The organism is Xenorhabdus anantnagensis (genome assembly GCF_028598555.1).
Lineage (GTDB): Bacteria > Pseudomonadota > Gammaproteobacteria > Enterobacterales > Enterobacteriaceae > Xenorhabdus > Xenorhabdus anantnagensis.
On sequence record NZ_JAQRFN010000008.1, the window covers coordinates 1 to 57,671 of the forward strand.

Genomic DNA, 57,671 nt, shown 5'->3' on the forward strand with positions numbered 1-57,671 from the left:
TCAACGTGTGCGTAGTGACGAGTTGGGGTATCGTACTCTACGTGAGAAGTAGAGATGGTGATACCACGCGCTTTTTCTTCAGGTGCATTATCGATCTGATCGAATGCACGAGCGCTACCGCCGTAAGTTTTCGCCAAAACGGTGGTGATTGCAGCAGTCAGGGTAGTTTTACCGTGGTCAACGTGGCCGATAGTACCAACGTTAACGTGCGGTTTTGAACGTTCAAACTTTTCTTTAGACATTAGGTTGTCCCTCTAAAACACGGAATCGGTGGTTTCACCACATCAACCAAGCAATTGCTTGTGAGATATTTACAGGAAGAAAATCAGGAGGCAAGAACAGGGGAAGTGGTGCTGATAGGCAGATTCGAACTGCCGACCTCACCCTTACCAAGGGTGTGCTCTACCAACTGAGCTATATCAGCACATCTTGGAGCGGGCAGCGGGAATCGAACCCGCATCATCAGCTTGGAAGGCTGAGGTAATAGCCATTATACGATGCCCGCGTGAACTCGGCTACCTGACTTTAATCAGCTGTATACTACATCTATATACTACATCTCAAGTGTCTTCTGGAGTATAACTCGAGCAGAACACTCAAGATTAAAACTGGTTAATGGTGGTGGGGGAAGGATTCGAACCTTCGAAGTCTGTGACGGCAGATTTACAGTCTGCTCCCTTTGGCCGCTCGGGAACCCCACCTTTCCAAATTTTTAATGGTGCCGGCACCAAGAGTCGAACTCGGGACCTACTGATTACAAGTCAGTTGCTCTACCAACTGAGCTATGCCGGCATCAAGTGCTGCGCATTCTAGGTAGAGTTGCCCCATGATGCAACAAAAAAATTGATTTTTTTGTTCTTTCGCTCATAAAACAGTCATTTTTAATGGCATTGGTGTTTTTTTCAATACTTTCAGCTTAAATATCCAACAAAAACTTCTATACAGAAAGAATCAACATAGACATTTACCAATGATTTTTTGAAAAGTATTTGCATAATCCTAACTCTCTCTTTTTAAAAATGACGCCCCAAGCAACCACAGGGATAGTACATTTTTAAAATTTTTGGATTTCCCATCAAAAAAATTACTAAAATCATAAAAAAGTCTACGCCTACGATAACGCAACCGATATGATGAGATTTATTTTTTGTCGGATACGGGTGTTCTCAACAACCTGTTCAACCTGCATAGACAGGCAGATGTTGGCTTATGAATAAGAAAGAATCTTTTTTGACGACTCCATACTTACAATTTGATCGTGAGCATTGGGCAACATTGCGTGACTCGGTGCCTTTAACACTAACAGAAGAAGAAGTTGCTGCTTTAAAAGGGATTAATGAAGAAATTTCGATAGATGAAGTGATTGAAATCTATCTTCCATTGTCACGCCTACTCAATTTTTATATTAGCTCCAATTTACGGCGGCAAGCTGTTCTTGAGCAGTTCCTGGGAACAGATGGACAAAAAATACCTTATGTTATAGGTATAGCAGGCAGTGTTGCTGTCGGGAAAAGTACAACCGCACGCTTATTACAGGCATTATTAAGCCGTTGGCCAGAGCATCGTCGTGTTAAGTTAGTAACAACAGACGGTTTTTTGCACTCTAACAATGTATTAAATGAACGTGGTTTAATGAAGAAAAAGGGATTCCCTGAATCCTATGACATGCGCAGCTTAGTTAAATTCGTCGCCGACATAAAATCAGGCGCAGAAGAAGTCACTGCGCCGATATACTCTCACCTAAGCTATGACATTGTGCCTAATGAACAACTTATTATCGAAAAGCCGGATATCCTCATCCTTGAAGGTTTAAACGTATTACAAAGTGGCATGGATTATCCACATGAGCCACATCACGTATTTGTTTCTGATTTTGTTGATTTTTCTATTTATGTTGATGCATCAGAAAAATTACTCGAGCAATGGTACGTCGGTCGTTTTCTTAAGTTTCGGCAAGGTGCTTTTTCTGATCCTGATTCTTATTTCCACAACTATTCTAAGCTAACGACAGAAGAAGCAATAAAAATAGCATCGAATATTTGGCGGGAAATTAACGGATTAAACTTACAGCAAAACATCTTACCAACGAGAGAACGAGCTAGCTTGATTATGACAAAAGGAATCAATCACACGATTGAAAGTGTCAGATTAAGAAAATAAAGCAAAAGCCGGAAATATTTCCGGCTCAGATCGCTGATAAACCCCGTTGAAAATAACGAGGGGTTGCTCCTTTCCTTATAATGTTCCTTTCCTTATAAAATGTTCCTTTTCTTATAAATAGTATCCAACCCATAAATAGTATCCAACCCAAATTTGTGACAGTTTTTCACTCAAACAATTTCAAATTCAAACCATGTTCCCTCAACATGAATTTCTTTCCTGATCACTTTGAATATTCCTCATTGGGAATAAGCCATTTCCCGATTGACTAAAAATCCCGCTTCACTCATTCTATTTGGACATCTAAACGTATAGACACTTAAACATCTAAAATTAAGCGGATAAAAATTCCGTTTGTTCATGAGGGCACAGGGTATGAGTTTTTTTCACGCTAATCAGCGAGAAGCGCTGAATCAGAATTTAGCTGAACTTGAAGGACAATTTCGTGTTTCCTTTGAATTCTTTCCACCCAGCACAGCTGAGATGGAACAAACCCTGTGGAAATCCATTGATCGTTTAAGCAAGCTGAAACCTAAATTTGTTTCCGTCACCTATGGTGCCAACTCTGGCGAGCGCAATCGCACTCACAGCATCATCAAAGGCATTAAAGAAAAAACCGGCCTTGATGCAGCGCCACACCTGACTTGCATTGATGCCAGCCGTGAAGAGCTGCGCAACATTGCCCATGATTATTGGCAAAACGGCATTCGTCATATCGTGGCATTGCGTGGCGATTTACCGACTAATTGTTGTAGTAAGCCAGAAATGTATGGTGCTGATTTAGTTGAACTCTTAAAAGAAGAGGCGGATTTTGATATTTCCGTGGCTGCTTACCCAGAAGTACATCCAGAAGCGAAAAGCGCTCAAGCAGATCTGATTAACCTAAAACGCAAAATTGATGCCGGAGCCAATCGTGCTATTACCCAATTCTTTTTTGATGTGGAGAGTTATCTACGTTTTCGCGATCGCTGTGTCTCAACGGGGATTGATGTGGAAATCGTGCCCGGAATTTTACCTGTCTCAAACTTCCGTCAGTTACAACGATTTTCCACGATAACTAACGTTCGCATTCCAAGCTGGATGACCAGAATGTTTGAAGGGCTGGATGATGATCCGGAAAGTCGAAGCTTAGTCGGCGCATCTATTGCAATGGACATGGTAAAAATCCTCAGTCGCGAAGGCGTGAAAGATTTTCATTTTTATACCCTGAATCGAGCAGAGCTGAGTTATGCCATCTGCCATACTTTAGGAGTCCGCCCTTCCTGATTTATCCATTGCAATTGACTCATTACAATTTTTACAATCTTATAAGCCGGGCTAAACGATAGTTCGGCGTTACTGTAGATAACACTCAACTTCAACGTAAGAGTCGTGTATTCATTGATTATCTGTTGGAAAATCTAAAAATATAATTGGGGAGAATTAAACACGATAGTAGTGTTTAAACATTAATCATCTGATTTTATCAAAGCAAAAAAGCCGAACAGTTTCCCATTCAGCTTTGATGATTTAACAACATTTGAAAAAACTAAAAACTATCCCGTATTGCGCATTCCTGCCGCAACACCGGCAATCGTCACCATCAATGCCTGTTCAAGATGCGGATCGGGATTTTCCTGCTGACGGGAGCGCTGTAATAATTCAGCCTGTAGCACGTTCAATGGATCGGTATACACGTTACGTAATGCAATAGATTCGGCGATCCACGGCAAATCCGCCATCAATTGCTCATCCTGTGCAATGGTCAATACTGTTTTGATATCTTCTGCAAGTTGGTTACGCAATTGCACTCCGAGTGACCATAGTTTTGGCTCCACCAAACGCTGATCGTAGTATTCCGCCAGCCATAAATCTGCTTTGGCAAACACCATTTCCAGCATGGCAATACGCGTATTAAAAAATGGCCAGTCGCGACACATATCCGTTAAGACCGACAAGTTACCTGCATCGATCACCCGTTGCAGTGCCGCGCCAGCGCCTAGCCATGCCGGAAGCATCAGACGGTTTTGCGTCCATGCGAATATCCATGGGATCGCACGCAAACTTTCGACACCCCCCGTTGGGCGTCGTTTCGCTGGCCGCGACCCCAAAGGCAGTCTTGCCAATTCTTGCTCAGGAGTTGCAGCCCGAAAATAAGGCACAAATTCCGGTTGCTCACGCACATAATCACGATACATATCACAAGAAACATCCGAGAGCGTATCCATAATCTGATGCCATTCTGGTTTTAGTTCCGGCGGTGGCAATAAATTTGCTTCCAGAATCGCACTGGCATACAAGGCCAGACTACTGATCGTCACCTGCGGCAAACCAAATTTAAAGCGGATCATTTCTCCCTGTTCAGTTACGCGCAACCCTCCTTTCAGGCTACCCGGCGGTTGGGAGAGCAAAGCTGAATGTGCGGGCGCACCACCGCGACCAATCGAGCCACCGCGTCCGTGGAACAGAGTCAATGTCACGCCTTCTTGTTCACATACTTTGATTAACGCATCCTGCGCCCGATATTGCGCCCACGATGCCGCCATCACCCCCGCATCTTTGGCTGAATCAGAGTAACCAATCATCACCATCTGTTTGTCCTTAATCAGATCGCGATACCACTCAATCCTCAACAGTTGCCGAATCACACTTTCAGCATTGTTAAGGTCATCAAGGGTTTCGAACAACGGGGCGACCTGCAATGACAGTGGGCATCCCGCTTCCTTCAGCAACAATTTTACTGCCAAAACATCAGAAGGAACTTTTGCCATGGAAATAACATAAGCCGCAATCGCATCTTGTGGTGATTCAGCAATGACCTTGCAAGTATCGAAAACCTCTTGCGTTTCTGCGCTTGGCTGCCAATCACGTGGGATCAGGGGACGTTTTGATTTCAGTTCACGCAGCAGGAATGCCTGTTTTTCGTTTTCAGACCAGCTCGCATAATCTCCCATTTCCAGATATTGCGTCAGTTCAGCAATCGCATCGGTATGTCGGGTACTTTCCTGACGGATATCAATACGCACCAAAGACAAACCAAAACAACGGATACGACGCAAGGTATCCAGCAATTGTCCATTTGCAATAATTTCCATGCCACAGTCTCTCAGGGATTGATAGCAGGCATATAACGGTTGCCATAACTGTTCGTTATGCAGCAGTAAATCCGCTGGTGGCAGGGCCTGTTCGCCTTTAAGACGTTTTTCCAGATAAGCCAGCGTGTTACCTAATTGCGTCCGCAGTTGTTTAGCAATCTCACGGTAAGGTTCTAAAACCTGCTCACCCCCCGCCATTTGACGAAGTTCAGGCGTACACTTCGACATGGAAAGTTCAGAAACTAAAATCTGAATATCTTTCAGAAACAGATCTGCGGCCTTCCAACGACTAAGCAGCAAGACATGACGGGTAATTTCGGCGGTAACGTTAGGATTACCATCACGATCTCCCCCCATCCAAGAGGTAAAGCGTATTGGCACCGCTTCCGCCGGCAGACTATAACCAATGGATTCTTCCAGTTGTTCATTGAATTCACGCAGGAATGCCGGCACACCTTCCCACAAACTATTTTCGACAACGGCAAAACCCCATTTTGCTTCATCAATTGGGGTTGGGCGAATCTTACGTATCTCATCAGTATGCCATGATTGGACAATCAACTGACGCAACCGGCGCATGATGTTATTGCGCTCATAATCTGCCAAATCGTCATGATCAAGCTGTGCCAGACACCCATTAACTTCAACCAGTTTATGAATCAGGGTACGGCGGGCAATTTCTGTCGGATGGGCAGTCAAAACCAATTCAATCGCCAGCTCATTGACCGCATTGACTAACTCATCATTGCTGAATTGTTTCTCTTTGAGTCGATTGAACAATGCGGCCAACGCTACTGGATTACTTGCCGCTTCACCGTGTGGCGAAATGCTATGATATTGTTCAGCGACGTTGGTCAGATTTAAAAACTGGTTAAATGCACGGGCAACAGGCAGTAATTCATCATTGGATAAATTTTCCAGTGTCGATAAAAGCTGCTGACGATGAATTTCGTTGCCTGCGCGGGATGATTTGGATAACTTCCTGATTGTCTCAACTTTATCAAGAATATCTTCTCCCAAAGCCTCTTTAATTGTATCGCCCAGCAACTTACCGAGCATACTGACATTACTTCGCATTGCGGAATACTGTTGATTCATATGGTTTCTGGCCTTGTGTTGCTGTATGTCATCCATTTCACCAGAGGACTGGCTCAATTGGCATTTACCCTATTTCTGTCTAGATGTTTCATGTTTTATTGTCGAGAATGTTTTTTTGTTTATCTCCGACATTCTATTCATATCAGAAAACAAACAATTTGGGCGAATTTTATGAAATTTAATCTGGATTTCTTTTTTATAAGATAATCCGATTGCTTGCCTTGCTTGTACTCAATAAATTTTGTTTTTTTCAATTTTGTTCTTTCAATAAAGAAACGACGAAGGCACTTTTGATTGACTGGGTGATTGACTGAATGATGATATGAATTGGTGGCGTTAATTGAGTAAATAACGCTCTTTCTGTTATTAGCAGGGATATAAGCCCTTATATCCCTGCCAAAGTCTGTTCGAAGACCTGATCGATAGAAAAAATCTCTGCCTATCGGCCTATGCCTGTATAGAAATACTGGCTACAGAAGTTGTGACAGACGATTTAAATCTGATTGGATTGCCCCCGCCGTGACATCTCGTCCGGCTCCCGGTCCACGGATCACCAACGGATTATCGCGATACCAGCGGCTTTCTATCGCAAAAACGTTATCTGCCGGCAGAAGTGCGGCCAATGGATGATCACTACGCACCGCTTCCACACCAACTTTCGCCTTACCACTGGCATCAAAACGCGCAACATACCGCAGTACCATGCCCATTTCCTGAGCCGCTTCCAACCGTTGCAGCATCTGCGCATTAATGGCAGCACTATTTTCAAAAAACTCTTCGATCGAGCCGATCCGCGCTTCTTCCGGCACTAAAGACTCAACACGCACATGATTAGGCTCTATCTCATAACCGGCTTCGCGAGCCAAAATAACCAGCTTGCGCATCACATCCTGACCAGAAAGATCAATGCGTGGATCAGGTTCCGTCAACCCCTGTTGCCATGCTTGCTCTACTAGCTCACTGAAAGGCACGGAGCCATCGAACTGCAAAAATAGCCAAGATAATGTGCCGGAAAAAACCCCACTAATGGACAAAATAGTATCGCCGCTTTCCCGCAGATCTCTGACAGAATAATTAATCGGCAACCCTGCACCAACCGTGGCGTTGTATAACCAATGGCGGCCTGTTTTTGCAAAAGCATCGCGGATCGTGCGATATGTGTTGCTGTCGGAAGAGCCGGCAATTTTGTTGGCGCTGATAACATGGAAGCCATAGCTGGCAAAATAGATGTACTCTGCGGCCAATTCTCCGCTTGCTGTAACGTCCAGTACGACCAAATCATCATAAGGATGTGCCCGCATCCACAAAAACAGAGCATCTTCTTCATGCTCAGTCGCTTCATCATCAAAGAATGCCAACGCCCGACTGGCATCAATACCCTGATAATTCAGCAAACTCCGACGGCTATCGACGATCCCCGCCAGAATAAATTCAAAATCGCTGCGAGCAGAAATGTTCTTCTGTTCACGAGCAAACAACTCCAGCCAACGGGAACCAATATTTCCTTTGCCAAACAGCACCAAACCAATACGTTTTTCTGCCCGGAACAGGCTTTGGTGTAATCCCTGAATCAAATGCGACGTCTGATGCGAACGCAATACAGCAACAAGACTGATGCCATCTTCCGCATGCCAAATAAACTCAACAGGCTGATCTTTTAATTGTTGATAAAAACGATGGCTATGTAGCGGATTCTTGCATACGCCCGCACCAACCAAAGCCACCAGCGCCAAACCTTCACGCAAAGAAAGTTTGCCGGGTAAGGAAGCATCCTGCAAAACATCAAGGGCACTATTCACAACTTCAGAGGTATAGCAAAGCTGAATCAGGTTGCAATCTGCATGCAGCCCTGTTGCCAATGGCCGAACTTGATTGCGCTTCAACAAAGAATCAATGTCTTTATTGATTTGCTTGAAATCATGGGCTGAAGAAACATGCAATTCAATCAGGCAAACATCATCATGACTGGTAACGATTTTTGCCCCTGTCCCCATAGCCAACACACGCTCAATTCGGGTGGAGCCTTGTTCAGGCTGGTAACTGCAACGCAATTGCAGATCAATATCGCTGATGGAAACAGGCTGCAATGTGCGGGTATGAAGAACAGGTGCGGCCAAACGCGCCAATTCACTGGCTTCATCCAAACGCAGCAACGGCAGCAGGCAGGCATCTTTGACTTTACGCGGATCAGCACTGTAAACCCCCGCCACATCACTCCAAATCGTGACTTTTTTGGCTCCCGCCAAAGCTCCAACTTGGGTGGCAGTATAGTCGCTGCCATTGCGCCCCAACAATACCGTTTCATCATTCTGGTTACTGGAAATGAAACCGGTAATCACTAAACACTTGTTGGGATTTTGGATCAATAATTGGTCAAGCAGAGGCTGGGACAAGCTGACATCAACTTGCGGCTGGGCAACACGCTCTGCCCTGAGGAATTTGCGCGCATCCAGCCATGTGCTGGGGAGCCCCTGATTTTCAAGCACCGCAGCCATCAAACGGGCAGACCAAATTTCCCCATGACCAACCACTTCTGCGTATGTGATATCTGTGATGGGTTTGTCCAACAATGCACTCAACCTTTCCAGATCAGCGATAAACATCGCACTCAGTTCTTCTGCAACGGCTTCGGGCAACAAACCACGGATCAACTCTTGCTGGTAGCGCCGCAGGGATTGCTGTATTTGATGCGCGGATATCCGGTCACTCTGACTCAATTTAAGCCAATCGATCAGCTGGTTGGTTGTACTCCCTGCCGCCGATACCACCATCAGATCACCCGGCTGACTGTAGTTAGCCATAATTTCAGCAACCCGCTGATAACATTTCACGTCGGCCAAACTGCTGCCACCAAATTTATGTAACTGGCGGTCCGATTCCGCCCCCGCCATTGCCAGTGTACTCATGATTAATGATTACCTCGTTGCCGCTGCCTGAAAAGCATTGTCCAGATCAGCAATTAAATCCTGACTATCTTCAATTCCTACAGAGACACGAAGAAGTGAATCCGTAATCCCTGCCTGAGCCCTTGCTTCTGCTGACATTCCCGCGTGTGTCATTGTTGCGGTATGAGAAATCAACGATTCCACACCACCGAGAGATTCAGCCAAGGTAAATAATTTTAACGCAGATAAAAAACGACGCATGGTCGGTTCATCACCATCCAGTTCAAAACTCAGCATTGCCCCAAAACCTTGCTGTTGCTTAATGGCAATTTCATGCCCGGGATGGCTCTTCAATCCAGGGTAAAAGAGCTTTTTCACTTGGGGCTGCTGTTGCAGGTAATCCACAATGGCAACAGCATTATTTTGTTGGAGCAGCACGCGGGCAGATAATGTACGAATGCCACGCAATAGCAAGTAGCTGTCAAAGGCCGCAGCCGTCACTCCAATATTATTCGCCCACCAAGCCAAATCTTCCGCAATAGCTGGTTCCTTAGCGATAATTGCTCCCGCAATCAGATCAGAGTGCCCATTCAAATATTTCGTACAGGAATGAACCACTAAATCAGCCCCTAAATCCAATGGCTTTTGCAGTACAGGACTTAAGAAAGTGTTATCGACGATAGCCAATGCCCCAACTTCATGAGCTAATCCACAGATGTATTGAATATCAACGATCCGCAACAGGGGATTGCTCGGTGTTTCAATCAATACCAGTTTGGGCTTTTTAGCTAATGCCTGTTTCAATGCCTGCTCATCCGACTGATCAACAAAAATCACATTGTATGCACCACGTTTGCTCAGACTGTCAAAAAGACGGTAACTACCGCCATAACAATCATGGGGAGCCACCAATAAATCCCCTGGTTTCAGAAATACGGTACAAAGCAGATGAATAGCAGACATGCCACTGCTGGTCATGACTGCACCAGCCCCTCCTTCCAGTTCTGCCAAAACCTGTTGGACAATATCACGGCCAGGATTGCCACGGCGGGAGTAATCATGAGTCCTGGGTTCATTGAAACCTGTAAAGTTGTAGGTACTGGAAAGATAGATAGGCGGAACTACACAACCATATTGTTCATCAATATTTGAGCCACTGTGAACCGCAACTGTCGCTTGCTTACATCCCATAATCTTTCCCCATCATCGTTATTATTGGCGTCACGCAAGAATAACGACTGGAAAGATAGACGTCAATACATCTAGACATCCAAAATGTTTTAAGCTTTAATATCACAATTCAATAAGTGTCATGACATTTTATATGTCTTCTAGTTATATTTTATAAATTAGTGCGGATGGAGCGATATAGTCGATAAGTGAATTATGCTAGACTACCGCATTACCGGTATGAAAACAGATTAGAAATCCCCTCCAATTTCTGATCTCAATTACTTGATTCAAAAACTATTTAAGGTATCTCATGGCTGAGTGGAATGGTGAGTATGTCAGCCCTTATGCTGAACATGGCAAAAAAAGTGAACAGGTCAAAAAAATTACAGTTTCAATTCCGCTGAAGGTATTGAAAATCCTGACTGATGAACGTACCCGCCGTCAGGTGAATAATCTGCGTCATGCAACAAACAGCGAATTGCTATGTGAAGCTTTTCTCCATGCGTTCACTGGACAGCCTCTGCCTAATGATGACGATTTGCGCAAAGAGCGCCATGATGAAATTCCAGAAGCAGCAAAAATCATGATGCGTGAACTCGGTATTGATCCTGAGACATGGGAATATTGATAACAAAAACGCCCGATGCAAAACATCGGGCGTTTTTGTTTACTATCTTTGTTTCAACAATCTGTTTCAACAATCTTTATTTCAACTTTCCTGCCTGTATAGATTACAGACAGGGGAAAGTCATTACTTCTTAGCGCCTGGTACGCTGAAACGTTTGTTAAAGCGATCAACACGACCACCAGTTGCAACATCACGCTGCTTACCAGTATAGAATGGGTGACATGCACCACAAACGTCCAGGTTCAGGTTGTGACCTACAGTAGAGTTGATTTTGATTACATTACCGCAAGAGCAAGATGCAGTAACTTCTTCGTATTTAGGATGGATACCTTCTTTCATGGGAAACCTCTGTTCAGGCCGTGTCGCTATCCAGCCTCGTAACCGCCAGACACCACACGTCGTGTTGATAATCGTGTTGATAAAAATGAGTTTTGGTAATTTCTATACCAAAGGCGGCGGATCATACAGAATATCTGTTTATTGCGCAATGAAATCCGCTGGTTTGCTATGATACCCTTATCACTATATTTTTTTGTACCTTTTTCATCTGGTCATTAATTATCCGGAAATCGCCTTATGACAGTTGTTCAGGTTGCGTTGCCTGTCCCTCTTACCCGCTCGTTTGATTATCTACTGCCTACAGAATTACCTTTGCCGGCTATCGGTGTTCGAGTGCTCGTACCTTTTGGCAGACGAAATGCGATAGGTATCGTCACTGGTATCGCAGACAGCAGTGAATTCCCTCCTGAGCAACTTAAGTCTATTTCCAGCATTCTTGATACCCATTCCCTTTTTCCCAATGATCTCTGGCAATTGCTCCAGTGGGCTGCCAGCTATTATCACTATCCGCTGGGAGAAGTTTTGTTCCATGCCCTGCCAGTCTTGTTGCGACAGGGAAAACCGGCAGAATTTTCTCCGCTCTGGCAATGGCAAGTCACCGAAGACGGTCATGAATTTCCTCTTGCACAACTCAAACGCTCCGCCAAACAACAGAAGGCTTTGGCCGCTTTGCGCCAGCATCCCATTTACCGCCACCAAGTTTCTGAACTGGAATTAAGCGAAAACGCACTGCAATCACTGAAAAAGAAATCACTGATTGTTCTGCATCCCATCCAGCCGGAAGCTGAAAACTGGCATGCGCATTTTAAAACCATCGGCGAAAGGTTAAAACTCAATACAGAGCAAGCGACTGCGGTGGGGGCCATCCGTGCAGAAGATCAAACCTTTTCTCCGTGGCTACTGGCAGGTATCACGGGATCAGGTAAAACTGAAGTTTATCTCAGTGTACTGGAGAATATTCTTGCGCAAGGCAAACAAGCACTAATTTTAGTACCAGAAATTGGCTTGACTCCACAGACTATCCGTCGTTTCCGGGAACGTTTTAACGCGCCGATTGATGTTCTGCACTCAGCGTTGAATGACAGCGAACGTCTGACGGTTTGGCTGAGGGCGAAAAAAGGGGAAAATGCCATTGTCATCGGTACACGATCTGCCTTGTTTACTCCTTTTGCTCATCTGGGCGTTATCATTATCGATGAAGAACATGACAGTTCTTACAAACAACAAGAAGGCTGGCGTTATCATGCCCGCGATCTAGCGGTGTTCCGCGCTAAAAAAGAGGGAACACCGATCATTATGGGCACCGCTACTCCCGCACTGGAGACGCTATATAATGTACAACAGGGAAAATATCGCCAACTCACCTTAACTCAACGGGCAGGCGATGCCCAACCGGCAACTCAGCATTTATTGGACCTTAAAGGCTTGCCATTGACTGTTGGATTATCACAACCACTCATTAATCGCATTGGTGAACACCTCAAGGCCAACAATCAAGTTATCCTGTTTCTGAACCGTCGTGGTTATTCCCCTGCCCTGCTCTGTCACGAATGCGGCTGGATAGCTGAATGCCAACGCTGTGATCACTATTACACCCTGCATCAAAATCATCGCCACCTGCGTTGCCATCACTGCGACAGCCAGCGCCCAATCCCACGCCAATGCCCGCAATGCGGCTCCACTAACTTAATTCCCGTTGGCTTGGGTACTGAGCAGCTTGAGAATGGCATTACAACGCTGTTCCCCAATATTCCGGTCACCCGCATCGACCGTGATACCACCAGCCGCAAGGGAGCATTAGAACAACAACTGGCCGAAGTACATCAAGGTGGAGCGCGTATTTTGATTGGCACTCAAATGTTGGCAAAAGGCCACCATTTCCCCGATGTGACACTGGTTGCCTTACTGGATGTCGATGGTGCCCTGTTTTCTGCTGATTTTCGGGCAGCAGAGCGTTTTGCCCAGCTCTATACCCAAGTCTCCGGGCGGGCAGGGCGAGCAGGAAAACGAGGAGAAGTTGTCCTCCAGACTCATCATCCTGAGCACCCACTTTTGCAAGTATTGTTAGAAAAAGGCTACGATGCCTTTGCCCGGCAAGCAATGGAAGAGCGTCAGCAAGTTCACCTGCCGCCTTTTGCCAGCCATATCCTGCTCCGCTCAGAAGACCACGACAATCAGCAAGCCCCCGCATTTTTACAACAAATGCGCCAACTGTTTGAACATCATCCACAGCACGATGATCATTTATGGATCATGGGACCAGTACCCGCATTACAGGCCAAACGGGGTGGTCGTTATCGCTGGCAATTGATGGTTCAGCATCCTTCTCGTATTTTCCTGCAAAAAATGATGGCTGGGATCTATCCCCAAATCACAGCACTACCGCAGGCACGCAAAGTGAAATGGAACATTGATGTTGATCCCATCGAAGGCTGATAATAGAAAATTGCGCGTCGTCGCAAAGCGGCAAAATTAGACAAAACATCCTGAGAAAAATAGAGACAATTATTTCTTTAATTTGCGAAGCATCTCTAAGAAATGATTCATATCACACTCTTTGTGCAAACAAAGTAACCGATTGATCTGTTAATCAGTTTAAAATGAAATTATTAATATGACTGTAGTTATTAATATTAATGTAGTTATTAATATAACTGTAGTTATTAATATGACCGTAGAAAGCAATCCGCCAGCGCTCCCTTTTCAGGAATGACTGGCGTTTTTTTAGCAGCCGGAGAGCAATCGTTTCGCTGCCTGTAGAAAGTGAGGAGTGAACTATGGAAAAAAAGAATTGCGCATTGGCAACCATGAAAGATGTTGCCAAAGTGGCTGGTGTTTCTACCGCAACTGTATCAAGAACACTAATGAATCCTGACAAAGTTTCCGCCCGTACGCGTCAGAAAGTTGAGAATGCGGTATTGGAAGTGGGTTACTATCCCCACAATCTGGCCAAAAACTTACGACGCAATGAGTCCAGAACAATCTTGGTTATTGTTCCTAATATCAGTGATCCTTTCTTTACTGAAGTCATTCGGGGCATTGAAGAAACGGCGGCAGATCATGGTTACTTAGTTCTGATTGGCGATTGTAAGCATCAGCAGCAGCAAGAACATGCGTTTATCAATCTTCTGATCACCAAACGCATTGATGGTATGGTGCTACTGGGCTCCAACATTCCTTTCGATGTTTCCAAAGAAGAACAGAAAAATCTGCCACCAATGGTCATGGCCAATGAATTCGCGCCGGAGCTGGAACTGCCTACTGTCCATATTGACAATCTGACAGCAGCCTTTAATGCCACCCATCATTTGCAAAAACTGGGACACAAACGCATCGCCTGTATTACAGGGCCGGAAACCATGCCACTGTGCCACTATCGCTTGCAAGGCTACATTCAGGCACTGCGGCGCACAGGGGTAGAAATTCGTGAAGAATATATTGTCCGTGGTGATTTCACCCATGAGTGTGGTTCCGAATTAGCGGAAAGCCTGCTTACCCTGCCAGAGCCTCCAAGCGCTATTTTCTGCCACAGCGACGTCATGGCCATGGGAGCAATGTGGCAAGCTAAAAAAATGGGATTAAAATTACCAGAAGATCTTTCTGTCGTCGGATTCGATAATTTAAACTTAGCCCAATACTGCGAACCAGCCTTAACCACAGTGAAACAGCCTCGTTATGAAATTGGGCATAATTCCATTCTACTGTTGCTGGAACAACTTCAAGGCCGTTTGGTTTCCAAAGATTCAAGATTATTGGAAGCAGAATTACTCATTCGAGAGAGTACATGTCCGCCTAAAAGCTAGGCAAATAACGTCAGCTTAAGTAACATTAGTTATCTACTACTTAATTTTTAAATAACTCAGCGAATTAAACAGTGGCACAACGAGATTATGTAAGTCGCGGGCGTAGCAATCCCCGTCGAAAAAGTACTGGTAAGAAAAAAAATCAGTCTCAAGGATTACCCAAAACTACATTAGCCGTTGCTGTGGCCTTGATGGTCATATTTGCTGGTGGGCTTTATTTCATCGTACACAATAAGAAGGAAGAAAGTGTACAAAATGTCCCAGAGTCTCACCATCAACCCAAGGGGCATGACCTGCCACCAAAACCAGAAGAACGCTGGAGTTACATCAAAGAATTGGAAAATCGTCCTGCTAATGAATCGTCAATACAGGAACCCAATGCAACATTGAATAAACCGCTAAATCATGCTCCTCAATTAACGCCTGAGCAGAAGCAATTACTCGAACAAATGCAGGCGGACATGCGCCAGCCACCGATTTCACTGAAAGAAGTGCCTTATAACAGTGAACCCGTTCCACGTTCACGCGTCTTAATCAACCCTCCTGCACAACAATATGAAGATGCGCAGCAGCAACATGCCCAGCAACATGCCCAACAACAAGCCGGACAACACTCGTCAAAACAACAGCCAACAGCCCCTTCCCAAAACACCAGTGAAGCTGGCAAACCAAAGCCTGAAACAAATAGCTCAAAATTGATGCTACAATGTGGCTCTTTCCGGGCACTGGAACAGGCAGAATCCGTCCGTGCCAACCTTGCATTCGCAGGTATTGAAAGTCAGATTACCACGAACGACAATTGGAACCGTATTGTACTTGGCCCTTATAAAAATAAGGCCAGCGCTGAAAAAATGCGCGAACGCGTTGCAGGAGCAGGTGTACCCGGCTGTATTCTCCGCCCTACCAGGGGTTGAAAAAGCGGAAAACTCCCCCATCTTAATCTCTAATAACATGCACATGGTGCTTTTATCAGCAGCGCGTAAGCAATTGTGGGATAACCAATTAATGCTCCGTGTGTACCATCTTTTATTTTGTAACCAGGGGCTAACTCGTGACTACAATCGTAAGTGTTCGCCGTAATGGCAAAGTCGTCATCGGTGGTGATGGACAAGCAACAATGGGTCATACCGTTATGAAAGGCAATGTCCGCAAAGTACGCCGCCTTTATAATGACAAAGTCATCGCAGGTTTTGCCGGCGGTACTGCTGATGCTTTCACATTGTTCGAGCTGTTTGAGCGAAAACTCGAAATGCATCAAGGACATCTGACCAAAGCAGCCGTTGAACTTGCCAAAGACTGGCGAACAGATCGCATGCTGCGTAAGCTGGAAGCCCTGCTTGCAGTCGCAGACGAAAATGCTTCTCTGATTATTACAGGTAACGGTGATGTGATTCAGCCAGAAAATGACCTTATCGCCATTGGTTCCGGTGGATCATACGCCCAGGCGGCTGCCCGCGCTATGTTGGAAACAACTGAACTCAGCGCCAGAGAAATCGCGGAACGCGCTCTGACCATCGCTGGCGATATCTGCATCTACACCAATCATAATCACAACTTCGAAGAACTGCCTTCGAAAGCGTAAGGATAGATAGTATGTCTGAAATGACTCCTCGCGAAATTGTCAGCGAGCTTAACAATCACATCATCGGTCAGGACAAAGCAAAACGTGCTGTTGCAATTGCCCTGCGTAACCGCTGGCGCCGCATGCAGTTAGATGAATCACTGCGCTATGAAGTCACCCCAAAAAATATTTTGATGATAGGCCCAACCGGTGTCGGTAAAACCGAGATTGCCCGTCGTCTGGCAAAACTGGCCAACGCGCCCTTTATCAAAGTTGAAGCAACTAAATTCACCGAAGTCGGTTATGTCGGTAAAGAAGTCGATTCCATCATTCGTGAGCTGACTGACGCCGCTATAAAAATGGTGCGCCTGCAATCTATTGAAAAAAACCGCTATCAGGCAGAAGAGTTAGCAGAAGAGCGTATTCTGGATGTCCTGCTGCCACCGGCAAAAAATAACTGGGGACAGGCAGAAACCCAATCAGAGCCATCTTCAACCCGTCAGGCATTCCGCAAGAAATTGCGTGAAGGTCAATTAGACGAGAAAGAAATTGAAATCGAAGTTTCAGCCGCTCCAGTTGGTGTTGAAATTATGGCACCTCCGGGCATGGAAGAGATGACGAATCAATTGCAGTCAATGTTCCAAAACCTGGCGGGCCAGCGTCAAAAAAATCGCAAGATGAAAATCAAAGACGCATTCAAGCTGTTGATCGAAGAAGAAGCCGCAAAACTGGTCAATCCAGAAGAACTGAAACAGCAGGCCATTGATGCTGTTGAACAACACGGCATCGTTTTCATTGATGAGATCGATAAAATTTGTAAACGTGGTCAAACTTCCGGCCCAGATGTTTCCCGTGAAGGTGTTCAGCGCGATCTACTGCCACTTGTAGAAGGTTGCACCGTTTCCACTAAACACGGCATGGTCAAAACTGATCACATCCTGTTCATTGCCTCTGGTGCGTTTCAGGTTTCCAGCCCTTCTGACCTGATCCCAGAACTTCAGGGTCGCCTGCCAATCCGCGTTGAATTGCAAGCCCTGACTACTGAAGACTTTGAACGTATTCTGACTGAGCCTAATGCCTCACTGACTGAACAGTACAAGGCCCTGATGGCAACTGAAGGCATGGATATCGAATTCACGGCTGACGGTATTCGTAAAATTGCGGAAGCGGCATGGCAAGTGAATGAAACAACTGAAAACATTGGTGCCCGTCGTCTGCACACCGTGCTTGAGCGCATGATGGAAGACATCTCTTTTGACGCCAGCGAACGCCAAGGACAATCCGTTGAAATCAATGCCGATTACGTCAAAGAACACTTGGACGAACTGGTTGCAGATGAAGATTTGAGCCGGTTTATTTTGTAATTAGTCATATTGGTTTGATTAGAGCCAATTCGCAGAACCTACTCACGTGAGCAATTTAACGTGAAAAAGACGCGAAATAATAAAAAAATCGCAAAACCGGGGGGCTTTTAGCCTCCCATTTTTTTATTTTCAATGGTATAAAATTTATTACACCAACCATAATGACAAACAATGACAATATGAACTCAACAATGTCTATTCGTCAGACACGGGCATGGCTGGAAAGCTTACGCCCCAAAACGCTCCCACTGGCCGTTGCTGCCGTCGTAACGGGTTCAGCCCTTGCGTCATGGATGGGGCATTTCAAATGGCCTGTTGCATTATTGGCTTTATTAACCGCGGCCATGCTGCAAATTCTTTCCAATCTCGCCAACGATTATGGTGATGTCGCCAAAGGCAGTGATACAGAAAAACGCATTGGGCCAATGCGTGGCATGCAAAAAGGCCTGATTACTGCCAAGCAGATGAAAAACGCATTGAAAATCACTGTGCTGTTCTCTTGTTTATCAGGGATTTCTCTCATCACTGTGGCCTGTAACAGCCCAAGCGATTTTATCGGTTTCTTGCTTCTGGGATTAGTGGCAATTGTCGCGGCTATCACTTATACGGTGGGAACCCGTCCTTACGGCTATATCGGGCTGGGGGATATTTCCGTCCTGATTTTCTTCGGCTGGTTGAGTGTTCTTGGTACTTATTATCTGCAAGCCAGTACTTTCTCCATCAGTACCTTTTTACCCGCAACTGCCTGTGGCTTACTCTCTGTAGCAGTCCTGAACATCAATAACCTACGTGATATCGAAAACGACCGCCAAAACGGCAAAAATACTCTGGCTGTCCGGTTGGGAGGAAAAAAGGCCCGTTATTACCATGCAGCCCTTCTGATTACCGCCATGCTCTGCCTTATCACTTTCACGCTCCTATACCTGCATAGTTGGTTTAGTTGGTTGTTCCTGCTCGCTTTTCCCCTGCTATTGAAACATATGGTGCAAGTGCTGCGTGATCCAACGCCTGAAGGTATGCGCCCCAAGTTGGTACAAATGGTAAAAGCTGCATTATTGACCAATATTCTGTTTTCTATTGGATTAGTATTTAATTAAGCGAGTAAACATCAATTTTACACATAAGTTTTAAGATTGATGATTTTGCCAACGTTGGCTTTAAAAGGATATACTGTCCGTTCCTTGCATAACCAGACGTAAATCCCATGAAATATGATACTTCCGAACTTTGTGATATCTATCAAGAAGATATAAACGTGGTAGAACCACTTTTCTCCAACTTTGGTGGGCGTACTTCATTTGGTGGTCAGATCATCACCGTGAAATGTTTTGAAGACAATGGCCTTCTTTATGATTTGCTTGAAGAAAATGGACATGGTCGTATTTTGCTCGTTGATGGTGGTGGATCGGTACGCAAGGCACTAGTTGATGCAGAACTTGCTCAACTTGCCGTTAATAATGAGTGGGAGGGTATTGTCGTCTATGGCGCTGTGCGTCAGGTCGATTATCTCGCTGAGCTTGATATTGGTATTCAAGCAATGGCTGCCATTCCTGCCGGCTCCAATAGTGAAGGAACAGGAGAAAGTGATATCAGGGTGAATTTCGGTGGCGTGACGTTCTTCTCTGGTGACTATCTCTACGCAGACAATACCGGCATCGTTTTATCAGACGTTCCGCTGGTAATTGACGAAGAGCTTGATGAAGACAGTGACGACGATGAAATCTAATCTCAGATAAAAACGGAGACAGACTTTCATCCATCGCCACGCTGATATAGCCAATACTGATATACCCAATATTAACGAGCAAACTAAAGGGTATATAAAAAAGGGCGTAATTATCGCCCTTTTCCAGCTAAGCCATTGGATACCTTATTGCACATCTTCCATCTTACCTAGCAGGGTGCGTAAGCGCTCTTGCCATGCTGATTGTTCCTGCTTGAGCTGCTCATTTTCACGTACCAGAGAATCGCGACTATCTGTCACATTCTGAACATCCTGAGATAAGACTACATTCCTTTCTTTTAATTCTTCAATTTCCATTTGTAGCAGAGTGATGGTGTCAATCGCCTGCTGAACTTTAGATTCTAGTTTTTCAAAAACTTCAAATGACATTCTGTGGCCCTCTTGTAAGCAATGTCTTGATTGTATTTAGCCTATTAACGCCTGTCTAGTTTCATCCTTTCAATGTGCGGTATAACGAGAAATATAGTGACCAAACTCAAATGTCTACTAGATCACATTTCCAAGCCAAATAAAACACAAAAAAAATGCGAATTCGCTCATTTTGTTGACGCAACACGCAGATTTCAATTTCGCTATTTCTCGTTTACGCGCATTAACGATAAATTCACAGAAACCTTTCTCTTAATACATAAGAAGGGACTAATCATTAATCTCTTTCCTCTGTATTTTTTATAGGATATAGAAATGAGTCAGACCACAACTCCAACATTATCAGGTCAATGCATTTCCGAGTTTCTAGGTACTGCGTTGCTCGTTTTTTTTGGCTTAGGCTGCGTTGCGGCTGCCCGACTTGCAGGAGCACAACTGGGCCTATGGGAAATCAGCATTATCTGGGGTTTTGGTGTCGCTTTGGCAGTTTATCTCACTGCCGGCATTTCAGGCGCACATCTTAACCCAGCAGTTACCCTTGCTTTATGCCTATTTGCCAACTTCGACAGAAAAAAAGTGCTGCCTTACATTATTGCCCAAATGTTAGGTGGCTTTGTCGCAGCACTCATTGTCTACATGATGTATTACAACCTTTTCCTGGATTATGAGCAAGTTCACAATATCGTTCGCGGCTCGCAGGAAAGTCTCTTTACTGCAGGAGTTTTCTCCACTTATCCGGCTGCGCAGCTCTCCGTATTAAATGCGTTTGTTGTTGAAGTTATCATAGCGGCCGTTCTGTTGTGTCTGATTCTGTCCCTGACAGATGATGGTAATGGTATCCCTCGTGGACCTTTGGCGCCTCTGTTAATCGGTATTCTCATTGCGGTTATCGGTGGCTCATTTGGCGCCTTGACTGGATTTGCCCTAAACCCGGCTCGTGACTTCGGCCCCAAATTAGTGGCTTACTTGACTGGCTGGGGAGATATTGCCCTAACCGGAGGCCGAGATATTCCTTATTGCCTTGTTCCGTTGGTAGCGCCTATCGTTGGCGCGATTCTAGGTGCTTTTGGCTACCGCAAACTGATTACTCGCCATTTACCGCGCGAGGTTTAAATTTGCCATACTAAATTTTCACTATTTGAAATATGGCAAACCAATAAAACAATAAAAATGAATGAATGAATAAAACCAGGTTATAGTTATGACACCAGAAAATATTACTGAAAAAAAATATATCGTCGCTCTGGATCAGGGCACAACCAGTTCACGAGCTGTTATACTCGATCACGATGCTAATATTGTTTGCATCTCACAACGTGAATTTCCGCAAATCTATCCCAAACCTGGCTGGGTCGAACATGATCCAATGGAAATCTGGGCAAGCCAAAGCTCTACCTTAGTCGAAGTACTGGCAAAAGCTGATATCCGTTCCGATCAAATTGCCAGCATTGGTATTACAAACCAACGGGAAACAACTATTGTCTGGGAAAAAGAAACCGGTAAACCGGTTTATAACGCTATTGTATGGCAATGCCGCCGGACAGCAGATATCTGCACCAAACTGAAACAAAAAGATGGTTTGGAAGAATACATCCGCCACAATACAGGTTTGGTTGTTGACCCTTACTTCTCCGGTACAAAAATAAAATGGATTTTAGATAACGTTGAAGGTGTTCGCCTACGCGCTGAAAATGGTGAACTTTTATTCGGTACAGTCGATACGTGGCTGGTCTGGAAAATGACTCAGGGACGTGTACACGTAACCGATTATACCAATGCCTCCCGTACCATGCTGTTCAATATCCATAATCTGGACTGGGACCAAAAAATTCTGGATGAGTTGGGAATACCTCGCGTGATGCTGCCCAAAGTCGCCGCATCCTCAGAGATCTATGGCCAAACTAATATCGGGGGTAAAGGTGGCACTCGCATTCCTATCGCGGGCATCGCAGGCGACCAGCAAGCCGCACTGTACGGTCAACTGTGCGTACAGCCCGGAATGGCAAAAAATACTTATGGCACCGGCTGCTTTCTGTTGATGAATACAGGCAAAGATGCAGTGCGTTCTAACCATGGTCTGTTGACAACTATTGCCTGTGGCCCACGCGGTGAAGTCAATTATGCTCTGGAAGGCGCAGTATTTGTCGGAGGAGCATCCATTCAATGGCTACGTGACGAACTGAAACTCATCGCGGATGCTACCGATTCTGAATACTTCGCAACCAAAGTCAAAGACAGCAATGGCGTTTATGTTGTTCCTGCATTTACTGGCCTTGGCGCACCGTATTGGGACCCTTACGCTCGTGGTGCTATCTTTGGACTGACCCGTGGTGCAAATAGCAATCACATTATCCGCGCTACTCTGGAATCCATCGCTTACCAAACCCGCGATGTACTGGACGCTATGCAAGCTGATGCAGGTACTCGCCTGCAAGCCCTGCGCGTAGATGGCGGAGCTGTCGCCAACAACTTCCTGATGCAGTTCCAATCCGATATTCTCGGCACCCGTGTGGAACGCCCTGAAGTACGTGAAAGTACTGCTTTAGGTGCAGCCTTCCTTGCTGGCTTGGCTGTCGGCTTCTGGCAAGATTTGGATGAAGTGAAAAGTAAAGCAGTAATCGAAAAAGAATTCCGCCCGGGTATCGAAACAACTGAGCGCAACCACAAATACAATGGCTGGAAAAAAGCCGTTGCCCGTGCCCAAGAATGGGAAGATCGCGCCTAACCTCGGAAAATAAAGGCTCTGACATTGTTGATACACTTTGCCGGAGCCTTTAAAAACCCGCGTTTATTTCGACAGCACACTTTTCGCTTTTACGAAACTGTATGCTCCTGACGCTGGACTCTCTGGGAAATGGGCAACCAACAAAATAGAATCAGCAGCGACATAGAAAACATCAGCATCCCAACGCTGAATTGGCTATTTTGCGGTAACATCGCCGACAGCCATGTGGCCGCTCCTGAGCCTACATTCTGAAATCCCCCCACCAAAGCACCTGCGGCTCCTGCCAGATAAGGGAATGGCTCCATCGCTCCGGTCGTTGCCAATGGAAACAACATACCCGCACCAAAAAAGAATAATGCGGCGGGTATTAACAAAGTCCAGATATTCATGATGCCAAACCAGTCGGGTAACCACATCAAAACTCCCGCCAGCAAGCAACAGATAACCGAGTGCCACATGAGCCGAGAAAATGCTTTACCTTCACGCCCGGCATACCACGCTCCAAAAAACGCTGCGGGGATTGGCAGGATAAACAAGATACTGACCGTTAGGCTATCCAGCCCCAAAACAGCCCCCATTAACACACCGCTGCTGGCTTCAAAAACGGCCACCCCAGCCAGACCACCCACCAACATGATCAGGTAAGAGACAAAAGCACCATGAGAGAGTAATTGGTGGAAAGAGACCAGCATCGTGCTGTGTGCAGTCTCTGCGGGACGGGTCTCCGGTAAATACCGAACCAGGAAGAAAGTGACCATAACCCCCATCACTAATAGGAACAAGTAGCAGGAACGCCAACCAAAATAGTGGGCAACTATCCCACCGATCATGGGAGCAGCCAGAGGGCTGACCAACACTGCCATATTCAGCAGGCTATTGGCATAGCGCAATGTCGTGCCAGTATATAAATCTCGTGGCATAGTACGCACCATCACACCGGCAACCCCTGTGCCCAATCCCTGTAACGCACTCGCAATCACCAGCACCAGCAAGTTGGGCGCAACCAGAGCACATATTGTTGCCACCAGATAAATGGACATTCCCGCCAGAATCACAGGACGACGCCCCACCTTGTCAGATAGCGGCCCATAAAAAAGCTGTGAAAGCCCATAAGAAAACAGATATGCCGCCATTACCTGCTGAACTTCTCCTGCAGGTTTACTAAGATCATTAGCCATATCTGCAATAACTGGCACATAAATTGTCTGAGTCATCTGCCCTACAGCGGCCAAGGCAATCAACATCAACAATAAATTAAAGTGTTCTATTTTTCTCATCGCACTTATATACAATCATTCATTGAAACAGCTGTTCATGGAAAGTAATCGTTCGTTAAGGAGCTGTATTTATTCAACATTTGAATAAATATTGTATAAGCCATTTAATAGCTACCTAATCAATCATCAGTCATAGTGATACCCTCAAGCACTTAATAAAGAACCTGACGTACTAACTTCATTGGACATGATTCACTTGGCAAATCTATATTCTTTCTTTGCAGTATACAATTTTACATTAATAAAAAATCACAGAGATATTTTCCATAAATGTCAATAAAAATGTACATATCAATCCATAATATTGGCAGGAATCCAGTTAATCTAACTGTAACACGTAATCGATAATGTTATTTCAGGTAATCACGTAGAATCGTTACAAAAAATCGCCCATTCATGCAGTATTCATTTGCACCGAATTAATGCACACCATACTAAATTCGTACCATATTAATGCGTACCATATTGTGTAGAGAGGTTAATCGTAATGGCAAACTGGGTTACAGGAAAAGTTACCGACATAACCAATTGGACTGATTCACTTTTCAGCATAAAAATTCATGCACCAATAGAAACATTCACCGCCGGACAATTTGCAAAACTTGCACTGGAAATTGAGGGGGAGCGTATCCAACGGGCTTACTCTTACGTCAACTCTCCCGAAGACAATGATCTGGAATTTTATTTAGTGACCGTTCCGGAAGGAAAACTCAGCCCTCGTTTGGCTGCGCTAAAAACTGGGGACGAATTGTTAGTAACAGAGCAGGCAGCTGGTTTTTTTGTTCTGGATGAGATCCCTGACAGCCAAACACTCTGGATGCTTTCTACTGGCACAGCCATTGGGCCTTACCTTTCCATCCTCCAGCAGGGCACTAATCTGGAGCGATTCGAAAATATTGTTTTAGTTCATGCTGCTAGATGGGGAAAAGATTTAAGTTATTTACCCATGATGCAAGAGTTGGAAAAAACATATCAAGGTAAACTGAGAATACAGACCATCGTAAGTCGAGAGAAATGGCCGGATTCACTTATGGGCAGAATTCCGGCATTAATTGAGAATGGCAAGTTGGAATCGGCTGTAGGCTTACCGATTCAGGCAGAAAACAGCCATGTTATGCTGTGCGGGAATCCCCAGATGGTCAGGGATACCCAGCAACTATTGAAAGAACAACGTAACATGGCAAAGCATCTGCGCCGTAAACCGGGCCATATCACCAGCGAGCAATACTGGTAATCAGCCCATAAATAGCCACGGTTCCCACAATAAACGTATCTGCAAACTTATTCGCGTTTCTGAGCTGGCTACTTGGCTGACTTGGCAGAAATATAATCAACCGTTTCTGCCATCTCCCCAAACCGATTGGTGCCTTCCGAGCCTTGGAATACACCACAATCCAATATCATCATGACAAAAATCAGTGTCGGAACAAAACGACCAATTCCCCACTGCCATATTGGTGCCATTATGCTCCAATCAAGGGATAACAATATCCAAGCCAGTGCCAATAGTAATACCCAGCCACTACTTTTATTTCGGTCATGCAGGCGTTTCGAAAAAATCGCTGCCGTTGGATACAATAGCAAAGCAACACCAAGCGCCGCATAATTCATGGGGAGGACATTCATTCCATGCAGTGTCAGGAGTATAAAGATCAAGGCGAAACAAATACCTATACCGCTCCAAAACTCTCGCCGTCCAATTCGGCCTTTGAATGAGAATCCCCATTGTTGTAATGTCATGTACTCTTTTCCAATTGTGGATGCTGTTTTTCCAGGATTTAACTCAGTGAGTAACAAAATGAAAACAGGCATGAATAAACTTCTGGTGACAATATTAATCGTTTTTGGCATCGGTTTACCATTATCCGCCTCTGCCGATGAGCCGTCTGTCACACCAGAAATAAACTCACCATTAAAGTATCTTCTGCCGGATTCCCCGACTTTTGAAGAAACTATCCCTATCTTTCGGGAAAAATACAACAAAAAACATCCGGATACTCCCCTGTACGAATATAAGGTGATCGCCAGCAAGAATATTTCCCAGCCTTTCATCCGTGCTGCCAGTAAAATCAATGACAACATATACTCTTCAGCGGTACTGGAACGGGGTAGCGAAAAAATTAAAAGTCTGCAAATTACCCTGTTGCCATCACAAAATGAACAAGAGGATAAGCAAAACCGCATACTGGCAAAACAATATATGACTGCCCTGATCAGGCAATTTGAGCCGACTCTTTCCCCTGAACAAGCGCAAATTCAATTGGAAAGGCTTTTGGAGGCAGCAGAAGCGCACTCGACTTTGAGTCAAAAAATGGGAGCAACACGCTATATCATCGTAAACAGCAGCGAAAATATAATGACCTTCGCAATTGAACCGATTAAGCTATCGTTATCTGACACCTCAGCAAATGAAAATTAGTGACACAGCGCAGAGCTATTCGCGTTGATGATCTTTATACTGTCGGGATTCCGCTTACAGGGAATGACATCACCATAATGTCATTCAAAGAAAGAATATTCATTCAATTCGCAATTTGATTATTTTCTGGTTGGAGGGAAAAATATGCGACATCCATTAGTTATGGGTAACTGGAAATTAAATGGCAGTACCCACATGGTTAACGACCTGATTACAGGCCTGCGTAAAGAATTGAGTAACGTTGACGGCTGTGGCGTCGCTATCGCACCACCAACAGTTTATGTTTCTCTGGCAAAAAATGCTCTGGCTGGTAGCCGTATTGCTCTGGGCGCACAAGATGTTGGCGTAAACCTTTCTGGTGCATTTACTGGCGAAACTTCCGCAGAAATGCTGAAAGACGTCGGTGCAAAATATATTATTATCGGCCACTCTGAACGTCGCACTTACCACAAAGAAAGTGATGAATTCATTGCGAAGAAATTTGCTATCCTGAAAGAGCAAGGCCTGATCCCAGTTTTGTGCATTGGCGAAACCGAGCAAGAAAATGAAGCCGGTCAAACTGAAATCGTCTGTGCACGGCAAATCGATGCCGTTCTGAACACACTGGGTGCAGAAGCATTCAAAGATACAGTTATTGCTTATGAACCTGTCTGGGCAATTGGTACAGGCAAATCCGCAACACCTGCGCAAGCTCAAGCTGTTCATAAATTTATCCGTGACCATATCGCAAAACAAGATGCAGCTATTGCCGAACAAGTCATTATTCAATATGGCGGCTCAGTTAATGCCAGCAATGCAGCGGAACTGTTCACCCAACCGGATATCGACGGTGCGCTGGTCGGAGGTGCTTCACTAAAAGCCGATGCTTTTGCGGTTATCGTGAAAGCCGCAGCAGAAGCGAAAAAAGCGTGATCTTTTAATAACGAACAGAAAAATGTCTCAACCGCCACGAAACATCCCTTGTGGCGGTTTTTTCTCACTCAAAATCGGCTCAGTGATTAACGCCGGATAATTTCGTCAAAAATTTTGCCCGTGGCAAAATGCTGTTTCTGAGCGTTATCCCAACCACCAAAGACCTCATCAATCGTAAAGAGATTCAGTTCAGGGAAAACAGTGCGGTATTTTTCTGCTATTGCTTTATCGCGAGGACGATAATAGTTTTTGGCCGCAATCTCCTGCCCAACCGGAGAATAAAGATATTTCAAATATTCAGTTGCCAGCTCGCGCGTTTCCCGTTTATCAACGACCTTGTCGACAACAGAAACCGTCGGTTCCGCTAAAATAGAAATGCTTGGTGTCACAATTTCAAACTTATCCTTGCCCAAAACATTAATCGCCAACAAGGCTTCGTTTTCCCACGCAATCAATACATCGCCAATTCCGCGCTCCACAAACGTATTCGTTGCACCGCGCGCGCCGGCATCCAGCACTTCAACATTTTTATAGAGCGCCTTCACAAACTCTTTGGCTTTAGCCTGATCCTGATTGTTATGCGCCAATCCATATCCCCAGGCAGCCAGGTAATTCCAACGTGCTCCACCGGAAGTTTTCGGATTCGGCGTAACAACCGCAACATCTGGGCGAATCAAGTCCGACCAATCTTTTATCTGTTTAGGGTTTCCTTTTCTCACCAAAAAAACAATGGTTGATGTATAAGGCGCTGAATTACCCGGCAGACGCTTAATCCAATGCTTATCAATGCGTCCACTCTCTGCAATGGCATTCACATCATAAGCCAGTGCCAAAGTCACAACATCTGCCTGAAGACCGTTAATAACGGAAGTTGCCTGCTTGCCTGAACCTCCGTGTGATTGGCGAACCCTGACATTATCCCCTGTTTTGTTGTGCCAGTATTCTCTGAATGCCTGATCATACTGCTGGTAAAATTCACGTGTCGGATCATAAGATACATTCAATATTTGGCTCTCTTTTGCTTTTGCCCAAGCACTGTTAGCCATCAGTGTCATCGCTAAGGCCATTAAAGATAATGCCGACACGATATACGTTTTCGACACAACATACTTTCTCGACACAACATACTTTTTTATGATTGCCCATCGCGAGCCTGTATTCATACCCCTTACATTCATATCCACGGTAACATATTCCCCTAAGCCATGATGATTTCCGTCATAGAAACTGACAGAAAGCGTTATGACACAGAAATAATTTTAAATTTTGGCTTATGCGCAAGAAGAATATGAGTGACGAGACAGCCACACAACGTGGCTATCTCCGAGGAAAGATTTTGCAGAATTAAGAAAGGATTAGTAGAGTTTTTTCGCGGTATCCAGCCACTCTTTCTTAAAGACACGCTGCATATTTTGTACCGCATCAATGATATCGTGATGAACAAGTTTCTCGTTCTGGATACCAACACAGCGACCGCCATGACCTTCCAAGAGTAGCTGAACAGAATACGATCCCATACGGGATGCGAGAATGCGGTCATAAGCGACAGGCGCTCCACCACGCTGAATATGTCCCAATACCGTTGCACGGGTTTCGTGGTGCGTTTCTGCCTCAATATATTTCGCCAACTCAGCAACGTCACAAACATGCTCAGTAATGGCAACAATCGCGTGACGCTTACCTTTTTGAATTCCGGCCTTAATCTCACTCAACAACTCTTCACGATCGAATGGGATTTCATTCTCAGGCAAAACAATAAATTCACATCCACCCGCTATTGCCGCTGATAAGGTCAAATCACCGCAATAACGCCCCATCACTTCAACAATCGAAATGCGTTTATGGGAAGTTGATGTATCGCGCAAACGGTCAATCGCTTCAACCACCGTTTCCAGCGCCGTGAAATAACCAATGGTGTAATCTGTACCCGCAACGTCGTTATCAATTGTTCCGGGCAAGCCAATACAAGGGAAGCCCGCTTCGGTCAGCTTCTTTGCGCCCAAATAAGAACCGTCTCCGCCAATCACCACCAGCGCATCAATTTCATTTTTATGCATGTTTTCAATGGCAGTTTGCCGGACTTTATCATCCCTGAACTCAGGGAAACGCGCTGATCCCAAAAACGTACCACCGCGGTTAATCATGTCGGAAACACTAAAGCGATCAAGCTTCTTCATGCGGTTTTCATACAACCCCAGATAGCCATCATAAATGCCATAGACTTCCAACCCTTCGGTTAAAGCGGCACGAACAACACCACGAATAGCGGCGTTCATGCCAGGCGCATCACCGCCACTCGTTAAGACTCCGATTCTTTTAATCTTGTTGATCATGATGACCTCTGACTTGTAGATATAGTATTTGCCAATCTGCTGACTGTTTCCCCTAAAGGGAAAAAATTAACGGTAATTTTACGAAACCCGATTGTGAACCCATGAGCTGAATTGATTCAACATTAATTATAATACGGAAAAACACCCAGTCTGCATTAAGATTATGTCTATTTTTTGACGATCTTTTGATTATGAATAAATTCCTCGTCAATCCCAACGATTTTTATGCTCCTCAGGCACAACAGAGCAAGGATCTTGGTGAATAATAATATCGGCACCCGGAAACCTATCCCGCAATTTATTTTCAATCCCTTCTGCCAAAGCATGAGCCTGCACCAATGGTAAATGGTCATCTATCTCCAGATGGAACTGAATAAAACGAGTCGGCCCTGATTGTCGGGTTCGCAGATCATGCCCACCTGCTATACCGGGATAATTTCGGATAATCTCAATAATCTCCTGCCGCTCTTCGTCCGGCAAGGCACGATCAAGTAAAGATTGTACGGCATCGTAACCCATCCGTAACGCGCTATAGAGGATATAAACTCCAATTCCTAAGGCAAATAGCGCATCTGCATGTTTAAAACCAGACAGATTCAAAAGCAACGCCACCAGAATTGCCCCATTCATCAAAAGGTCAGACTTATAATGCAGCATATCCGCACGGATCGCCTGACTTTGGGTTTTATTGATCACCCATTTTTGGAACGTGACCAAACATAACGTAGAAATCAGGGCAATGGTGATTACCCAAACGCCTATCGCTGCATGCTCCAGTGGCTTGGGGGAATACAGATGCTGAAAACCCGTTAAGAACAGGAAAATCGCCGAGCCGGAAATAAACATACTTTGGGCCAAAGCGGCCAGCGATTCAGCCTTACCATGCCCAAATGTATGCTCCTCATCAGCAGGTTGAAGTGAATAGCGCACCACAAAAAAATTCGTCAAAGAAGCAGCTAGATCAACTAATGAATCCACCAGCGCAGCCAATAAGCTCACCGAACCCGTTAGCCACCATGCAAAAATTTTTACGATCAATAGCACACTGGCCAGTACTGTCGCCGCCAACGCAGCGGAACTGACCCATCGCCCATAATTTATACTCATTGACTCCACCTTTCGGTTATTTAGTCAGCCTCAAGTATAAAAATAGCGCGTCAAATGGAAAAATATAGGGGCAGCGAAGCAAAGCGAGTCAATTCTATCTAGCATTCCGCCATGGCCTGCAATAATTCCACCAAAATCCTTTATTCCGCTGTCTCGTTTAATTGCTGACATACATAATCCACCAATAAACCCCATCAGGGTAATTGCCAGCGACATCAGTCCCGCCACCCACGGGGAGAAAGGTGTTACCCAGAACATCGACATTCCCAGTAGCACAGAAGCCAAAATTCCGCCAACAAATCCCTCGACCGTTTTATTGGGACTGAGTTTCGGTACAATCGGATGTTTACCAAATAACTTACCAAATACGTACTGCAAAACATCAGACATTTGCACCACGATCATCAGGAACAGCAATAATTTGATATTTTGATGCTTGTACTCTGGGATCTGTAGCATCAACAACGCTGGCGCATGGCTGATGGCAAACACTGTTACCATCATCCCCCACTGAATTTTGGTTATCCGCTCCAGAAAATGGGTTGTATCCCCAACCAACGCCGTCCGGGCGGGCAAAAACAGGAAGACATACACAGGAATAAACACCGAGAATAGGCCATACCATTGCATACCAACCAAAACGTACTGCACAGGCATAAAAACAAAGAAACACCAGGACAGTGCTTCATGATCACTGCGGCGAGTAGGCGTTAGCGTGATAAATTCACGCAAGGCAAAAAATGACATCACCGCAAACAAAATAACTGCTCCCACAGGTCCAACGGCAATAGCCAGAACACAGATGATGTACATCATCCACCAACTACGAATCCGCGCATTCAGGTTGTCGATAGTGGCATTGTTCCTTTCCCCCGAATACCGAAAAGCCAAAATGCCTCCAATCACACTGGCGATAATCAATATCCCGAAAATCTCTCCCAACAACAGCATCAAATCATAATCGATACCTGTCATAGCACTAACTCCTCTAATGCAGACTGGGCACGTAATAGGAACTCATTCTTGCCTTCGTCCTCACCTAATTGCTCCAATGGCTTGCCGAACGTGACCGAACAAATAATTGGCACCAAGAGTTTTTTCCCTTTCGGCAGAGCACGGTTCAAATTCTTCAAATAAACTGGCACTACCTCAGCATCAGGATATTTACGAACCAAATGATACAGCCCCCCCTTGAACGGATTGATTTGTTCACCATCTCCCCGAGTTCCCTCCGGAAAGATAATCAAAGACTCTTTTTGCGCTAAAACCGCTTCCAATGGCGCGAGTACCCTCTTTTTCTGAGTGTTTTCTCCATTACGCTCAATTAATACCGCACGAAATACCTTATGGACGAGATAGTGGCGTAGTTTTGTTTTGTCCCAATAATCACGGGCAGCAACAGGATGAACTTGATACCGCAGCGCAGGAGGAAGCCCAGACCAAATCACTAACCCATCAAGATGACTGGAATGATTGGCATAATAAATGCGGCTTACAATTGATGGCTCACAGCCAATCCATCGCGTCTGCACACCGGTTAAAAGACGACATAAACCTGATAGCGTGGCACCCACGATTTCCGCCAACAGGCTGATTTCATAAAAATTATCCATGTTGGGCATCCTTATCCCTTTTATGTGAGGTGACAGTGATAAGATTTTTAAACAAAGGGAGAATAGAACATAAGATAATCAATATTGGTCGGGATAACAACAGATTGGAGGGAGAAAGAATTGATAAACTATTCTTTCATTAGTTGAGAAATTATCCTTGGAATTTCATGGAGTAAGCTTAAAAATCCTCCAGAATTTGTGTCAAGTTATAACATCGTATTTTTATTCGTGCCTGTATTATGAAAATGGTACAAAATACCAACCAGAAATCCACTATCTATTCCGGTAAAGTCATGTTTAAAGAAACTGTTAAAAATTATTTATCTTGGAGTACTTTTTTCGTCGGTGGTTACATCGCACTTGTCTATGTCACAGGCATCACGCGCTATAAAAATCTATTTTTTGCATTGATAGCATTAACCGCACTCTACTTTCTTATTAAGAATCCCAAAAGATGCCTCTGTGTGTTGAAAAACAACATTGTACTGGCTTTGGGAATATTAACTTTGGCTTACCTCTATTCAATTGCTATTTCACCTGATCCCAAGCTCAGTTTTAGTGAAATCAAAACACCTTTTTTTAGAGATGTCGTTCTCTCCAGTATTCTCATTACGTTAGCATTAAGTCATACGAATGCACTTAAAATTCAGAAAATGATTATTGGTTCATTTTTACTTGGATTGTTATTCATCACGCTGAAAGAAATGTACCTATTTTATCTAGATTATCAGAACGATATTATGCCATTCACCAACTATAATCATCGCAGCGTGTCAGATGGTATTGTTTTCTTCTTTCCAGCACTAGTGGCCCTTTGGAATTTTCAAAAAACTCAAAATTATGTTCGTTTAGCGCTGACAATTTTGCTCATTTTATCCGTGCTTTTTGTATTGCTGGGCACCCTTTCCAGAGGAGCCTGGCTTGCAATTTTTGTTATGTTTTTCATGATGATCATTATGAATAAAAACTGGAAAACGTTAATTGCCAGTATTGTTTTTATCTGCGCCACCATCTTTGCCATCAAATCTGATTACCTGATCAAAGATTCTCCTTTGACTTACAAGTTAGAACAAACCGACAGTAGTTACCGATATAGCAATGGAACACAAGGCTCAGCACTCACCTTAATTCTGGAAAACCCAATCAAAGGCTACGGTGCCGGCAACAAAATCTATGACCAAATTTATAACGATAACGTTAAGAATTACCCTGATTGGACATTTAGGGCTTCCCTTGGCCCTCATAATATTTTCCTGACAATCTGGTTTTCTACCGGAATACTTGGCCTAGGGGCTTTTTTATTTTTAGTTATCTCTTATCTGAAACAATCAGCTCAAGAGTGGAATGCAAGCATCAACTGCAATAAACAAGCAGCATTAATCTTACTCATCTCTTTCTTTGGATATTTTATTGTCAGAGGAAATTTTGAGAGTGTTCATTTGAATATATTGGGAATTTATCTTGGTTTGCTAATCGCGCTGTGTCAACAAAGATTGAATAACACAAGATTGAATAAAACAATATAGAGATTTAAACGCTAATGATTACAGGCTATTCATTTTTGGAATAGCCTGTAAAATCAATACCGTTAAAACCACTCAGACAACACAGTAGTTAGAGACTCACTTACCGTATGCCAATTGTAGTTTGTGAGAGCTATTTCTTTACCCTTTTCAGTAACATCGTGTAAGCGACTATCTGACAGCGTATCTAAAATATCCTGAGCGATACTCTCTGGAGATAATGGCTCTTGCAGTAAGAAACCTGTATTGTTGGGCACCACAAACTCTTTGATTCCCCCTCTTGGGCTAGCCAAAACAGGTGTACCTCTCGCCATTGACTCTAATGCAACCATACAAAATGGCTCCTCCCACAATGAAGGAACAACCGTTAAATCAGCAAGTGAATAAACCTGATGTATATTTGCAGGCGGAATATTTCCTGCCAAAACACAACACTCTGTCATCTCCAACGCTTTATCAACGACTTTTTTACGGTAAATCTCACGCTCACCTTTTGTACTTTTTGTGTATTCTCCGATCAAAAGAAGTGTGATTTGCGTATCCTTTTTGTGCAATAAGGATACCGCTTCCATTAACTCAAGCACTCCTTTCCTCTTATCTAATCGCCCAGCATACAAAATAACTTTTGCCGTATTTTTGAGACCAAAGCGCTCCCTTTTCCAGCAACTTTGTTGCATATAAAGCATCTTATCAATACCATTTGGCACAACTTTAATGTTCTCTAGCTTCGCTTCATTACGAAAGAAATCAGCCAGAAAATGACTTGGAGTAATAAGTTTTACTCCAGTACCCAAAGTAGTGATGTTATGCATATTATGCAGGTGAAGTACCATCCGTTCTTCAGGATAATACTGCTTAATCTCGTTATAAAGTGAAACGGAGTTTTGAATAATCAAAATAGGTTTATCATGGGACTGGTTTTGGCTACAGGAAACTGTGTCTATCACCCTCTTGGCATAAGGGTAAGGATCTAACCGAGACCATTTCCTGAAAAAACGTTTATAAATTGCGCTAGTGTATATCCTATGAATGGAGGCATATTCACTGATTTTTTCTACAGTTTTCTCTGTCCTTTCTCCTTTACAAATAATTAAATTATTAGCCTGACTGATTTTGGCAACGTTATAGATCCACCACTCGACCGCAGCAGCATAATTTGGGGGAATGGAATGAAATTCAGGAGCAACAAAAACAAATTTTTTCATGAGAAAAACAATCAGTAGAAATCATTTATCGGATTAGATAAAAAAAGATCCGTTTATGCAAGTAAACTACAATCGAAAAAAAAAGCCCCTCACGGGGGCTGAAAGACAGGGATGGTGTCTATGGCAAGGAAAATCGTTATTGATGCTATGTAGTAGCAAAACTACTTTTATTGTAAAAATACTAGGGCATCAAGAATATTAACAAAAAATCAGTTTACTTATCGAGTTGCGCATTTATTTGTTTTATAATGTTTTTTCAATAACTCTTTCTGTTCCGGAGTTAACAATCGATAAACCTGATTATTAAAGCGGGCAACTTCTATACCAAAAAGAACATTCTTTTCGGCTATTTTTTCAAGCTGCAAGCGAATCTCAGCTTCATCAAAATTCTCTGCAATCGAAAGAATATTCACTTTTAGGCTTGCATCTCGCATATCAGCCAGCGGCTGCTCATGCTCATGTTGCTCTCTGGCTAACCTCAAGATCTGTAATATCTGTTCGCGCTGCTGTTCAGTTAACACTATTTCATTGAAGATATAGCTATAGTTATACTGATGACCTCGGTAATGACTAAAATTCCTCTTATAATCACCTTGCATACAAAGAGAGGAACTAGTTTCAGTAACATGATCCGCATCAGCAGTTTCAGCTAAGGTCTCCGTTGTTCCTAGAACAAACATTGACGCTAAAGCCAATATTGCTATGTTACGCATTAAATTTCCCCGCTTTCTCGAACAACAGCATTCGATCTAGTGTGGATAACTATAACCCTGCGGCTGCAAACTAGCGTCAGAGCATGTAAAAGAACGTAAAGTCATGGAATAGCGAAGTTTGTTATCGTATTTTGCTCTTGGAGGAAGAATCAATGCATAAAATCTTATTAGTTGATGATGACCGCGAACTAACATCGTTATTAAAAGAACTGCTCGAAATGGAAGGATTCAATATTGTGATCGCCCACAATGGCGAACAGGCTTTACAATGTATCGATTCTTCAATTGACCTACTATTGCTGGATATCATGATGCCGCGCAAGAACGGTATTGAGACACTGAAAGAGCTGCGAAGCCAGCGCCATAAAATCCCCGTTATCATGTTAACCGCTCGGGGTAGCGATTTAGACCGTGTTTTAGGATTAGAGCTAGGAGCGGATGACTATCTCCCCAAACCTTTTAACGATCGAGAACTCGTCGCCCGTATACGTGCCATTTTGCGCCGTTCCAACTGGAGTGAAAAACAATCTGAGATAGGAATACCTGTTTTGGAGGTCGATAAGCTACGGCTCAACTCTGGGCGTCAGGAAGCCAGTTTTGATGGTACGATTTTGGATCTAACTGGCACAGAATTCTCTCTACTTTATTTATTGGCTCAACATTTAGGGCAAGTTGTTTCCCGTGAACATTTAAGTCAAGAAGTATTGGGAAAACGCTTAACACCTTTTGATCGCGCTATTGATATGCACATTTCGAATCTACGTCGTAAATTACCCAATAGAACGGATGAACTACCATGGTTTAAGACATTACGCGGCCGTGGATACTTAATGGTTTCCGCAAAATGATCAATAGCTTGACAGCCCGTATATTCGCCATTTTTTGGTTTACACTCGCACTTGTCCTGATGATAGCCTTAATGGCTCCTAAACTGGACTCACGGCAATTAGCCCCTCTTTTGGACAATGAATATCAGCTTGGAAAAAAACTGGCAAAACAAATAGAAGAAAAATTAATACACAACTCAGGGAAAAGTTTCTGGTGGTTACATATGCCGGACGCTGTTAATCTGTTGACTTCACCGAACGAATACCTGCTCTTTATCACCCATAATGGGAATATCATTAACCCTGACCTTACAATATCGCGCTACCTACAACAAGCTGCCCGCAACTTTATCGGACAATCCGATAATGCAGATCACCCTAAAAAGAAAAAATATGGTCGTTCGGAAATACTCGGCCCTTTTTCTGTCCTCGATGACGGAGAGCATTACCTCCTCTACTTCATTAGGCCAGCGAGCAGCCCACAATCAGATTTTATTAATTTGATGTTTGACCGACCATTTTTACTGCCCGCAGCCACCATGTTAATAAGCGCTCCATTACTACTGTGGCTGGCATGGAGTTTGGCAAAACCCGCCCGGAAACTAAAAAATGCAGCAGATGATGTCGCGAAAGGAAACTTACGGCAACATCCTGAGCTGGAATCCGGTCCACAAGAGTTTTTAGCTACTGGTAGTAGTTTCAACCATATGATTAGTGCGCTGGAAAGGATGGTTACCGCCCAACAACGGCTGATTTCCGATATCTCCCATGAACTGCGCACACCGCTTACTCGTTTACAATTGGCGACAGCCCTACTTCGCCGCCATCACGGTGAAAGCAAAGAATTAGCACGCATTGAAACAGAGACTCAACGTTTAGATGGAATGATTAACGACCTGTTGATACTTTCCCGTCATCAACATAAAAACGAATTACTGCGCGAAAATATCAAAGCTTACAATTTATGGCATGACATTTTGGAGAATGCCAAATTTGAAGTCGAGCAAATGCACAAAACATTGGATATCGTTTCGCCTCCCGGAAACTGGGTTATTTACTGTAATCCAGCAACACTCGGCAGCGCACTGGAAAACATCGTCCGCAATGCACTGCGTTACTCCAGCAGCCATATCGCCGTAGCATTCAAGGCAGATAACCAAGGTGTAACCATTACCGTTGATGACGATGGACCCGGAGTCAGCCCGGAAGACCGCGAACATATATTCCGGCCGTTTTATAGAACGGATGAAGCAAGAGATAGAGAATCAGGCGGAACGGGATTAGGATTAGCAATTGTTGAAGCAGCAGTGAACCAGCATCGAGGTTGGGCCAAAGCAGAAGATAGTCCTTTAGGTGGATTACGGCTGGTGATTTGGTTGCCGTTACATGGGAGATAGATAGTTTTCGTTTTGAAATTTAGTTAGTTACAAGATGTAACAACTAAAGAAAAAACACTGTTATACTTGACCTCAAAGCGACGAGAGACTACTCTCGTCGCTGCTTAACACAAATCGTTGATATGATAGTTTTTTTTAAGATAAAAAATCCTTTAATATTAATTGGATAAGTAAAATTATTACATATAGCAGGCACTCTGGGAGCCGTAACCTAGTGCGGTAGCTTTATTAAAAAACAAAATGATAACATTATGAAAAAAATGAAAAAATTTTTATTCTCCATTCTTTGCCATATTTCCCCTAAATTTGCCACACAAATTTTGTTCTATAAGAGACTAAGAACAAAGCTAAATTTAAACTCCCCAAAAACTTTTAATGAAAAACTCCAGTGGTTAAAACTAAACAAGTATAATGACAACAAATTAGTAACAATATGCGCAGACAAGCATGCTGTTAGGAAATATATTCACAATTTAGGATTAGATCACTTACTTAACGAAATATATTACACATGGGATAATGAAAAAAAAATAGCATGGAATAAACTACCAGAAAAATTCGTATTAAAATGCAATCATGGTGCAGGATATAATATAATTTGTAATAATAAAAATTCATTAGATATTAAACAAACCCAAAAAACATTAAAGAAATGGATGCAAGAAAATTATTGGATTAATACCGTTGAATTATGTTACAAAAATATTAATAAGAGAATAATATGCGAAAAACTCATTGAAACAGAATCAGGATCTCTTCCATATGACTATAAAGTGTTTTGTTTTGATGGAACTCCAAAATTCGTCATGGTATGTACAGAAAGAGAAACTCAAAAACCTAAATATTATTTTATGACAGAAAACTGGGAAATATTGCCATACGGTTTAGATTATCAAAACATAAAAAACACTCCAACACTCCAAAAACCACAAGGATTTGAGAAACTATTTAAATATGCAAAAAAACTTTCTGAGCCATTTCCTTTTGTTCGAGTTGATTTTTATTTAGATAATGGGAATGTAATTTTTGGTGAATTAACTTTCACTCCAGCAGCAGGTTATGACCTAGAATTAAATACTCCCGAAAATCCACATGTAGATTTAGAAATTGGAAAATTATTGAAACTAAAATAACAAACCAAATCGAATCGAAAAAAATCCATATATATGCCTAGTTTTAAAAAAAACTTCTTGAAGATATTCACAGGATCTGTTAGTGGGCAAATTATTGCTATACTACTTCTACCTATACTATCTAGAATAATAACTCCAGATGCCCTTGGACAATATTCAATATCTATTATACTAATAATGATATTAAGCCCATTATGCTGTCTAAAACTAGATCAAGCATTATTGACCAGCAATAAGGAAGACAAACAAAATATATTTTTCTCTGCAATATATATAAGTAGTATTATTAGCTTAATAATATTTTTCATTTCTATTGTAGCATTCTATATTTTTAATTTTCTCTATTTTGAATGGTATATATATACTACACTCTCACTATATACTTTCACTGTATCACAATTAACTGTTTCTTACAGTTTATCTACAGGTAATTTTAGTACTGCGGTTAAGCATAGATTCGTTCGCACAACTTTATGCTTATTTCTACAAATAGGAATAAGTTATATATCCTCAATATCAAACTCATTATTAATTGCATATATCATATCAAATTTAATATCTATTATATTTTTCAAAAACATTCATATCACATCATTAACTAGTTATTTTTCACCAAGAAAAATAAGTTTTATAATAAAAGAAAATAAAAACTTCACTTATTATCAAACTATATCAGAGCTATTTTCCATGTCATCGCAATATATAGTAAATCTGTCAATGGCAGTATTCTCAACTTCTGCTGTTATTGGTATGTATTCTATGACAACAAGAACAATGCAAGCTCCGATAACCCTAATCACTTCTTCCGTCAAAGAAGCCTTTTATTATAAAATAAAAAAAATTAAAGATAAAAAAAACATCAGAAAAGAACTCATAAAAATCTCAGCCTTTCTTTTAATTCCATCTTTAATAATATCCATTACAACTTTCAAACACCTCCCATTTTTATTTGGATTTATTTTTGGAAACCAATGGACTGAATCTGGAGTATATGCTCAAATTTTATTACCTTGGTTTATTCTATTATTTATAAATCAACCTTATAGTGCCGCTGCAAATATTATTGGGATACAAAAGAAAATACTTTTTATTGATATATTTTCGTTCCTTATACGTTCAGCCTCCATCATTATTTCTTGGGTTATGTTTGATAGTATATATACTACATTACTTGTTTTTAGCTTTACAGGGATATTATTAAATTTATGGTTAATAATATTAGTATATAAAAATTGCACTAAGGATTAAGAAATGAAAATTGTTATTTTTGGCGATTTATGCATGCAAGATTTGAATATAGAGGAATGTAAAGTAATCGCCCAGAATTTAAAAAAAATAAAATCCAAAGATGATATTTTTATCGCCAACTTAGAATGCCCAATAACTAATCACAAGAGTAAAATAACTAAAAATGGTCCCAATTTATCTGTAAATATAGATAAAGCAAAAAAAATACTAGATTTATTACCAATAGATGTTTTTACTTTAGCAAATAATCATATTTTTGACTATGGGCAGAAAGGATTAGAAGACACAATACAAACTTTAGAAGAAAAAAGGAAACTATATCTTGGTGCAGGAGTTAATGTTACAACAGCAGACTCTCCTCTTATCCTTGAAAAAGATGATGAAAAAATAGCACTCTTAAATGTAACTGAATCTGAATTTTGCTTGGCTTCCGATTATGGCTCAGGAGCATCAAGTTGTGAACCTATTTTTTTATTAAAAAGAATTCAGTCAGTCAAAAAACTTGTAAGCAAAGTAATAATAATTGTTCATGGAGGAAATGAAAATTATTATTTGCCCAGCCCTTATTATCAATCTTTTATGCGATTTATTATTGATGCAGGTGCGGACTGTGTAGTAACGCACCATACACATAATTCGTCAGGAATGGAAAAATATAATAACAAATATATATTTTATAGTTTAGGTAATTTCATATTCCCTATCAAAGAAGAAGTTGATGAATATTGGTACTATGGACATGGAGTCAGAGTAGATACTAAAAATATAGAATATTTTGATATTATTCCATATAAGCAAGGGTTAAATGAAATTCCTTTTTCATTTTTAGAAGAAAGTGAATATAATAATTTCATTATGGAGTTTAAAAATAAAAGAAAAATCATTGAATCATACGAACTACTATATGAAGAATGGAATAAATTTAAAAAAAGTAGAGAGAAAGCATATATAAGCTGGCTAACTATGTCATCTAAAATGAGCCGCATCATAAGTAAAATTTTCAACTTAAATCTATATGATTTTAAAAACCCCAATAAGAAAATAATCCTCCAAAATATACTACAATGTGAATCACATAGAAATTTATTATTGGAAATAATTCAAGAAAAAAACACAAAATGAAAAAAATATGCTTATTTATTAATACATTATCAGCAGGCGGCGCAGAAAGAGTATGCATAAATTATGCCAATAAATTGGCAGAAGAAGGATTTAACATAACAATACTTGTTTATCATAAAAATGATTTATTTTATATAAGTGAACTTAATAGTAATGTAAAAATAATAAACCTTAACGCCAAAAATGGAATACAAGCAACTTTAAAACTAATATATAATATTACACCGCTCAATGATTTTGACTCAATTATATCATTCAATCATCAAATAGCTTTAATAACATATTTTTTAAAAAAAATAAAAAATTTTAACGCCAAAATAATTGCTAGAAATGTCAATAACTTATCCTCAGATCTCAAAAAAAACCGAAGCAATATAATAAAAAAACTATTAACTAGAATTCTAATGCATATTTTCTACAAAAAAATGGATTTTTACATTGCGCAATGTAATTCAATGAAACAAGATATGATAGATTTTTTGGGAATAGATAAAAAAAAGATACACGTTATTCGTAATCCTGTTGCCAAATGTTACATACAAGAAAAAAATACAAAAAAAGAATATGACATATTATATGTTGGTCGTTTAGTTCCACAAAAAGGCATTGATAATCTATCAAAAATAATGAGATTAGTTCATGAAAAAAGGAACATCAGCCTATTAATTATAGGAAAAGGTAAATTAGAATCTAAGTTAAAAGAAGAATTAGAAAAAGAAAATATAAAATTTAAACATTTAGAATCAAGTAGCAACCTGACAAAATATTATAATAAATCTCGCATTACAATTTTGACCTCATACTATGAAGGCTACCCAAATGTATTGGTTGAATCTTTAGCTTGCGGCACCCCTGTTATTTCATTTGATTGTAAAAGTGGGCCTAGTGAAATTATCAAAGAAGATATAAATGGATATTTAATACCTTGCTATGATAATAAAATTTTTTCTGAAAAAATCCTACAATTATTAGAACATGAATTAATTTTTCATCCAGAAAAAAATGATGACATCAAAGATCTTTTTGGTCTAATATAACTATATATTATGAAAATAAATACACATAACACCATAAAACATGAAAGAATAATTTATATATTATCTACCATAATATTATTTATAGGAATGTTAGAGAACTACCAAAAATTAAGATACCTGATAATACTTCCTTGCTTAATTTTAATTTGGATATTTATTTTCATAAAAGAAAAATTTATTTTAAATAAAAAATACATAAAAAAAACAACTTCAATATTAATAATTTTAATATCATTAGCATTACCTTCCTATTTTAATATAAGCCCTCATACAAATAATCTAGGATATTCATTTTCTCAATACTCATTAGGCTTTATATTTAAAGTATTATCAGCAATTACAATTATTTATGCTTGCAGAAATGATACGAAAGCATTAACTTTAATAATCAGGTATTGTTTAATAATAAACTTATCTATTTTTTTTATACAGTTTATAGTAGTATATTCAACTTCATACTATATAGACCCTCTTGCAATTATAACAGGTGAGCATCAACGTTATGGTTCAAGATTTCTCATTCCTTTAATTGGGAATATATATAGACCTACAGGTTTTTTTGAAGAACCATCTACTTATGCAGCATTCATAACTTGTCTACTAGCATGTAATTTCTTAATAAATGAAAGAATAGATACAGTTATAGTTTTATCCATTCTCTCTATAATTTTATCATTATCTGTTGCAGCATTAATTTATGGAACTTTTTTACTATTATTCATTTTATATAAAAAAAATAATAATTTTTTAAAAATAATAATTAGCCTTATTTTCCCTTTATTTCTTATGCTGATAACTTATTTTGCTCTACTTCGCCTTAATTCACTAAATGGAATAGCCACAGAAATACGATTTAATTTAATGAATTTAGTTTTCTCCCAAGATTCCTCCTCCCTAATTTTCGGAAATGGAATGCTTGGCATGATAAATGACATTACATTTTATCTAAAAAATAATATGCTATGGAAAATAGATATTGCATCTTTGAATGATAACGGATTATGGTTATTTATTATAATAAAAATGGGTTTAATTGGTTTGCTCTTATTTATTACTTATGTGTGCAAAAAATTAAAAACAAGAACTGACATTTTATTTTTTTTCATTTTATTAACAACCAAAATAAATTTATTTAGTTTCATGCTTATATTTTACTTTTTAATAATATATTTTTGTAATTCAGACTCACCTAAAAAAGAACACAATTATGAAAAAATACAATAATATTTTATTTGTTGATTTATCTACTATAATTTCAGGGGCACAAAAAGTAACCCTAAATATAGTAAGTAATTTATATAAAAAAAATAGAAAAATACATATTTTATGCCGAAAATTGGATCAAGGTATATCAAAGGAATACAAAACATTCTCTCATAAACACTATAGTCATGAACATCTAATCAAAAGCGTATTCGGAACCGGAAATTTTTCACTAAAAAACACAAATTTTTTTAATAAAGTCAAATTAATTTATTTGATTTTAATTCTAAATATACAAACGATATATTTTACTAAGCGTCTAAAATGCAATACTATATATTGCTATGATCCCAAAGGATTAATAGCTTCTTGCTTGCTTTCGCGTTTATTTAAAATAAAAGTTATTTGGCACCTGCATGGTGAATTAAATTATTCCCATAAACTTAATAGAATATTATGTAAAATACCAGATACTATTATAGTTCCTTCTAAATATATACAGAAATCGATAAGAAAATATAGATTTTCTCACGTTGTATATAATGGCTTTGATTTCAACAACAAAAGAAAATCAAATATAGTTAATAAAAATTCAATACAACTATTATATGCCGGAACTTTAGTACCACATAAAGGATTGCATAACGTACTAGAAGCATTATCAAAAATTAAAAATAATAAACAATATCTACTTAGGGTTTTAGGAGCTCCCATAGGCAAAGTTGGTGATAAATACTTAGAGAAAATAAAAAACGATGTCAGACAACTTCCTCCAAATATCAAAGTAGAATTTCATGGTTGGGTTAATGATGTTTCAGATTTTATTGAAAAAAGCGATATAACTTTATTCTCATCAATAAAAGAAGGGGAATTAATCTTAGACAATGAAATTGTTAATTTTAAATCATCGGAAGCCTTACCAACTATAATAATAGAATCATTATCATTAGGTATACCAGTTATTTCAACAAATATAGCTGGTGTAAAAGAAATAATGACAAGAAATAATGATGGAATAATCATCGAAGACTTCTTAACAATAGATATTGCAGAATGTATTGACTATTGTTTAAATCATTGCTTAGTAAACCCCAATAAAATAATCAGTAAATTTAATATTAATTCAATGATACATGAACTCGAAAAAATTCTATCAGAGTAGACTATTATGCCTTCCTTACAATACAAACTTTTTCATAAAATAATCTCAATTTTACCTTTAAAGGCTAGATTACAAATCTTATACTTTAGAAGATTTAAAAAGCTATGTAATTTTAATACTCCTATAACTTTTAATGAGAAAATACAATTAAGAAAAATCTGTGACAGAAATGAATTACTAACAATAGCTGCAGATAAAATTCAATCTAAAGAATTTGTTAAAAAAATATGCCCAGAATTATATATTCCTAAAAATTTATGGAGTTCAGATGACATTAATAATATTGATGAATCATTATTAAGCCACCTTCCAAAGAATTATGTTTTTAAATCCAATCATACCAGTCAAACGATAAAAATAATAAAAAACTCAGAACACCTAAATATATTAGATATGAAAAAGTTAGCGAGATCATGGCTAAAACAAGATCAAGCCGGCGCATTAGGAGAATGGGCATATAAAAATATTTCAAAATGTATTTTTATAGAGGAATATCTAAATTTTGAAGGAAAAGAACCCGATGATTATAAATTTTTCGTTTTCCATGGCAAAGTTTATTTTATACAATTAGATTCAGATCGCTTTATAGATCACAAGAGAAATATTTTTGATCCGAACTGGAATGAGCTGAATTTTGAGTATAGCCATCCAAGAAAATTTCCCATTCCAGACAAACCGGAGTACCTAAACTCAATGATATGTATTGCGGAGAAAATTGGACAACACTTTGACTTTATTCGAGTTGATCTTTATTTTTTTAAAAAACAAGTAACATTTGGTGAACTAACTGTCTATCCTGGTGCTGGATTTGAAAAATTCCCAGATAAAAAATGGGATATATTCTTCGGTAAATATTGGCATCAAAAGTATCTAAAATAAATATAGAGTTATAGATTAATATGCATACTATTGTAATTTCGGCCAATACAAGTTGGTACTTATATAATTTTAGGAAGAATACTATTATAGCTCTTATAAACGAAGGTTATAGAGTAATAGTACTGGCGCCTTATGATAACTATACTGACAAAATTATTGAATTAGGCGCTTTATTTCATAATGTTTATATAGATCAATGTGGAATAAATATTATAAATGAACTTAGAACAATAAAGGAGTTAATAATTTTTTATAGGAAAGAGGAAGTATCTCTAGTATTAAATTTCACGCCTAAAAATAATATATACAACACCATAATAGCTAGCAGCTTCAATATCAGTATAATTAATAATATCTCAGGGCTAGGTACTGCGTTTATCAGAAAAAATCTACTATCAAGAGTACTAAGATTACTGTACAAATATAGTCAAAGAAAATCTGAACTTATTTTTTTCCAAAACAAGGAAGATTTAAATCTTTTTTTGAATGAAAAAATAATTTCTAAAGAAAAAACTCAAATAATCCCAGGTTCTGGTGTTGATTTAAGTAGATTCTCTGTAAGAAACCCTACTGAGAAAAAAAGTAAAGAGCTAAGATTTCTTCTAATAGCAAGAATGCTGTACCCTAAAGGAGTAAAACATTTTGTAGAAGCGGCAAAAATCATAAAAAAACGGTATGATAATGTTAATTTTTTATTACTTGGCTTTATTGACACAAAAAATCCATTAGCCGTAAAAAAAACAGAAATAGACGAGTGGGTCAAACAAGGTTTTGTTGAATATCTCGGCACATCTGATACTGTAGAAAGAGAAATAGCTCTAGCTGACTGTATTGTTTTACCTTCATACTATAAAGAAGGAATTCCAAAATCTTTACTTGAAGCAACTGCAATGGGTAAGCCAATAATAACAACCGATAATATAGGATGCAGAGAGACTGTAATTGATAGTTATAATGGTTTTTTATGTGAGCCAAGATCAACATCAAGTTTAGTTAATGCTATAGAAAAATTCATTCGTATGTCTTATGAAGAAAGAGTCCTATTTGGTAAAAGAAGCAGAGAGAGAGCAGAAAAAGAATTCGATGAATATATTGTAATAGAAAAATATTTAACTAGCATTAGAGATGTTTTATTAGAAAATAATATCAATAAAAATTAGAACACAATCTTATAGTTCATGATTTTTTATCTAACTCCACTCGAAATAATAAGACTGATTTATAAGAGTAATTCGAGAGACATTGATTATATGGTGAAATAAAATAAGTATTTTGAAAAAAACCAAATAATATTGAAAATTAAACCAATTATTACATTATAATTTTATTGATATTTTTAGATTTTATCAATCCACTTTAACATATAAATAAACATCAAGAAAATAGTGTAAAAATCACATAATCATAGTTATTATAAATCGGAGGATATACCCTATTGTTGTAGAATACCATTATAATTAAAATGCGCTCTCTAGAATAAAAACGATTATAAGTAACTCTCTTTATCAAAAGGAACAATATGAATATTACAATTTCTGGTATTGGGTACGTTGGTTTAGCAAATGGGGTACTATTATCACAATATCATAAAGTAACTGTATTAGATATAGACGAAAACAAGGTGAACTCCATCAATGAAAATATATCTCCCATTGCAGATAAAGACATAGAATATTATATAAAAGAAAAAAAACTGAATTTAGACGCAACTTCTAATAAAAAAATTGCCTATAGTAGTGCAGATCTCATAATCATTGCCACTCCAACAGACTATGATCCAAAAACAAATTATTTCAACACAAAATCTGTAGAATCAGTTATTTCAGATGTATTAGAATACAATCCTTCAGCAACAATGGTAATCAAATCAACTATTCCTGTTGGCTTTACTAAACAAATGCGAGAAAAATATCAAACTGACAATATTATCTTTTCTCCCGAATTCTTACGTGAAGGCCGTGCTCTTTACGATAATCTATATCCATCCAGAATTGTCGTCGGTGAATGCTCAGAAAGAGCGAAAGTATTTGCTAACCTTCTTATAGAAGGTGCAATCAAACAGGATATTCCTGTTCTTTTTACCGACTCCACTGAAGCCGAAGCTATTAAACTCTTCTCTAATACCTATCTTGCTATGCGTGTAGCTTATTTTAATGAATTAGATAGCTATGCTGAAGCTAAAGGACTAGATTCACGCCAAATTATTGAAGGTGTATGCTTAGACCCACGCATTGGTAACCATTACAATAATCCATCTTTTGGTTATGGTGGTTATTGCCTACCAAAAGATACGAAACAGCTATTGGTTAATTATCAGGAAGTACCAAATAATATTATTGGTGCGATTGTAGAAGCTAATCGAACGCGTAAAGACTTTATTGCCGACTCGATCATCAGTAAAAACCCCAAAATAGTTGGTGTTTACCGTCTTATTATGAAATCAGGTTCAGATAATTTCAGAGATTCTTCAATTCAAGGAATAATGAAACGAGTCAAAGCCAAAGGTATTGAGGTGGTAATTTTTGAACCTGAGATGAAAGAAGAAAACTTCTTCAATTCCAGACTAATTCGTGATTTAAATGAATTTAAAGCTATGTCTGACGTTATTATTTCAAATCGTATGTCTGTAGACTTAAAAGACGCAGAATCAAAAGTATATTCACGTGATCTTTTTGGAAATGATTGATTTATATAAACTATAACAGTTGAATTATTATGAAATATTTAGTCACAGGTGCAGCAGGATTCATTGGTTTTCATTTAATAAAAAAATTAATAAAAAATGGTAACCATGTTATTGGAATTGACAATATCAATGATTATTATGACGTCTCTTTAAAAAAATCAAGATTAGAGGCTTTGTCTAATCTTAAGAATTTCAGATTCATATTCATGGATGTTTCTGATAGGAATTCAATTGAAGAGCTATTTAAAAATAACAAATTTGATCGTGTAATTAATTTAGCAGCTCAAGCTGGTGTACGATATTCTCTAATTAACCCTTACTCTTATTCTGATAGCAATCTATCTGGATTTTTAACTATCCTTGAAGGTTGTCGTCATAATAATATTAATCATTTAGTATACGCATCATCAAGTTCTGTTTACGGCTTAAATGATCAATTTCCATTCTCAACCGCTGACTCCGTAGATCATCCTATTTCACTATATGCCGCTACAAAGAAAGCTAACGAGTTAATGGCTCACAGCTATTCTCACTTATATGGAATACCGACTACAGGTCTCAGATTCTTTACAGTATATGGTCCATGGGGAAGACCAGACATGGCTCTATTCAAATTTACAAAAGCAATACTAAGTCATGAGCCCATAGATGTTTATAACAATGGTCAGTTAAGCCGTGATTTCACATATATAGATGATATTGTAGAAGGCATTGTCCGAATTTCTGATGTTGTACCTATTCCTGATAATTCTTGGACACCTAAAATCGGCAATCCAGCAAATAGTTCAGCACCTTATAAAATATATAATATTGGTAATGGTTCCCCGGTAAATTTAATGGATTACATTACTGCTCTAGAAAATAGTTTAGGTATTAAAGCAATTAAAAATATGCTTCCAATGCAGCCTGGCGATGTTTATTCAACATGGGCTGATACTGAAGATCTATTTAAGGTAACTGGTTATAAACCTTCCACTAATGTATCAGACGGTGTAGAGCAATTTATTCAATGGTATAAACAATATTATCTGTGAACTACTATTTCAAATCATCATTAGAACACCATGCTAAATATCGTCCTATTCGAACCAGAAATCCCGCCAAACACGGGCAACATCATCCGCCTCTGCGCCAACACAGGCTGTCAACTTCATCTCATTCAACCATTAGGTTTTACATGGGATGACAAACGCCTGCGTCGTGCAGGGTTGGATTACCACGAGTTTACCAATATCAAACAACATCACGATTACAACGCCTTTTTAGAAAATGAAGGGCTTAGTCCTGTCAATTCACAATCCCCTTCTGGCGCGCGGCTGTTTGCCTTAACTACAAAAGGCACTCCAGCGCACAGTAATGTGAGTTATTGTGATGGTGATTATCTGATGTTTGGTCCGGAAACCCGTGGTTTGCCGTTTTATGTATTAGATAACATGCCACCTGAACAGAAAATCAGAATTCCTATGCTGCCAGATAGCCGTAGCATGAACCTGTCCAATTCTGTTTCAGTGGTTGTGTTTGAAGCATGGCGGCAACTGGGTTATCCAGGTGCGTTATTGCGGGATTAAGATTAATAGGACATTCAGTGCGGATTAAGCGCTGAATGTCCTATCTATTAATGCTTATAAGAAAAGAACAGAATTTCAAATTCCATCCCCATTCTCAAATCCATTATTGATGCCATTAAAATGCTGGTTCATATCCAGCGATGGTTTCTCACTTTCCGGTTTACCAACAATCCTCGCCGGAACACCTGCCACTGTGGTATGAGGTGGGACTGATCTTAATACCACCGATCCCGCACCAATTTTTGCGCCACGACCAATCTCAATATTACCGAGGATTTTGGAACCCGCGCCAATCATCACCCCTTCACGTACTTTCGGGTGACGATCTCCGCTAGTTTTACCTGTTCCCCCAAGAGTCACAGATTGCAGAATGGAAACATCATTTTCAACAACCGCGGTTTCACCAATCACAATACCGGTTGCGTGGTCGAGCATGATGCCGCAACCAATTTTCGCGGCAGGATGGATATCAACGCCAAACGCAACCGAAATCTGGTTTTGCATATAAATTGCCAATGCTTTGCGATCTTGTTTCCATAACCAGTGTGCAATGCGATAGGCCTGTAGAGCATGGAAGCCTTTAAGGTAAAGTAATGGTGTCGAATATTTATCTACTGCCGGATCGCGCAGTCGAACAGCTTTGATATCACGTGCTGCCGATTCAATCATCTTGGGGTCACTGCGATACGCACTTTCAACGACTTCTCTGACTTCAATAGGAGGCATAATCGGTGTTGCCAGCTTATTTGCCAGCATATAACTCAGGGCACTACCAAGATTTTCATGCTTGAGTAGTGTCGCGTGAAAAAAACTGGCTAGCATGGGTTCACAATCAGCCAGAACCCTCGCCTCGTTTTTTATATTTTTCCAGACTTCGTTCAGTTCTGCTCGCGACATATCAGTGTTCCAATTTTACTTAAGAGTGAGAGCCCTCTCCCTCATCTCTTGTAGCTCTTCCCAATAATGCTTGAGCGGCTTCAATCACATTTTTATTGCAGTACAGTATCTGGTAGATCTGCTCTGTGATAGGCATTTCGACACCTACTCGCTCCGCCAAAGCTCGAACTTCTTTGGTATTACGATATCCTTCAACAACTTGCCCGATTTCACGCTGCGCCTCATCAACATCAATACCTTTTCCCAGCATCATGCCAAAACGACGGTTACGGGATTGGTTATCTGTACAGGTCAGAACTAAATCCCCTAACCCAGCCATTCCCATAAATGTGGAAGGATCAGCCCCTAATGCCACGCCGAGACGACTCATCTCCGCCAATCCCCGAGTAATCAACGCTGTGCGGGCATTAGCTCCAAATCCCATACCATCAGAGATCCCTGCGCCAATTGCAATAACATTTTTTATTGCTCCGCCGAGCTGCACTCCGATGAAATCAGGGTTTTTATATACCCGGAAACTTTTGCCGCAATGGAAAAGCTGTTGAAGCTCTTCACCAAATTCAGGTGTTGTGGCAGAGACAGCTATTGCTGTTGGTAAACCGGCTGCCAGCTCTTTTGCGAATGTCGGGCCAGAAACTACCGCCAAGGGGATTTCATTACCTAATATCTCACGGGCTACATCTTGTAATAAGCGCCCTGTTTCAGCCTCAAGCCCCTTGGTGGCCCAAACCACACGGCTCTCATGTTGTAAATGTGGCTTTATCTGTTGCAAGACATCACCGAAAACATGGCTGGGAACCACTATCAGGATATTGCGACTGGCTGAAACGGCACTTTTCAGATCAGCCTCAAGCAGTAAACTATCAGGAAAAGAAACATCCGGTAAAAATGTCTGATTACAACGCGCTTGTTGCAAGGCATTAACGTGCTCAGGGTTATGCCCCCAAAGCACAACTTCATGTCCATTACGGGCCAAAGTAATGGCTAAAGCGGTGCCGTATGAGCCGGCACCGATCACTGTCATAGAAGCAGTATTCATTAGGCTTCCTGTTCAGCCTCATTAGGCTGTGTATCAGCCTGCTGTTGCAGATAGTTCATGAACAGTGCATCAAAGTTAACTGGAGCCAAGTTCAGTTGTGGGAAAGTACCACGGCCTACCAAGCTGGTGATGCATTCACGGGCATATGGGAACAGAATGTTCGGGCAATATGCGCCTAAGCAGTGTGCCAGTTGTGTTCCTTCAATGCCATCAATGGAGAAAATACCTGCCTGCTGAACTTCGCACAGGAACGCAGTTTCTTCTCCCAGTGCCGCCGTAACGGTAACGCGCAGAACAACTTCATAAACTCCCTGAGCCAATTCACTGGAAGCAGTGTCCAGATCCAATTTGACTTCCGGTTGCCATTCCTGCTGGAAAATCTGTGGTGCTTTTGGTGCTTCGAAAGAAACATCTTTCGTGTAAATACGCTGGATTTGGAAAGCCATTTCTGTGTTGTTTTGTTCTGACATAATAATGTTTACCTTTTTCAGATGTCCTTAATCGTACAAGCATACTACTTGCATCTAAGTTCGTTATTTCTTGCCACGAGCCAATGGCAGATTTTCACCCGCCCAGCCAGCAATCCCTTCTTTCAGAGAATAAACCTGCTCAAAGCCAAAACGAACCAAATTCTCCGCCGGTGTTCTGGATTCCAGCCCATTCGCTGAAACTACGAGGACAGGCTGTTTTTTATGTTTCTCCAACTCACCTAGATTATTGTCTTTAATCTCAGATGGCGTCAGGTTAACGGAACCTATGATATGCCCTCTGCGGAAATCGTCACGGGAACGTAAATCCACAACGATAGCTTCTTCCTTGTTGATTAAGTGGATAGCCTGAGCACGGGTGATCTCTTTACTCTTGGAGAACACACCTTTTACCGTCATAACAATGACAGCCACCAGCAATGCAACCCAGACAAGGCTCAGGATCGTGTTCCGGCTAATAAATTGCATGATTTCTTGCAGCATGGGGGCAACAACTCCCGTTAGTTAATAACAAATATCTAAGGTGGAAGAGTATACCTGTGTGTTGCGTCAATTACAGCCAATTAGCACCAATCCAATGCAGATTTTGCGGAGAGTTTCGAGAAAAATTAAAAAATACACCGAGAACAACTTGATTGTAATACATGATTAAAATATTTCATGTAACACTGAGCTAAGGCAGGATCTTCGACAATAAATGAACTAAATTAACTAAAACTTATATTAATGATAAAAAACAGGCTGTTCTCTGGTCAGAGGCAATCCCTCATGAAATAATCAGGCGCTATATAGCAGCAAGGTACTCAATTAAGATGGCTGAAAATAAGGATCTAAAGAGTCGTAAGAATCGACAGAAACAATACAAACGGCAAAATAAAATCAGGGCATTACAGCTACTCTGTGCCTTGTTGATCACCTTTTTCAGCTTCATTACAAGTACTTTCGCAAATCAGATTTCAGAGAATAAAAATCAGCTCAAAGATATTCAACAAGATATTGCCGAGAAAGAGAAAAATGTAAAACAGCAGCAAAAACAACGTACTGACCTGCTTAATCAATTAAAAGAACAAGAAAGTACTATCTCAGAAGTGGGACGTTCGCTGCACACGACACAAACTCTTCTGAATAAACTAGAAAATGAAGTTTCATCGCTGAATGCCAATATCAAACGCCTGCAAACACAACAAAAGGAACAGCGTCAATTACTTGCCAACCAATTAGATGCTGTCTTTCGGCAAGGGAATCACCAAGGATTAGAACTATTGCTCAATGGGCAGGAAAGTCAGCGCAAAGAGCGTATTCTCGCGTATTACAGTTACTTGAATCAAACACGTCAGGAAACTATAGCCAAACTGCAAAAAACAACCGAAGAACTCAACCAACAAAAAAAGCAGCAACTAGAAAAACAAAGTGAACAGAAAGTAATACTGACCAGCCAAAAACAGCAAAAACAAAAGATGGAAGTTGTCCGCACCGCGCGACAGAAAACATTAACGACACTGGAATCTTCATTGAAAAAAGAGCAACAGGGCCTAACAGATCTTCGGCAGAATGAAACCAGATTGAGGGACAAGATTGCCAAAGCTGAACGGGAAGCCAAAGCGCGTGCTGAACGTGAAGCTCGTGAAGCAGCTCGCGTTCGTGCTCAAGTTGCCGCTAAACAGAAACAAGCCCAACAAAAAGGCTCCAGCTACAAACCAACAGAAGAAGAACGTGCTCTCATGGCTCGGACTGGCGGTCTTGGACGCCCTGCCGGGCAAGCAATCTGGCCAGTACGCGGTCGTGTCATCCATAGCTTCGGAGAAGCAATACAAGGTGAACTGCGCTGGAAAGGGGTTGTGATCTCTGCGGCAGAAGGTACTGAAGTAAGGGCAATCTCAGATGGACGTGTATTGCTGGCAGACTGGTTGCAGGGCTATGGTCTGGTTGTTGTGGTTGAACACGGTAAAGGCGATATGAGCATTTACGGTTACAACCAGAGTACATTGGTCAGTGTTGGGCAACAGGTTCGAGCAGGCCAACCAATAGCTCTGGTTGGGAGCAGTGGTGGACAACAACAACCCTCACTGTACTTTGAAATTCGCCGCCAAGGTCGGGCTGTTAACCCTTTACCGTGGTTAGGAAAATAGAACAAAGCAACATAGGATGAACATAATAATGCTGAAGAGGCGGTATCTATTAATAAAACGTGTTAATTCATTCACTCTTTTATCTTGGGTACTGTTATTCTTCACATCAATGCTGTTTACCTTAAACGTTCAAGCAGCACGTTTAGCCATCGTCATTGATGATGTTGGCTATCGTGTTAATGAAGAAAATAAGATATTCCAAATGCCTGTTGCTGTTTCTATCGCAATCCTACCCAATTCCCCGTACGGCAGGAAAATGGCAGAAAAGGCCTATCAACAGGGACGGGAGATTTTAATCCATCTGCCAATGGCACCATTAAGCAAACAACCTCTGGAAAAATACACACTCCATCCTGCTATGAGCCGGGAAGAAATTGCCCGTATTATTCAAGATGCGATACTGAAAGTTCCCCATGCTGTTGGTATGAATAATCATATGGGCAGTGCAATGACATCTAATCTCAGTGGCATGGAAAAGGTAATACAAGAATTATCCCATCGTCACCTCTATTTTCTGGACAGTGTGACAATCGGTAATACACAAGTTACCAAAGCAGCGATGGGAACTTCTGTTCCAGTGCTCCGCCGTAATATTTTTTTGGATAATATTCAAACTGAAGCAGAAACACAGCATCAACTTAGCCGTGCAATCGCCCTCGCCCGCAAACAAGGTTCTGCCGTTGCCATTGGACACCCACACCCAACAACCATGCGTGCCTTACAGCAAGCACTTGCTACATTACCCAGTGATATTGAGTTGGTAACACCCAGTATGTTGTTAAACTCTGCTCCGACAATCAAAAACGATAATCAAATTGTGCGTAATTGTATAAAGCCCCGTGAATCAAAGCCGATACCAGCAACTCCATTGGATTATCTCAAGATGTTAGGAAAGGCATTACCTAACAATGTTATCGTTAATACTTTAAATCGGCACATACAAAAACTGTTGAGTCATCACCGGACACAAGAAGCACCAAATGATTCAGGCAAACCAGAAGTAAAGCAAACAACGGAAAACAAAACGACAGGTAAAACAAAGCCACAACAAAAAGACGCTCAAACAGGCGCCCAAAAAACCAAAGACGCCTGTGCTAATTTTTAATCCCAATTTAAGATTACTTTGCCAGATTGCCCTGACCGCATGATATCAAAGCCGTTCTGGTAATCATCAATCGAGAATTGGTGAGTGATAATCGGGGACAAATCCAGACCGGATTGGATCAAAGCCGCCATCTTATACCAAGTTTCGAACATCTCACGCCCGTAGATACCCTTGATGAATAATCCTTTAAAGATGACTTGATTCCAATCTATCGCCATATCTGATGGAGGGATACCCAACAGAGCAATGCGTCCACCGTGATTCATGGTATTAAGCAAAGTGCGAAATGCGGGTGGTGCTCCTGACATCTCCAGACCGACATCAAAGCCTTCTGTCATTCCTAATTCTGTCATGACGTCGGTCAGGTTTTCTTTGCTGACATTCACCGCGCGGGTAACACCCATTTTGCGGGCCAGTTCTAGACGGTATTCGTTCACATCTGTAATCACAACATGACGGGCACCAACATGCTTACACACCGCTGCCGCCATAATCCCGATAGGGCCAGCACCTGATACCAGTACGTCTTCCCCCACCAGATCAAAAGACAGTGCAGTGTGTACTGCATTGCCGAATGGGTCAAAAATGGCGGCCAGCTCATCTGGTATATTGTCCGGGATTTTAAAGGCATTAAATGCAGGAATAACCAGATATTCAGCAAAAGCGCCTTCACGGTTCACACCAACACCCGTGGTATTGCGACATAAATGAGTACGCCCGCCACGGCAGTTACGACAGTGACCACAGGTGATATGGCCTTCACCGGACACGCGATCGCCAATCTTGAATCCTTTTACTTCCTGACCGATCGCAACAATTTCACCAACATATTCGTGCCCTACCACCATTGGAACAGGGATAGTTTTTTGAGACCAATCATCCCAGTTATAGATGTGAACATCCGTCCCACAAATGGCAGTTTTACGGATTTTAATCATCACATCATTGTGCCCAAGTTCTGGCGTGGGCACATCTGTCATCCAGATACCTTCTTCTGGCTTTAATTTAGATAATGCTTTCATAATGATACCTTAGGCAATGACATTCAATTGCTTGCCAATGCGTATAAATGCAGCCACCACATGTTCAATTTGTTCTTCAGTATGGGCGGCTGAGATCTGGGTTCGGATACGCGCCTGACCTTTAGGAACAACCGGATAGAAGAACCCAATGACATAAATGCCTTCTTTCAGTAGTTCTGCGGCGAATTCCTGTGCCAGTTTCGCATCTCCCAACATGACAGGGATGATGGCATGATCAGCGCCTGCCAGCGTAAAACCTGCCGCAGTCATTTTTTCACGGAACAAGTTCGCATTTTTCCAGAGACGCTCACGCAGATCGTCTCCATTTTCCAGCATGTCCAACACTTTAATCGATGCAGCGACAATGGCTGGAGCCAGTGAGTTGGAGAACAGATATGGGCGTGAACGCTGACGCAACCATTCAACAACTTCTTTACGCGCAGCGGTATAACCACCGGATGCGCCGCCCAAAGCTTTCCCTAGCGTGCCAGTGATAATGTCAATACGCCCCATGACATCACAATGTTCATGCGTGCCACGTCCCTGTTTGCCAACAAAACCAACCGCATGTGAATCATCAACCATGACCAGCGCACCAAATTCATCCGCCAAATCACAGATGGATTTCAGGTCAGCAATGACACCATCCATTGAAAATACCCCATCAGTTGCGATCAGGATATTTTGCGCACCTTCGGCTTTCG

General features: G+C 41.1%; 52 protein-coding genes and 4 tRNA genes (1 of these 56 running past the window's edge). 31 read left to right on the top strand and 25 right to left on the bottom strand.

What is annotated here, in order from left to right:
• The 5 genes from PSI14_RS07800 to PSI14_RS07820 form a co-directional block, all read right to left on the bottom strand.
• The coding region (locus PSI14_RS07800) for a GTP-binding protein (protein ID WP_273575387.1) at window positions 1-242 on the bottom strand (242 nt) is incomplete at its 3' end.
• A gap of 106 nt (window positions 243-348) precedes the next feature.
• A tRNA-Thr gene (locus tag PSI14_RS07805) sits at window positions 349-424 on the bottom strand.
• Window positions 425-430: 6 nt separating this feature from the next.
• Window positions 431-505, bottom strand: a tRNA-Gly gene (locus PSI14_RS07810).
• Window positions 506-616: 111 nt separating this feature from the next.
• A tRNA-Tyr gene (locus tag PSI14_RS07815) sits at window positions 617-701 on the bottom strand.
• A 15-nt stretch (window positions 702-716) separates the two neighbouring features.
• Window positions 717-792: transfer RNA gene (locus PSI14_RS07820), tRNA-Thr, on the bottom strand.
• A gap of 417 nt (window positions 793-1,209) precedes the next feature.
• Between PSI14_RS07820 and coaA the strand changes: the two genes are divergently transcribed.
• Window positions 1,210-2,160, top strand: coding sequence for a type I pantothenate kinase (gene coaA, locus PSI14_RS07825; RefSeq protein WP_273555965.1), 951 nt, complete (start codon window positions 1,210-1,212; stop codon window positions 2,158-2,160).
• A gap of 375 nt (window positions 2,161-2,535) precedes the next feature.
• The gene (gene metF / locus PSI14_RS07830; protein ID WP_273575388.1) at window positions 2,536-3,426 is read left to right on the top strand and encodes a methylenetetrahydrofolate reductase; all 891 of its coding nucleotides are present in this window, start codon (window positions 2,536-2,538) and stop codon (window positions 3,424-3,426) included.
• A 269-nt stretch (window positions 3,427-3,695) separates the two neighbouring features.
• On the opposite strand, the gene ppc is transcribed toward metF, so the two are convergent.
• The 3 genes from ppc to metB all read right to left on the bottom strand — a co-directional run bounded on the left by ppc (window position 3,696) and on the right by metB (window position 10,408).
• Window positions 3,696-6,332 (bottom strand): phosphoenolpyruvate carboxylase, encoded by a 2,637-nt coding sequence (gene ppc, locus PSI14_RS07835; RefSeq protein ID WP_273575517.1) that lies wholly within the window; start codon window positions 6,330-6,332, stop codon window positions 3,696-3,698.
• 470 nt (window positions 6,333-6,802) lie between these two features.
• Entirely contained in the window at window positions 6,803-9,238 is a 2,436-nt protein-coding gene (locus PSI14_RS07840; RefSeq protein WP_273575389.1) for a bifunctional aspartate kinase/homoserine dehydrogenase II, read from the bottom strand.
• Between the two features lie 9 nt (window positions 9,239-9,247).
• Window positions 9,248-10,408, bottom strand: a complete 1,161-nt coding sequence (gene metB, locus PSI14_RS07845) for a cystathionine gamma-synthase (protein ID WP_273575390.1) — start codon at window positions 10,406-10,408, stop codon at window positions 9,248-9,250.
• A 292-nt stretch (window positions 10,409-10,700) separates the two neighbouring features.
• Here metB and metJ point away from each other — a divergent pair, with 292 nt between their 5' ends.
• Window positions 10,701-11,018, top strand: coding sequence for a met regulon transcriptional regulator MetJ (gene metJ / locus PSI14_RS07850; protein ID WP_092520271.1), 318 nt, complete (start codon window positions 10,701-10,703; stop codon window positions 11,016-11,018).
• 123 nt (window positions 11,019-11,141) lie between these two features.
• On the opposite strand, the gene rpmE is transcribed toward metJ, so the two are convergent.
• The gene (rpmE, locus tag PSI14_RS07855; protein WP_273555969.1) at window positions 11,142-11,357 is read right to left on the bottom strand and encodes a 50S ribosomal protein L31; all 216 of its coding nucleotides are present in this window, start codon (window positions 11,355-11,357) and stop codon (window positions 11,142-11,144) included.
• Between the two features lie 237 nt (window positions 11,358-11,594).
• Between rpmE and priA the strand changes: the two genes are divergently transcribed.
• From priA to rraA, 7 genes are all read left to right on the top strand, one after another.
• Window positions 11,595-13,793: a primosomal protein N' gene (gene priA / locus PSI14_RS07860; protein WP_273575391.1), complete on the top strand. Its 2,199-nt coding sequence runs from the start codon at window positions 11,595-11,597 to the stop codon at window positions 13,791-13,793.
• A 341-nt stretch (window positions 13,794-14,134) separates the two neighbouring features.
• Entirely contained in the window at window positions 14,135-15,160 is a 1,026-nt protein-coding gene (gene cytR / locus PSI14_RS07865; RefSeq protein ID WP_273575392.1) for a DNA-binding transcriptional regulator CytR, read from the top strand.
• 71 nt (window positions 15,161-15,231) lie between these two features.
• A complete protein-coding gene (gene ftsN / locus PSI14_RS07870; RefSeq protein WP_273575393.1) occupies window positions 15,232-16,074 on the top strand; it encodes a cell division protein FtsN in 843 nt (280 codons plus the stop codon).
• A gap of 137 nt (window positions 16,075-16,211) precedes the next feature.
• Complete coding sequence (gene hslV / locus PSI14_RS07875) at window positions 16,212-16,742, top strand: ATP-dependent protease subunit HslV (protein WP_045967964.1); 531 nt, start codon at window positions 16,212-16,214, stop codon at window positions 16,740-16,742.
• A gap of 11 nt (window positions 16,743-16,753) precedes the next feature.
• Window positions 16,754-18,085: an ATP-dependent protease ATPase subunit HslU gene (gene hslU, locus PSI14_RS07880; RefSeq protein WP_273575394.1), complete on the top strand. Its 1,332-nt coding sequence runs from the start codon at window positions 16,754-16,756 to the stop codon at window positions 18,083-18,085.
• Between the two features lie 179 nt (window positions 18,086-18,264).
• Window positions 18,265-19,182 (top strand): 1,4-dihydroxy-2-naphthoate polyprenyltransferase, encoded by a 918-nt coding sequence (locus PSI14_RS07885; RefSeq protein WP_273575395.1) that lies wholly within the window; start codon window positions 18,265-18,267, stop codon window positions 19,180-19,182.
• A gap of 107 nt (window positions 19,183-19,289) precedes the next feature.
• The gene (gene rraA / locus PSI14_RS07890) at window positions 19,290-19,811 is read left to right on the top strand and encodes a ribonuclease E activity regulator RraA (protein ID WP_273575396.1); all 522 of its coding nucleotides are present in this window, start codon (window positions 19,290-19,292) and stop codon (window positions 19,809-19,811) included.
• A gap of 144 nt (window positions 19,812-19,955) precedes the next feature.
• Here rraA and zapB read toward each other — a convergent pair whose 3' ends face one another.
• Window positions 19,956-20,198 carry a cell division protein ZapB gene (zapB, locus tag PSI14_RS07895; protein WP_273575397.1) on the bottom strand — a complete coding sequence of 81 codons (243 nt, stop codon included), beginning with the start codon at window positions 20,196-20,198 and terminating at the stop codon, window positions 19,956-19,958.
• Window positions 20,199-20,513: 315 nt separating this feature from the next.
• Here zapB and PSI14_RS07900 point away from each other — a divergent pair, with 315 nt between their 5' ends.
• Both PSI14_RS07900 and glpK read left to right on the top strand, forming a co-directional pair.
• Entirely contained in the window at window positions 20,514-21,311 is a 798-nt protein-coding gene (locus tag PSI14_RS07900) for an MIP/aquaporin family protein (RefSeq protein ID WP_273575398.1), read from the top strand.
• A gap of 88 nt (window positions 21,312-21,399) precedes the next feature.
• Complete coding sequence (gene glpK / locus PSI14_RS07905; RefSeq protein WP_273575399.1) at window positions 21,400-22,923, top strand: glycerol kinase GlpK; 1,524 nt, start codon at window positions 21,400-21,402, stop codon at window positions 22,921-22,923.
• Between the two features lie 89 nt (window positions 22,924-23,012).
• Here the strand turns inward: glpK and emrD are convergent, their stop codons facing one another.
• Window positions 23,013-24,200, bottom strand: a complete 1,188-nt coding sequence (gene emrD / locus PSI14_RS07910; RefSeq protein ID WP_273575400.1) for a multidrug efflux MFS transporter EmrD — start codon at window positions 24,198-24,200, stop codon at window positions 23,013-23,015.
• Window positions 24,201-24,687: 487 nt separating this feature from the next.
• Between emrD and fpr the strand changes: the two genes are divergently transcribed.
• Window positions 24,688-25,434 (top strand): ferredoxin--NADP(+) reductase, encoded by a 747-nt coding sequence (fpr, locus tag PSI14_RS07915; protein WP_273575401.1) that lies wholly within the window; start codon window positions 24,688-24,690, stop codon window positions 25,432-25,434.
• Between the two features lie 68 nt (window positions 25,435-25,502).
• Here the strand turns inward: fpr and PSI14_RS07920 are convergent, their stop codons facing one another.
• On the bottom strand, window positions 25,503-25,940 hold the full coding sequence (locus PSI14_RS07920) for a DUF805 domain-containing protein (protein WP_273575402.1): 438 nt from the start codon (window positions 25,938-25,940) through the stop codon (window positions 25,503-25,505).
• A 46-nt stretch (window positions 25,941-25,986) separates the two neighbouring features.
• Here PSI14_RS07920 and PSI14_RS07925 point away from each other — a divergent pair, with 46 nt between their 5' ends.
• Window positions 25,987-26,619 (top strand): DUF1454 family protein, encoded by a 633-nt coding sequence (locus tag PSI14_RS07925; RefSeq protein WP_273575403.1) that lies wholly within the window; start codon window positions 25,987-25,989, stop codon window positions 26,617-26,619.
• 144 nt (window positions 26,620-26,763) lie between these two features.
• A complete protein-coding gene (gene tpiA / locus PSI14_RS07930; RefSeq protein ID WP_273575404.1) occupies window positions 26,764-27,531 on the top strand; it encodes a triose-phosphate isomerase in 768 nt (255 codons plus the stop codon).
• Between the two features lie 86 nt (window positions 27,532-27,617).
• On the opposite strand, the gene PSI14_RS07935 is transcribed toward tpiA, so the two are convergent.
• The 5 genes from PSI14_RS07935 to PSI14_RS07955 all read right to left on the bottom strand — a co-directional run bounded on the left by PSI14_RS07935 (window position 27,618) and on the right by PSI14_RS07955 (window position 32,584).
• Window positions 27,618-28,598 carry a sulfate ABC transporter substrate-binding protein gene (locus tag PSI14_RS07935; protein ID WP_273575518.1) on the bottom strand — a complete coding sequence of 327 codons (981 nt, stop codon included), beginning with the start codon at window positions 28,596-28,598 and terminating at the stop codon, window positions 27,618-27,620.
• Between the two features lie 288 nt (window positions 28,599-28,886).
• Window positions 28,887-29,864, bottom strand: a complete 978-nt coding sequence (gene pfkA, locus PSI14_RS07940) for a 6-phosphofructokinase (protein ID WP_273575405.1) — start codon at window positions 29,862-29,864, stop codon at window positions 28,887-28,889.
• A gap of 207 nt (window positions 29,865-30,071) precedes the next feature.
• Window positions 30,072-30,971: a CDF family cation-efflux transporter FieF gene (gene fieF, locus PSI14_RS07945; protein ID WP_273575406.1), complete on the bottom strand. Its 900-nt coding sequence runs from the start codon at window positions 30,969-30,971 to the stop codon at window positions 30,072-30,074.
• Between the two features lie 30 nt (window positions 30,972-31,001).
• Complete coding sequence (locus PSI14_RS07950) at window positions 31,002-31,946, bottom strand: phosphatidate cytidylyltransferase (RefSeq protein ID WP_273575407.1); 945 nt, start codon at window positions 31,944-31,946, stop codon at window positions 31,002-31,004.
• Complete coding sequence (locus PSI14_RS07955) at window positions 31,943-32,584, bottom strand: lysophospholipid acyltransferase family protein (RefSeq protein ID WP_273575408.1); 642 nt, start codon at window positions 32,582-32,584, stop codon at window positions 31,943-31,945. Before PSI14_RS07955 ends, PSI14_RS07950 begins: the two co-directional genes overlap by 4 nt.
• Window positions 32,585-32,877: 293 nt before the next feature.
• On the opposite strand from PSI14_RS07955, the gene rfaL reads away from it, so the two are divergent.
• Window positions 32,878-34,110: an O-antigen ligase RfaL gene (gene rfaL, locus PSI14_RS07960; RefSeq protein WP_273575409.1), complete on the top strand. Its 1,233-nt coding sequence runs from the start codon at window positions 32,878-32,880 to the stop codon at window positions 34,108-34,110.
• 62 nt (window positions 34,111-34,172) lie between these two features.
• On the opposite strand, the gene PSI14_RS07965 is transcribed toward rfaL, so the two are convergent.
• Together PSI14_RS07965 and PSI14_RS07970 are read right to left on the bottom strand one after the other, a co-directional pair.
• On the bottom strand, window positions 34,173-35,312 hold the full coding sequence (locus tag PSI14_RS07965) for a glycosyltransferase (protein ID WP_273575410.1): 1,140 nt from the start codon (window positions 35,310-35,312) through the stop codon (window positions 34,173-34,175).
• A gap of 218 nt (window positions 35,313-35,530) precedes the next feature.
• Window positions 35,531-36,025, bottom strand: a complete 495-nt coding sequence (locus PSI14_RS07970; protein WP_273575411.1) for a Spy/CpxP family protein refolding chaperone — start codon at window positions 36,023-36,025, stop codon at window positions 35,531-35,533.
• Between the two features lie 152 nt (window positions 36,026-36,177).
• Between PSI14_RS07970 and cpxR the strand changes: the two genes are divergently transcribed.
• The 13 genes from cpxR to trmL all read left to right on the top strand — a co-directional run bounded on the left by cpxR (window position 36,178) and on the right by trmL (window position 50,287).
• Window positions 36,178-36,873 carry an envelope stress response regulator transcription factor CpxR gene (gene cpxR / locus PSI14_RS07975; protein WP_273553942.1) on the top strand — a complete coding sequence of 232 codons (696 nt, stop codon included), beginning with the start codon at window positions 36,178-36,180 and terminating at the stop codon, window positions 36,871-36,873.
• Window positions 36,870-38,249 carry an envelope stress sensor histidine kinase CpxA gene (gene cpxA / locus PSI14_RS07980; RefSeq protein WP_273575412.1) on the top strand — a complete coding sequence of 460 codons (1,380 nt, stop codon included), beginning with the start codon at window positions 36,870-36,872 and terminating at the stop codon, window positions 38,247-38,249. The genes cpxR and cpxA overlap by 4 nt, the downstream gene beginning before the upstream one ends.
• 251 nt (window positions 38,250-38,500) lie before the next feature.
• Window positions 38,501-39,382, top strand: a complete 882-nt coding sequence (locus tag PSI14_RS07985; RefSeq protein ID WP_273575413.1) for an ATP-grasp fold amidoligase family protein — start codon at window positions 38,501-38,503, stop codon at window positions 39,380-39,382.
• 33 nt (window positions 39,383-39,415) lie between these two features.
• A complete protein-coding gene (locus PSI14_RS07990) occupies window positions 39,416-40,630 on the top strand; it encodes a lipopolysaccharide biosynthesis protein (protein WP_273575414.1) in 1,215 nt (404 codons plus the stop codon).
• 3 nt (window positions 40,631-40,633) lie between these two features.
• Window positions 40,634-41,752: a CapA family protein gene (locus PSI14_RS07995; protein WP_273575415.1), complete on the top strand. Its 1,119-nt coding sequence runs from the start codon at window positions 40,634-40,636 to the stop codon at window positions 41,750-41,752.
• Window positions 41,749-42,789 (top strand): glycosyltransferase, encoded by a 1,041-nt coding sequence (locus PSI14_RS08000; RefSeq protein WP_273575416.1) that lies wholly within the window; start codon window positions 41,749-41,751, stop codon window positions 42,787-42,789. The genes PSI14_RS07995 and PSI14_RS08000 overlap by 4 nt, the downstream gene beginning before the upstream one ends.
• Before the next feature lie 9 nt (window positions 42,790-42,798).
• Window positions 42,799-44,013, top strand: a complete 1,215-nt coding sequence (locus PSI14_RS08005; RefSeq protein WP_273575417.1) for a hypothetical protein — start codon at window positions 42,799-42,801, stop codon at window positions 44,011-44,013.
• Entirely contained in the window at window positions 43,997-45,154 is a 1,158-nt protein-coding gene (locus tag PSI14_RS08010) for a glycosyltransferase family 4 protein (RefSeq protein WP_273575418.1), read from the top strand. The genes PSI14_RS08005 and PSI14_RS08010 overlap by 17 nt, the downstream gene beginning before the upstream one ends.
• 6 nt (window positions 45,155-45,160) lie before the next feature.
• On the top strand, window positions 45,161-46,033 hold the full coding sequence (locus tag PSI14_RS08015; RefSeq protein ID WP_273575419.1) for an ATP-grasp fold amidoligase family protein: 873 nt from the start codon (window positions 45,161-45,163) through the stop codon (window positions 46,031-46,033).
• A gap of 20 nt (window positions 46,034-46,053) precedes the next feature.
• Complete coding sequence (locus PSI14_RS08020) at window positions 46,054-47,193, top strand: glycosyltransferase family 4 protein (RefSeq protein ID WP_273575420.1); 1,140 nt, start codon at window positions 46,054-46,056, stop codon at window positions 47,191-47,193.
• 359 nt (window positions 47,194-47,552) lie between these two features.
• Complete coding sequence (locus PSI14_RS08025; protein ID WP_273575421.1) at window positions 47,553-48,719, top strand: nucleotide sugar dehydrogenase; 1,167 nt, start codon at window positions 47,553-47,555, stop codon at window positions 48,717-48,719.
• A gap of 29 nt (window positions 48,720-48,748) precedes the next feature.
• Window positions 48,749-49,753 carry an NAD-dependent epimerase gene (locus PSI14_RS08030; protein ID WP_273575422.1) on the top strand — a complete coding sequence of 335 codons (1,005 nt, stop codon included), beginning with the start codon at window positions 48,749-48,751 and terminating at the stop codon, window positions 49,751-49,753.
• Between the two features lie 30 nt (window positions 49,754-49,783).
• Window positions 49,784-50,287 carry a tRNA (uridine(34)/cytosine(34)/5-carboxymethylaminomethyluridine(34)-2'-O)-methyltransferase TrmL gene (trmL, locus tag PSI14_RS08035; protein ID WP_273575423.1) on the top strand — a complete coding sequence of 168 codons (504 nt, stop codon included), beginning with the start codon at window positions 49,784-49,786 and terminating at the stop codon, window positions 50,285-50,287.
• A gap of 75 nt (window positions 50,288-50,362) precedes the next feature.
• Here the strand turns inward: trmL and cysE are convergent, their stop codons facing one another.
• The 4 genes from cysE to PSI14_RS08055 form a co-directional block, all read right to left on the bottom strand.
• Complete coding sequence (gene cysE / locus PSI14_RS08040; RefSeq protein ID WP_273575424.1) at window positions 50,363-51,184, bottom strand: serine O-acetyltransferase; 822 nt, start codon at window positions 51,182-51,184, stop codon at window positions 50,363-50,365.
• Window positions 51,185-51,203: 19 nt separating this feature from the next.
• Complete coding sequence (gene gpsA / locus PSI14_RS08045; protein WP_273575425.1) at window positions 51,204-52,223, bottom strand: NAD(P)H-dependent glycerol-3-phosphate dehydrogenase; 1,020 nt, start codon at window positions 52,221-52,223, stop codon at window positions 51,204-51,206.
• Window positions 52,223-52,693 carry a protein-export chaperone SecB gene (secB, locus tag PSI14_RS08050; protein WP_273575426.1) on the bottom strand — a complete coding sequence of 157 codons (471 nt, stop codon included), beginning with the start codon at window positions 52,691-52,693 and terminating at the stop codon, window positions 52,223-52,225. The genes gpsA and secB overlap by 1 nt, the downstream gene beginning before the upstream one ends.
• Window positions 52,694-52,756: 63 nt before the next feature.
• Window positions 52,757-53,194 (bottom strand): rhodanese-like domain-containing protein, encoded by a 438-nt coding sequence (locus tag PSI14_RS08055; RefSeq protein ID WP_273575427.1) that lies wholly within the window; start codon window positions 53,192-53,194, stop codon window positions 52,757-52,759.
• Window positions 53,195-53,523: 329 nt separating this feature from the next.
• On the opposite strand from PSI14_RS08055, the gene envC reads away from it, so the two are divergent.
• Window positions 53,524-54,840 carry a murein hydrolase activator EnvC gene (gene envC / locus PSI14_RS08060; protein ID WP_273575428.1) on the top strand — a complete coding sequence of 439 codons (1,317 nt, stop codon included), beginning with the start codon at window positions 53,524-53,526 and terminating at the stop codon, window positions 54,838-54,840.
• A 28-nt stretch (window positions 54,841-54,868) separates the two neighbouring features.
• Window positions 54,869-55,945 carry a divergent polysaccharide deacetylase family protein gene (locus PSI14_RS08065; RefSeq protein WP_273575429.1) on the top strand — a complete coding sequence of 359 codons (1,077 nt, stop codon included), beginning with the start codon at window positions 54,869-54,871 and terminating at the stop codon, window positions 55,943-55,945.
• Here the strand turns inward: PSI14_RS08065 and tdh are convergent.
• Both tdh and kbl read right to left on the bottom strand, forming a co-directional pair.
• Window positions 55,942-56,967 carry an L-threonine 3-dehydrogenase gene (gene tdh, locus PSI14_RS08070; RefSeq protein WP_273575430.1) on the bottom strand — a complete coding sequence of 342 codons (1,026 nt, stop codon included), beginning with the start codon at window positions 56,965-56,967 and terminating at the stop codon, window positions 55,942-55,944. The two genes, PSI14_RS08065 and tdh, sit on opposite strands and share 4 nt — an antisense overlap.
• A 9-nt stretch (window positions 56,968-56,976) precedes the next feature.
• A protein-coding gene (gene kbl, locus PSI14_RS08075; RefSeq protein WP_273575431.1) for a glycine C-acetyltransferase crosses the window boundary here: on the bottom strand, window positions 56,977-57,671 show its 3' portion. The gene runs 502 nt beyond the window's last position; the window shows 695 of its 1,197 coding nt (coding positions 503-1,197); its start codon lies off the right edge, out of view; it ends in the stop codon at window positions 56,977-56,979.

Coding starts and splice junctions, on each gene's coding strand:
- cysE (WP_273575424.1), bottom strand. CDS start 51,184: ATGTCGCGAGCAGAACTGAACGAAGTCTGGAAAAATATAAAAAACGAG.
- coaA (WP_273555965.1), top strand. CDS start 1,210: ATGAATAAGAAAGAATCTTTTTTGACGACTCCATACTTACAATTTGAT.
- rfaL (WP_273575409.1), top strand. CDS start 32,878: ATGTTTAAAGAAACTGTTAAAAATTATTTATCTTGGAGTACTTTTTTC.
- PSI14_RS07935 (WP_273575518.1), bottom strand. CDS start 28,598: ATGGCCTTAGCGATGACACTGATGGCTAACAGTGCTTGGGCAAAAGCA.
- PSI14_RS07990 (WP_273575414.1), top strand. CDS start 39,416: ATGCCTAGTTTTAAAAAAAACTTCTTGAAGATATTCACAGGATCTGTT.
- hslU (WP_273575394.1), top strand. CDS start 16,754: ATGTCTGAAATGACTCCTCGCGAAATTGTCAGCGAGCTTAACAATCAC.
- priA (WP_273575391.1), top strand. CDS start 11,595: ATGACAGTTGTTCAGGTTGCGTTGCCTGTCCCTCTTACCCGCTCGTTT.
- PSI14_RS08025 (WP_273575421.1), top strand. CDS start 47,553: ATGAATATTACAATTTCTGGTATTGGGTACGTTGGTTTAGCAAATGGG.
- envC (WP_273575428.1), top strand. CDS start 53,524: ATGGCTGAAAATAAGGATCTAAAGAGTCGTAAGAATCGACAGAAACAA.
- metB (WP_273575390.1), bottom strand. CDS start 10,408: ATGGGATGTAAGCAAGCGACAGTTGCGGTTCACAGTGGCTCAAATATT.
- PSI14_RS08030 (WP_273575422.1), top strand. CDS start 48,749: ATGAAATATTTAGTCACAGGTGCAGCAGGATTCATTGGTTTTCATTTA.
- PSI14_RS07955 (WP_273575408.1), bottom strand. CDS start 32,584: ATGGATAATTTTTATGAAATCAGCCTGTTGGCGGAAATCGTGGGTGCC.
- pfkA (WP_273575405.1), bottom strand. CDS start 29,864: ATGATCAACAAGATTAAAAGAATCGGAGTCTTAACGAGTGGCGGTGAT.
- fieF (WP_273575406.1), bottom strand. CDS start 30,971: ATGAGTATAAATTATGGGCGATGGGTCAGTTCCGCTGCGTTGGCGGCG.
- PSI14_RS07970 (WP_273575411.1), bottom strand. CDS start 36,025: ATGCGTAACATAGCAATATTGGCTTTAGCGTCAATGTTTGTTCTAGGA.
- fpr (WP_273575401.1), top strand. CDS start 24,688: ATGGCAAACTGGGTTACAGGAAAAGTTACCGACATAACCAATTGGACT.
- gpsA (WP_273575425.1), bottom strand. CDS start 52,223: ATGAATACTGCTTCTATGACAGTGATCGGTGCCGGCTCATACGGCACC.
- PSI14_RS08020 (WP_273575420.1), top strand. CDS start 46,054: ATGCATACTATTGTAATTTCGGCCAATACAAGTTGGTACTTATATAAT.
- PSI14_RS07995 (WP_273575415.1), top strand. CDS start 40,634: ATGAAAATTGTTATTTTTGGCGATTTATGCATGCAAGATTTGAATATA.
- PSI14_RS08015 (WP_273575419.1), top strand. CDS start 45,161: ATGCCTTCCTTACAATACAAACTTTTTCATAAAATAATCTCAATTTTA.
- PSI14_RS07950 (WP_273575407.1), bottom strand. CDS start 31,946: ATGACAGGTATCGATTATGATTTGATGCTGTTGTTGGGAGAGATTTTC.
- tpiA (WP_273575404.1), top strand. CDS start 26,764: ATGCGACATCCATTAGTTATGGGTAACTGGAAATTAAATGGCAGTACC.
- glpK (WP_273575399.1), top strand. CDS start 21,400: ATGACACCAGAAAATATTACTGAAAAAAAATATATCGTCGCTCTGGAT.
- secB (WP_273575426.1), bottom strand. CDS start 52,693: ATGTCAGAACAAAACAACACAGAAATGGCTTTCCAAATCCAGCGTATT.
- metF (WP_273575388.1), top strand. CDS start 2,536: ATGAGTTTTTTTCACGCTAATCAGCGAGAAGCGCTGAATCAGAATTTA.
- metJ (WP_092520271.1), top strand. CDS start 10,701: ATGGCTGAGTGGAATGGTGAGTATGTCAGCCCTTATGCTGAACATGGC.
- trmL (WP_273575423.1), top strand. CDS start 49,784: ATGCTAAATATCGTCCTATTCGAACCAGAAATCCCGCCAAACACGGGC.
- PSI14_RS07900 (WP_273575398.1), top strand. CDS start 20,514: ATGAGTCAGACCACAACTCCAACATTATCAGGTCAATGCATTTCCGAG.
- PSI14_RS07920 (WP_273575402.1), bottom strand. CDS start 25,940: ATGACATTACAACAATGGGGATTCTCATTCAAAGGCCGAATTGGACGG.
- PSI14_RS08010 (WP_273575418.1), top strand. CDS start 43,997: ATGAAAAAATACAATAATATTTTATTTGTTGATTTATCTACTATAATT.
- PSI14_RS08000 (WP_273575416.1), top strand. CDS start 41,749: ATGAAAAAAATATGCTTATTTATTAATACATTATCAGCAGGCGGCGCA.
- cpxA (WP_273575412.1), top strand. CDS start 36,870: ATGATCAATAGCTTGACAGCCCGTATATTCGCCATTTTTTGGTTTACA.
- emrD (WP_273575400.1), bottom strand. CDS start 24,200: ATGAGAAAAATAGAACACTTTAATTTATTGTTGATGTTGATTGCCTTG.
- PSI14_RS08005 (WP_273575417.1), top strand. CDS start 42,799: ATGAAAATAAATACACATAACACCATAAAACATGAAAGAATAATTTAT.
- rraA (WP_273575396.1), top strand. CDS start 19,290: ATGAAATATGATACTTCCGAACTTTGTGATATCTATCAAGAAGATATA.
- PSI14_RS07840 (WP_273575389.1), bottom strand. CDS start 9,238: ATGAGTACACTGGCAATGGCGGGGGCGGAATCGGACCGCCAGTTACAT.
- PSI14_RS07885 (WP_273575395.1), top strand. CDS start 18,265: ATGAACTCAACAATGTCTATTCGTCAGACACGGGCATGGCTGGAAAGC.
- tdh (WP_273575430.1), bottom strand. CDS start 56,967: ATGAAAGCATTATCTAAATTAAAGCCAGAAGAAGGTATCTGGATGACA.
- zapB (WP_273575397.1), bottom strand. CDS start 20,198: ATGTCATTTGAAGTTTTTGAAAAACTAGAATCTAAAGTTCAGCAGGCG.
- PSI14_RS08055 (WP_273575427.1), bottom strand. CDS start 53,194: ATGCTGCAAGAAATCATGCAATTTATTAGCCGGAACACGATCCTGAGC.
- PSI14_RS08065 (WP_273575429.1), top strand. CDS start 54,869: ATGCTGAAGAGGCGGTATCTATTAATAAAACGTGTTAATTCATTCACT.
- rpmE (WP_273555969.1), bottom strand. CDS start 11,357: ATGAAAGAAGGTATCCATCCTAAATACGAAGAAGTTACTGCATCTTGC.
- cytR (WP_273575392.1), top strand. CDS start 14,135: ATGGAAAAAAAGAATTGCGCATTGGCAACCATGAAAGATGTTGCCAAA.
- PSI14_RS07985 (WP_273575413.1), top strand. CDS start 38,501: ATGAAAAAAATGAAAAAATTTTTATTCTCCATTCTTTGCCATATTTCC.
- ppc (WP_273575517.1), bottom strand. CDS start 6,332: ATGAATCAACAGTATTCCGCAATGCGAAGTAATGTCAGTATGCTCGGT.
- cpxR (WP_273553942.1), top strand. CDS start 36,178: ATGCATAAAATCTTATTAGTTGATGATGACCGCGAACTAACATCGTTA.
- PSI14_RS07965 (WP_273575410.1), bottom strand. CDS start 35,312: ATGAAAAAATTTGTTTTTGTTGCTCCTGAATTTCATTCCATTCCCCCA.